Below are 57,671 nucleotides of genomic sequence, written 5' to 3' on the forward strand. Positions count from 1 at the left end.
ACGCGCTGGTATATCACGTATCCGGCGACAAGCAGGACCCAGAGCAGGGTAAGGGTCGTGGTCATTGTGTGCTCCTTGCAGGCTAGGGTTACGAGTCAACGACTCATCCAGAGGTCTGACCTGTTGGTCATGGCACCGTTGTAAACGATACGTATCCGGTTATCAAGTTGTTTACATTTGTGGTCGCACCGAATGTGATCTGGCAGGCAGCGATGGGGGCAATCGTCGGTGCGAGGGGCGACGCGCACGGCACGCTTGTGCGACAATGCCCCGTCTTTGCCCGATGGCTGAAAACAAGAAGAGAGCAACCCATGTACCAAGAGCTGATCCGCAGTGAACTGACCGAAGCCGCAGACGTGCTGCAGAAATTTCTCTCCGACGAGCAGAACATCCAGAACATTGAGGCCGCCGCCAAGCTGCTGGCCGCCTCCTTCAAACAAGAGGGCAAGGTGCTCTCGTGCGGTAATGGTGGCTCCCACTGCGATGCCATGCATTTCGCCGAGGAGCTGACCGGCCGCTATCGCGAGAACCGTCCCGGCTACGCCGGCATCGCCATCTCCGATCCGAGCCACCTCTCCTGCGTCTCCAACGACTTTGGCTATGACTATGTCTTCTCCCGTTATGTGGAAGCGGTCGGCCGCCGTGGCGACGTGCTGCTCGGGATCTCCACCAGCGGCAACTCGGGCAACATTCTCAAGGCCATCGAGGCGGCCCATGCCAAGGGCATGAAAGTGATCGCCCTGACCGGCAAGGATGGCGGCAAGATGGCGGGTCTGGCGGACGTCGAGATCCGGGTGCCGCACTTTGGTTATGCCGACCGTATTCAGGAGGTGCACATCAAGGTGATCCACATTCTGATCCAGCTGGTCGAGAAGGAGATGGCCAAGTAATTGGCCCATCTGGCAGGAGAGGACGATGTGTGAATTGCTTGGCATGAGTGCCAATGTCCCGACCGACATCTGCTTCAGTTTTACCGGCCTGATGCTGCGCGGGGGCAAGACCGGCCCCCATCGCGACGGGTGGGGGATCACCTTCTATGAGGGGCGCGGTTTTCGTACCTTCAAAGATCCCCAGCCGAGCGCCGAGTCGCACATCGCGCGGCTGGTGCAGGAGTATCCCATCAAGAGCCGCGCCGTGGTGAGCCACATCCGGCAGGCTAACCGTGGCACCGTTTCGCTGGAAAACACCCACCCCTTCACCCGTGAGCTGTGGGGGCGCTATTGGACTTTTGCCCACAACGGTCAGCTGACCGGCTGGAAGAAGCTCCCGACCGGTCGCCACCGCCCAGTCGGGCAGACCGACAGCGAGCACGCCTTCTGCTGGCTGCTCGATCAGCTTGAGCAAAAATACCGGCGCCAACCGACCAACTGGCCGGCCATGTTTCGCTATTTGGCGGGGTTGTGCCAGCAGCTGCGCGGGCTCGGGGTGTTCAACATGCTGCTCTCGGACGGGGAGTACGTGATGACGTTTTGCTCCAACAACCTGCACTGGTTGACCCGGCGCGCCCCGTTTGGTGAGGCCACCTTGCTCGATGACGAGGTCTCCATCGACTTCCAGCGCGAGACGACGGCCAACGACGTGGTGACGGTGATCGCCACCCGGCCGCTGACCGGCAACGAAGAGTGGCAGGCGATGCAGCCCGGTGAGCATATGCTGTTTCGCCTCGGTGAGCGGATCGCCGGCGGCGTGGCTTAGGTGGGAATGAGTGGTTAGGGATGAAAACGTAAGAAGGGAGGCCACGGCCTCCCTTCTTTATGTCATTGACGCAAATCGCTATTCGTCGGCATAGCCGGCCGGACCGAGCGGCTCGCCGTCCATCAGCGCCTTGTCTTGCATCATCACCAGGCGCCCCATGCAGAACCAGCTCACCACCAGCGGGTAGATGGCGTGCTCTTGCACCTGCACCCGGGCAGCCACCTCCGCTTCCGTGTCCCCCTCGAAGATGGGGACGCGGGCTTGCAGCACCACAGGCCCACCGTCGAGCTCTTCGGTGACGAAGTGGACGCTGGCGCCGTGCTCAGACTCACCGGCCTCGATGGCGCGGCGGTGGGTGTGCAGCCCTTGGAACTTGGGCAGCAGGGAGGGGTGGATGTTGAGCATGCGACCGTGGAAACGGGCGATGAAGGCAGGGGAGAGGATGCGCATGAAGCCCGCCATCACGATAAGATCGGGGCGGTAGCCCTCGACCAGATCGCCCAAGGCGGCGTCATACTCGGCCCTGTCGGCAAAGCCGGCGGCCTCCAGCACCTCGGTGGCGCAGCCCGCCGCGCGGGCACGGGTGAGGCCATAGGCCTCGCCCTTATTGCTCACCACGGCCACCACCTCGCCGGCGACACGCCCCTCCTGGCAGGCATCAAGGATGGCCTGCAGGTTGCTGCCGTTGCCGGAGATCAGCACCAGGATGCGTTTCATCGGATGACGACCTGCTCCTCACCGGCGGGTTGGTCGGCGATGTGGCCGATCAGCCAGGCTTGCTCGCCTTCGCCATTGAGCAGCGCCAGCGCCTTCTCCACTTCGCTCTGGGGCAGGGCGATGATCATGCCGACACCACAGTTGAAGGTGCGATACATCTCGTGGCGGGTGACGTTGCCGGCCTCTTGCAGCCAGCTAAATACCGCCGGCCACTGCCAGCTCTGCTCGTCGACGATGGCCTGGGTCTGCTCGGGCAGCACGCGCGGGATGTTCTCCCAGAAGCCGCCGCCAGTGATGTGGGAGAGCGCGTGGATCTCGCACTCCTTGAGCAGCTTGAGCACCGGCTTGACGTAGATGCGGGTCGGCTCGAGCAGGGCGTTGGCCAGGGTGGTGTTCCCCAGGGATTGCTGTACGTCGGCCTTGGAGACTTCCAGGATCTTGCGAATGAGGGAGAAGCCGTTGGAGTGCGGGCCGCTCGAGGCCAGGGCGATCAGGGCGTCACCGGCCTTGACCTTGCTGCCGTCGATGATGTCGCTCTTTTCGACGACGCCGACACAGAAACCGGCGATGTCATAATCCTCCCCTTCGTACATGCCCGGCATCTCGGCGGTTTCACCACCGACCAGGGCACAGCCAGACTGCTCGCAGCCGGCGCCGATCCCGGTGACCACGGCCGCTGCGGTATCCACGTCCAGCTTGCCGGTGGCGTAGTAGTCGAGGAAGAAGAGGGGCTCTGCACCCTGCACGATCAGATCGTTGACACACATGGCCACCAGATCGATACCCACGGTGTCGTGCTTTTTCAGGTCGATGGCCAGGCGCAGCTTGGTGCCCACCCCATCGGTTCCGGAAACCAGCACCGGCTCCTTGTAACCGGCCGGAATTTGACACAAGGCACCAAAGCCGCCGAGACCACCCAGGACTTCCGGACGACGTGTGCGCTTGGCCACGCCCTTGATGCGATCGACCAGCGCATTGCCGGCATCGATGTCCACGCCTGCATCCTTGTAGCTCAGTGAGGTTTTGTCAGTCACGAGTATTCCCCGTCATGTGGTGATAGTGGAGGGTAAAAGTCGGGGCGTATTCTACCAGCGCGGGCGGGAAACAAGAAGGAAATCGTTTGCGCATTTTTGCGCAAAACTGCTCTACAATCGCGGGGTTTTAGGGTACTATTCCGCGATTTTTTTGCGCGGCAGTTCGAGGAGATAATAATGAGAGTCGTTGAAGCCAAACATCCCCTGATCAAACACAAACTCGGTCTGATGCGCGAAGGGGACATCAGCACCAAGCGCTTCCGTGAACTGGCCAAGGAAGTGGGCAGCCTGCTCACTTACGAGGCAACCGCCGATTTCGAAACCGAGAAAGTTACCATCAACGGCTGGAATGGGCCAGTGGAAATTGACCAGATCAAGGGCAAGAAGGTCACGGTCGTGCCGATCCTGCGCGCCGGTCTTGGCATGATGGATGGCGTGCTCGAACACATGCCGAGTGCCCGCGTCAGCGTGGTGGGGATCTACCGCGATGAGGAGACCCTCAAGCCGGTGCCCTATTTCGAGAAGATCGTCAGCAATATCGAGGAGCGTCTGGCCCTGGTCATCGACCCCATGCTGGCCACCGGTGGCTCGATGATCGCCACCATCGATCTGCTCAAGAAGAAGGGCTGCCAGTCCATCAAGGTGCTGGTACTGGTCGCGGCTCCGGAGGGGATCAAGGCCCTCGAAGCGGTTCACCCGGATGTGGAGCTTTACTGCGCCGCCATCGATCAGGGGCTCAACGAGAAGGGCTACATCGTGCCTGGCCTCGGTGATGCCGGCGACAAGATCTTCGGCACCAAATAAGCCAAACCTTGTTTCAAAAGAAGCCGGCCCTGTGCCGGCTTCTCGTTTTCTGGGCACGATGAGCGCCTCTGCCTTGCCGCTCACGCGGGCTTGCCGCTACCATGGCCTCTCCTCATGGCCTGAATCGAGACCTCTCCTATGCGACACATTCCCCTTGCCGCCTTGCTGCTCAGCGTGCTCTCCACGGCTGCCAGTGCCGTTCAGATCGCCGATCTCTATCAGGGCAGGGCCCCCGCGACGGGAGCGCCGGAGGCTTTGCAGACCCAGGCGCTGGGACAGGTGCTGACCAAGCTGACCGGTCAGCGGGAACTGCTGGCCAAGCCCGAGATCCAGGGGGCCATCGGTAAGGTGAGCGACTATGTGCGCCGCTATGAGTACCAGGGGGAGGGGGCCGAGAAACAAATGTGGGTGGAGTTTGACCCGAGCCGGGTGAACCAGCTCGCGACCCGCAGCCAGCTGGCGATTCTCGGCAGCTCGCGGCCACAGATCGCCGTCTGGCTGGTGATCGACGACAGCCAGCGTCGCATGGTCGGGGATCAGTCCCAGGATGGCTGGGCCCAGGAGCTCAAGGAGAGCAGTGGGCCGTTGGCGCTGCCGCTGGTGCTGCCGATCATGGATCTCGATGACAACAGTGCGGTCAGCGTCACCGACGTGTTGGGGCGCTTTATCGAGCCGGTGGCGCGTGCCAGTGCCCGCTACGGCGCCGAGATGGTGCTGCTGGGTCGCCTGACGGCGCAGGATGAGACCTGGACTCTGGAGTGGAACCTCTACGGTAGCCGCGATGGTCAGCAGAGCGAGCTGAGCAAGGGCACCTTTAGTGGCGGGCAGGCCGAGGTGAGCGAGCAGCTCACCGGCGAACTGGCGCGCTGGCTGGTGGCGCATTACGGCGTCAAGGTGGGCGGCGAGCGGCAATCGATCCCGCTACAGGTCGACGGACTCGGCGATCTGGGCGACATGGCCAAGGTGCAGTCGCTGCTGCGCGGCATGGCCAACGTGGCGGCGGTCGAGGTGGCCAGCATCGAAGGGGAGAGTGTGGTGCTGCGGGTCGATTTCTTCGGCTCGGCCGAGCAGCTTGGCAAGGGGCTCTCACTCGAGTCGCGTCTGAGCGAACTGGAGAGCAAACCCGAGGGATTGCACTACCGCTGGCAGCCGAACTGAGCATCACCATGACCGCCGGGCGGTTCTCTCCGGGCCGCCAGGATGATACACTGGCGGCCAAGTCTCATCGACAAAGCACGCAGAGTGAAACAACCGGCCCAGCTATCTCTTGCCGTACAACTTCCGGATGACGAAACCTTCGTCAGTTTCTATCCCGGTCACAATGCCCACCTGATCACGGCCCTGAAGAACGCGGCCATCGGTCAGGGCTCCCCCTTTATCTATTTCTGGGGCCCCAAGGGGACCGGCCGTTCTCACCTGCTGCACGCCACCTGTGCCGAGGTCAACGCCCGCGACGCGGCCGCCGCCTATCTTCCTCTCGATCAGTTCGACACGCTCGACCCCAGCATGCTGGAGTCCTTGGAGAGCCTGCCGCTGGTCTGTCTCGACAACCTCGAGGCGATCGCCGGCAATGCCCAGTGGGAGCGGGCGCTGTTCGATTTTTACAATCGCTGGCGTGAGAAGGGGCAGCCTGGCTCGCTGGTGGTGACGAGCAGCAGTGCGCCACGCAAGCTGGGCCTACAACTGCCGGATCTCGCCTCCCGCCTCGACTGGGGGATCAACTTTCATCTGGACGAGCTCGATGACGAGGGCAAGCTCAGCGCCCTGCAACTGCGCGCCGAGCTGCGCGGCTTCAAGCTCCCCATCGACGTGGGCCGCTTCCTGCTCAACCGCCTCTCGCGCGACATGCGCACCCTCTTGGCCACCCTCAACCAGCTCGATAACGCCTCGTTCCGGGCCAAGCGCAAGCTCACCATTCCCTTTGTGAAAGAGACGCTCGAGCTCTAGCGGCAAGGCTTTCTTGCTCAACCCCAAGCGCGGCAAAAACAAACCCCGGCACCAGGCCGGGGTTTTTTTATTGCACTCACACCACGATCAGTGGAACTGATCTTCTTCGGTCGAGCCGGTCAGCGCGGTCACTGAGGATTGGCCGCCCTGGATGACGGTGGTCACCTTGTCAAAGTAACCGGTGCCGACCTCTTGCTGGTGCGCCACGAAGGTGTAGCCCCGCTTGGCGGCGGCAAACTCCGGCTCCTGCACCATCTCGACGTAGTGCTTCATCCCCTCGCCACGGGCGTACTGGTAAGCCAGTTCATACATGTGGAACCACATGTTGTGAATGCCCGCCAGGGTGATGAACTGGTACTTGTAGCCCATGTCGGAGAGCTCCTGCTGGAAGCGGGCGATGGTGGCGTCGTCCAGATTCTTCTTCCAGTTAAAGCTTGGGGAGCAGTTGTAGGCCAGGATGCGATCCGGGAACTTGGCCTTGATGGCTTCGGCAAACTTGCGCGCCTCGTCCAGATCGGGCTTGGCGGTTTCGCACCACACCATGTCGGCGTAGGGGGCGTAGGCCAGACCGCGGGCAATCGCCTGATCGATGCCGGCACGCACCTTGTAAAAGCCCTCGGCGGTGCGCTCTCCGGTCAGGAAGTCCGCATCATAGGGGTCTGCATCCGTGGTCAGCAGATCGGCGGCGTTGGCGTCGGTACGGGCGATCACCAGCGTGGTGGTGCCGCAGACGTCGGCGGCCAGACGGGCGGCGATGAGCTTTTGCACTGCCTCCTGGGTCGGCACCAACACCTTGCCACCCATGTGGCCGCACTTCTTGACCGACGCCAGCTGATCTTCGAAGTGCACGCCGGCAGCGCCCGCCTCAATCATCCCCTTCATCAGCTCGAAGGCGTTCAGCACGCCACCGAAACCGGCTTCGGCATCGGCCACGATCGGCAGGAAGTAGTCGATGAAGCCCTCATCCTGCGGCCCCACCTTGTTGGCCCACTGAATTTGGTCGGCGCGGGCGAACGAGTTGTTGATGCGCTCCACCACCGACGGCACCGAGTTGGCCGGGTAGAGGGATTGATCCGGATACATGGTGGAGGACAAGTTGTTGTCCGCCGCCACCTGCCAACCGGAGAGGTAGATGGCCTCAATACCGGCCTTGGCCTGCTGCACCGCCTGGCCGCCGGTCAGGGCGCCGAGGCAGTTGACGTAACCTTTCTTGGCATCGCCGTGGATGAGATCCCACAGCTTGTCGGCACCGCGCTGGGCCAGGGTATACACCGGCTGGAGGCTGCCGCGCAGATTCACCACGTCCTCGGCGCTGTAGCCGCGTTTGATCCCTTTCCAGCGGGGATTTTCCGCCCACTCTTTCTCAATCGCCTGGATCTGCTGTTCACGGGTCAGAGCCATATCAGTTCCCTCTCTCATGGATTTCACGTTCCGTTTGACTTGTTATGGGGCCGTTGCCGGCCCGGATTTCACAGCCGCTCGTAACCGGGCAGCGTCAGAAAATCGACGAGTGTGTCGGCGCAGGTGATCTCGTCCATCAGACGCGCCGCCTCGGCAAAGCGCCCTGCCTGCCAGCGGGCCTCACCCACTTCTTCCTTCACCACCTCCTGCTCCTCGGCCAGCATCTGGCGAAACAGTGCCTTGGTGACCACCTGGCCGTTTGACAGGGGCTTGCCATGGCGGATCCACTGCCAGATGGAGGTGCGGGAGATCTCGGCGGTGGCGGCATCTTCCATCAGGCCGTAGATGGGCACACAACCGTTACCGCCGATCCAGGCCTCCAGGTATTGCAGGGCGACCCGGATGTTGGTGCGCATGCCGGCCTCGGTGCGCTCCCCCTCGCAGGGGGCCAGCAGATCGGCGGCGGTGATGGGGGCATCTTGTTCGCGCAGTACGCCAATCTGGTTCTTGGCGCCGGCCGGAATGGCGGCATTGAACACCGCCATGGCGGTGTCGGCCAGGCCAGGGTGGGCCACCCAGGTGCCGTCGTGGCCATTGCTCGCTTCCCGCTCTTTATCCGCCTTGACCTTGGCAAACACCTGCTCGTTGACCGCCGGATCCTTGGCCGGGATAAAGGCCGCCATGCCGCCCATCGCCAGCGCACCGCGCTGGTGGCAGGTCTTGATCAGCAGCCGTGAGTACGCGCTCAGGAACGGCTTGTCCATGGTGACCACTTGGCGATCAGGCAGGACGCGATCCGGGTGGTTCTTGAGCGTCTTGATGTAGCTGAAGATGTAGTCCCAGCGGCCGCAGTTCAGCGCCACGATGTGATCCTTCATCTGATAGAGCAGCTCATCCATTTCAAACACAGCCGGCAGGGTTTCGATCAGCACGGTGGCCTTGATGGTGCCGCGGGGCAGGGCGAAGCGGTCTTCGGTCCAGGCGAACACCTCGCTCCACCAACGCCCTTCCAGATGGCTTTGCAACTTGGGCACGTAGAAGTAGGGGCCGGAGCCCTTGGCCAGCAGCGCCTTGTGGTTGTGCAGGAAATAGAGGGCGAAGTCGAGCAGGCCTCCCGGGATGGGCTTGCCATCGAAGGTGACGTGCTTTTCCGGCAGGTGCAGGCCGCGCACCCGGCAGATGAGCACCGCCGGGTTGGGGTTGAGACGGTACTCTTTCCCCTCCGGGCTGGTGTAGGCAATCGTGCCGTTCACCGTATCGCGCAGGTTGATCTGTCCCTCGATCACCTTGTCCCAGGCGGGGGCGAGGGAGTCCTCGAAGTCGGCCATGAAGACTTTTACGTTGGCGTTGAGGGCATTGATGACCATCTTGCGTTCGACCGGGCCGGTGATCTCGACACGGCGGTCTTGCAGATCGGCGGGAATGCCGCGGATGGTCCAGTCACCGGCACGAATGTGGGCGGTTTCGGGCAGAAAATCGGGCAGCTCGCCACCGTCGATACGGGCGGCGCGGGCCACGCGCTGGCCCAGCAGCTCATCACGCTGGGGAGCGAAGCGCTCCACCAGCTCGGCGACCAGCTGCACGGCTTCCGGGGTGAGAATCTGTGCGTACTCGGGACGCATCTGGCCCGTGATGGCCAGGCGCTGACTGCAGTGGGTCTGGGCGGGTGCCGACATGGATACACTCCTTGAATCTTACATTTCGAACAAATTCACTACGACTTTAGTCGTTCCCTGTTCTTGTTGAGCCCTGCAAAGAGGCTGCTCGTGTCGCTAGTCACGGTGCGAGAAAAGTCCCTGAGCGTCAATAGATTTTTTAAAACATCTGTTTTGCATCTTTATATAAGCTGTTGTTTTTAAATGATTAAATAAAAGTGAGTTATTACTCTATGCAGATGAATATGCTTGATGCTTAAAACGAGGGCAGCGCCTCGCATCGTCAGGGGGGAGTAAAGCGGCAATGTAATTTATTACGTAATTTACTTTCAGTTTCATGGGGTGCAAGAAGGAATCCCGAGTTCACTCCAAGGTTGTGAAAAGGGGGCGGGTGAAGGGGGCTTTCAAAAAAGGAAACCGCTGGCAACCGCATGAAATGACTGGGGTTGGACAGCCTGTTTCAAACGCAGCCATACCATGGGCTCTCGAGCAGGGCTGTGATGGGGGCGGTCATGGGGTGAAGGTCAGCGACGTTGGTTTATATCAGGTCGGGAGCTGAATATGGGGCGCGGTTGTTCGCCTTATTTGGAATTTTGTGCTGATTAATGTTGCGTTTTTGATGCAAAATGTTTTTTTGCAATTTGGAGGGAAATGGCCACCCAAATGGCGGCCCAGCGCGCGCGGCACAGACAAAAAAGCCTCCCAAACGGGAGGCTCTTATCGGCGAAACGAGCTTAGCGTGCCAGGTTTTCCGGCAGGTGTTCACGGATCTTGGCCAGCATCTGCTTCACGACGCGCGGGTTACCGACCACCAGGTTGCCGGACTGCTCGTAGTTATGGCCGCCCACGAAGTCGGTCACGATGGCGCCGGCCTCTTTGGCCAGCAGCTCACCGGCTGCGGTATCCCAGGGCTTGAGGCCCATCTCCCAGAAGCCATCGATACGGCCGGCGGCTACATAGGCGAGATCCAGAGCGGCAGAGCCGGCGCGGCGAATGTCGGCACACTCGACAAACAGGGCCTGGAACATCTTCAGATAGGGTTCGATCTGGTGCTTTTGCTTGAACGGAAAACCGGTGGCCAGGATGGTGCCCGCCAGATCTTTTGCCTTACCGGTACGGATACGGTAGCCGTTGAGCTGGGCGCCGGAGCCACGGGTCGCGGTGAACAGTTCATCACGAATGGGATCGTAGACGACGGCCTGCTCGGTGCGGCCCTTCACGCGCAGGGCGATGGAGATGGCGTAGTGGGGGATGCCTTTGACGAAGTTAGTCGTGCCATCCAGTGGGTCGATGATCCATTGATAGTCCGGGTTGGTACCGGCGATTTCACCACTCTCCTCGGCCACGATGCTGTGCTCGGGGTAGGATTTTTTGATGGTGTGAATGATGGCTGCCTCGGCCTCGCGATCAACGTTGGTCACGAAATCGTTGCTCCCCTTTTGGATGGCCTCGATGTTATCGGGCTGGGAGAGCGATTTGACAATAACTTGACCTGCGTTGCGCGCAGCGCGCACAGCGATATTCAGCATCGGATGCATATGGATTCACCACTGGATGTTAAAGAACGGGGATTTTGCGGACGCAGAATAATAGCCGAAGGCGGTGGTGATCTCAAAGAGAAATTCGTGGCGTGCTCAATTATTGTCGGTGTGATCGTGCGTGCCGGCATGATGGGGACTTGTCATCGGCGAGAGGCTGAGTAAAGGTGAAGGCTTGGCCCTACTTCGCTGGCCCACCCTTTTGGGGGGCGGGCTCTGCGGGCGGCGGCTTTATCATCAGCCTCTGCCGGAAGGGCCTGGCGCCATGCTCCGCTTCCGGCAGCCGGACCGACACGACCGAACCCTTTAGCAAGGAGTCTTCATGATTGACCTCTATACTGCTGCGACCCCGAATGGCTTCAAAGTGAGCATCGCTCTTGAGGAGCTGGGGCTGCCCTATAACGTCATCCCGCTCGATCTCTCGGCGCTTGAGCAAAAAAAGCCCGAGTTTCTGGCCATCAACCCCAATGGCCGCATTCCTGCCATCGTCGACAGGGACAACGATGACTTCGCTGTGTTCGAATCCGGCGCCATCCTCATCTATCTGGCCGAGAAGAGCGGCAAACTGCTGCCACAGGATCCCAAGCGCCGCTCCCAGGCGTTGCAGTGGCTGATGTTTCAGATGGGGGGCGTGGGCCCCATGATGGGTCAGGCCAACGTCTTCTATCGCTACTTTCCCGAGAAGATCCCGGCCGCCATCGAGCGTTACCAAAAGGAGGGGCGGCGCCTGTTCGAGGTGCTTGACGGCCATCTGGCCCATCACGAGTACTTGGCCGATGAGTTCAGCATCGCCGACATCGCCACCTGGCCCTGGGTGCGGATCCATGACTGGAGTGGCATCAGCATTGAGGGGTTGGTGCATCTGCAAGCCTGGATGGCGCGCATGGCTGCGCGTCCGGCCTGTCAGCGCGGCATTACGATTCCGCCCAAGAAGGAGGATGCCGCGAGTCTGGTGAGTGCGGCGCAGAAGATGGTCACCCGCTAGCGCGGCCGATATCGCTGTAACGCCGTGACCCGCTGTTTTTGCTGATATTTCATCCATTCATTAGTAAAACTAGGGAATGGTGATGATAAAGATTCGTTCGTTATCTGTGACCTGAATCACTAACATAGCCAGTGCCATCCGGGCGCTTCCGGATGGCAAGTTCCTTGCGGCCCCGCCCGCATCGCTCCTTCTTATCGTGGATCTGCTCCCCGCTCACTACCGTCGGGGTGGCTGGCTTTTGTCTGTCAGGTCGAATATGCAACGCAACGGTTTTTATGCTCTCTACCTCATCACCATTCTGATGGTGGCGGTGGGTCAGATGACCCAGACCCTCTATGTGCCCTCCATCGGACACATGGCACAGGAATTTCTGGTTCAACCGGGCACATTACAGGCTGTCATGGCCTGCTATCTGATCCCCTATGGCCTCTCCCAGTTCATTTATGGGCCGCTCTCCGATCGCATCGGTCGCCGCCCGGTACTCATCATCGGCATGCTGGTGTTTCTGGCCGGTACCCTGACGATCCAGCTGGTGCCGACGCTGCTGGCCCTGCTGGTAGGCAGCGCCATCCAGGGGGCGGGCACCGGAGCCAGTGGTGCCATGAGCCGCACCGTGATGCGCGATCGCTACAGCGGCGCCGAGCTCAACCGGGCCAACAGCCTGGTGAGCATGGGGGTGATCTTCTCACCGCTGTTGGCGCCGGTGGTCGGTGGCTGGCTGACCGAGCTAGTTAACTGGCGCGCCGGCTACTGGTTTTTGTTTGTCTTCGGCGCCCTGACCACGGCTGCCATCATGCTCTGGTTTGCGGAAACCCTGCCCCCCGAGCGGCGTCAGCCCCAGCGAGTGAGCACGGCCTATCGCCATGTGCTTGGCAATGCCCGGTTCCAAGGCAATCTGGTGTGCCTCATCGCCACCTTCGCTGGACTGGCGGCGTTCGAGGCCGCAGCCGGGGTCATCATGGGCAAGGATCTGCACCTCGATGCGCATACCATTAGCGTGCTGTTTGTCTTGCCGCTGCCCGGCTATCTGTTCGGGGCCTGGCTCTCGGCCCGCCTCAGCTTCCGGCTGAGCGCAGGATCACTGATGCGCCTCGGGATTGCCTTCCTGGCGCTGGGAAGCGGCACCATCCTGGTGCCCGGTCTGCTCGGCCATGTCAGTGCCGCCGCCTTGATTGCGGGGGCAACACTCTATTTCATCGGCAGTGGCATCCTCTATCCGACCGCGACCAGCTGCGCGATTGAGCCCTTTCCGGGGCAGGCCGGTACAGCTGGCGCGATTCTCGGGGGGATGCAAAACCTGGGGGCGGGCCTGGTGACCCTGCTGGCGGCCGCTCTTCCCATGCACGGCCAGCTGACGCTCGGCGTCATCATGAGTCTGATGGTGCTGCTGGTGATGGCCAGCTTCGTCTGGCTGCGGCGAGGGCACGCTCCCCATCAGCAGATGGCCTGAGGCCGGATGAGGTAAAAAAAGACCCGCACTGTGCGGGTCTTTTTGTCCGTGGGGGGCGTTTGTGCAGACCCAAAAAGAAGAAGGCCTGTCATCAAGACAGGCCTTCTGTAGAGTACCCCGGAGGTGCCGTTGCCGGTTTGGGCCCTTGAACCGTAGGTCCAAGGCGGAATCCTGGCCTGGCCGCAGGCTTCTCGGTCGGGCCGAGCTTGCACAAATAACCAGATTGCAGGATTCCTGTAGGTGTTAATATCGGCTCGGGGACATCAACCGACTGACAAACACCCCAGGGATTTAAACGTTGGACGACTCGCTCTCTTCGCCACTGTCGCCGTAGCGACCATGTTCAACCAAGGCTGCCTCTATGGTCTGTTGCAGCATCTTGATCCGCTTGTCCATGGTCTCAGAGTATTGATGGTTCTTCTCTTTTTCAAGACAAAGCTCATGGCAGAAGTTGAGAGCCGCCATGATGGCCAGCTGTTCGTTGCTGGAAACCCGCGAGCGTTGGCGCAGATCGGACAACTTTTCGGTGAGCTGGACGGCGGCCGCTTGTAAGGCATCCTGTTGTCCGGCGGGGCAGGAAACCTTGTAGGGGCGCCCCAGAATCACGATTTCAACGGCCTCAATACTCATGCCTTCCTCGACTGCGCAGGTACCGTACAGGCACCCCGGTCCGCTTGGATAACTGGGCGGGACTATATAGCGCAGAGTGTGAAGTTTCAAGGCCTTGCTGGCTCTGACCCCGGTCGGGTGATAGGATCTTCGGCACAAATGCTGCAACTTTGAGCGATACGAGATGAAAGAGGCAAATGGCGTAAGTTATGAGGCGCTGGTGGCGCTTTTCGAGCAACACGATCTGATGGCCAGCGCGGTCGAGGCCCACGCTGTGGTCTGCGGCCTGGTGTGCGGTGGCTGCTCGCTCGACGGCAAGACCTGGGTGCCCCATCTCAACGATCTCATCAACGACGGGTTTGGCCTGCCGGCACCGGTGCGCCAGATGATGACCGCACTCTATGAAGAGGTGGTGGCTCGTCTGATGGCTTCCAAGGGCGTTGAGCTGCTGCTGCCCTCCGACGAGGCGCCCCTCGATGAGCGCATCGATGCCCTGGTGGAGTGGTCCCAAGCTTTCCTGGCCGGTTTTGGCGTGGTCCAGCAGGAGCTGGGCAAGGCGTCCGAAGAGTTGCAGGAGATGATCCGCGATATCGCCAACATTACCCAGGTCTCCGGTGAGCTGGATCAGGAAGATGAAGAGAACGAAGCTGCCTTCCTGGTGCTCTATGAACACGTCAAGCTCGGCGTCATGATGGCGTTCGAGGAGTGCGGCAAGCGCCCCGCAACCCCGAGTCAGGCGCCGACGCTGCACTGATCCGAGCGCATTTTTTGCCACCCGGCTCTCGGCCGGGAGGAGAGGGGGCGTGCTAGCATGCCCCTCATTGTTTCCAACAGCAGCCAGCGTGGTACTTTGCATGTCTGCCCATCACTACGACATCGCCATCGTCGGCGGCGGCATGAGTGGCGCCTGTCTCGCCCTCGCCCTGTCGCGCCTCTCGCTTACGGTGGCCCTGATTGAGGCGACACCGCCCGATTCATCCCGTCATCCCGCCTTCGATGCCCGCGCCATTGCCTTGTCGGCCGGCTCGGTACAGGCGCTGGAGCGCCACGGGATCTGGCCCTCCCTGGCCCCCTTGTGCGAGCCCATCACCCACATCCATGTCTCGGACGCGGGACACCTCGGCCAGGCACATCTGAGTGCCGCCGAATATCACCTGCCGGCACTGGGCCAGGTGATCGAGCTCTCCGGCGCCGGCCTGGCGTTGCAGGCGCGGCTCGCCAGCGCCCCCGGCATCACCCTCTATTGCCCGATGAGCCTGAAGGCGGTGCAGCCGGAAGAGACCCGCGTCAACCTAACGCTGAGCGATGGGCGTTCACTGACGGCGGGGTTGCTGGTGGCAGCCGACGGCGGTCACTCCTTCGTGCGCGAGGCGCTGAAGATCCCCGCCGAGCGCCACGACTTTGGCGAGAGCGCGGTGATTGCCACGGTCAAGACGGCAGAGGCGCCCGGCGGCAGGGCTTTCGAGCGCTTCACCGCCGGCGGCCCGCTGGCCCTGCTGCCGATGCAGGAGGGGCTCTCCTCCCTGGTGTGGAGCGTGCCACGGGCACAGGCCGACGCCTTGGCCGCCCTGCCGGATGGCGCGTTTCTGGCCGCCTTGCAGCGCGCCTTTGGGTGGCGCCTCGGGCGCATCGAGCAGACCGGCGTGCGTCATGTCTACCCGCTCATCATGACCCAGGTCTCCTGGCCGGTGGCGCAGCGTACCGTCTTACTGGGGAATGCCGCTCACCTGCTGCACCCCATAGCAGGGCAGGGCTTTAACCTCGGTATGCGTGACATCGATGTGCTGGTGCGCACCGTGGCAGAGGCGTTGGCGGCAGGGGACGATCCCGGCAGCCATGCGGTACTGCGCCGTTACTGGCAGCAGCGTAGGGACGATCAGGCGCGCACCGTCTGGCTCACCAGTTCGCTGGCCCAGCTCTTTTCCAATGACGATCTCCCCCTGGTGGCCGGGCGCAACTTGATCTTGACCCTGATGGGGCGCTGCCAGGCCCTCAAGGCGCCGCTGGCACGGCAAACCCTCGGGTTTGGCTCCCTCTGACTTACGACTTCCGAGACAAGGAATCCCCATGCAGACATTCGATCTCATCATCAACGGCGGCGGCATGGTCGGCCTGGCACTGGCGGGCGCCCTCAAGGAGAGCGGGCTGCGTATCGCCATCATAGAGGGGCAGCTCCCCTCGGCCGAGTTTGGCCCGCTGGCCGATAACCGGGTCAGTGCCTTAAGTCTGGCCAGCCAGCGGTTGCTGGAGCGGCTGCACGCCTGGCAGGGGATCGCTGCGCGTCGCCTGCAAGCCTATCGCCAGATGGAGGTGTGGGAGAAAGACAGCTTCGGGCGCATCAATTTTGATGCCGCCGAGCTGCGTCGCCCGGATCTCGGCCATATCGTCGAGAACCGGGTGATCCAGTTGGCCCTGCTCGAGGCGCTGGAGGGGGCGGACAACATCACCCTGATCACCCCGGCACGGGCCAGCTCGCTACAGGTGGGGGCATCTGGCGCCGTACTGCTGCTCGACGATGGTCGGGTTCTGTGTGGCAAGCTGGTGGTGGCGGCCGATGGCGCCCACTCCTGGCTGCGCCGGCAGGCCGATATTCCCCTGACCAGCTGGGACTACGGCCATCACGCCCTGGTGGCGACGGTGCGTTGCCAGGAGCCTCACGGGGCTGTAGCGCGTCAGATCTTCACCCCCGAAGGGCCGCTCGCCTTCCTGCCCTTGTGGGATGAGCACACCTGCTCCATCGTCTGGTCACTGCCGCCGGCCCGTGCCGAACGGTTGATGGCGTGTGATGCGGCGCAATTCAACCGTGCCCTGACGGCGGCGTTCGACGGTCGGCTGGGGTTGTGCGAGGTGCAGGGCGAGCGTAGCGCCATTGCACTGACTGCCCGTTTCGCCCGCGATTTTGCCCGTGAGCGGGTGGCGCTGATAGGGGATGCGGCCCACACCATCCACCCGTTGGCAGGGCAGGGGGTCAACCTCGGGCTGCTCGATGCCGCCGCGTTGGCCGAGCAGATCCTGGCCGTGCTGGCGCGAGGGGGGGATATCGGCCGGCTCGAGAACCTGCGCCCTTACGAGCGCTGGCGCAAGACCGAGGCCGCCCGCATGCTGGCGGCGATGGAGGGGCTCAAGCGTCTGTTTGCCGGTCAGCATCCGCTCAAGAAGCTGATCCGCGGTGTGGGGCTGCTGGCCACCGACTGGGCGACTCCGCTCAAGGCGCACTTCATCCTGGCGGCGATGGGGCTGGAGGGGGAGTTACCCGCCTTGGTCAGGGATGAAAAAATCTAATAAAACAGGCATGAAGGCCAAAAAAAACTAATGTGGAGAGGCTGTCAGGCTCATCGAGTCGGCAGCCTTTTGTTTTACAAGTAACGCAAACGTTTTTAAATAAAATGTGACGAAGCAGTGAAATCTGGTTTTTCATGTTGCAAAGGGTCGGTGCAATCTGGTTTTCTCACTACCGATAGCGTCACGCGACAGGGTGATGCGGGGGCCATGGATTAGTTTTTTTTGAGAATGGCTCGGTTCTACCGGATCCTGCCTTGGCCTATAATCCGCCCCATTCAAGGATCCGGCCCCTCCGGCATGCCGCCTCAGGGGAGTGGCCCATCCCGCCCGCAGGGCGGAGCGCAAGGAAAAGTGAGATGACCCAGAAAACCGTTCTGCATCCCAAGCATTTGGAAGCCGGGGCCAAGATGGTCGACTTTCACGGTTGGGAGATGCCCATCAACTACGGCTCCCAGATTGAGGAGCACCATGCGGTGCGCCAACATGCCGGCATGTTCGATGTCTCCCACATGACCATCGTCGATCTGCACGGCGAACGGGTCAAAGCCTTCCTGCAATACCTGCTGGCTAACGATGTGGCCAAGCTGACCGACGCCGGCAAGGCCCTCTACAGCGGCATGCTCACCCCGGAGGGGGGGGTCATCGATGACCTCATCGTCTATTACCTGACCGACACCTTCTATCGCCTGGTGGTCAACTCGGCCACCCGCGACAAGGATCTCGCCTGGATTAACCGCCACGCGGCCGACTTCGCCGTGACCGTCACCGAGCGCCCGGAGCTGGCGATGATCGCGGTGCAGGGGCCTGAGGCCAAGCTCAAGGTGGCGACCCTATTAAGCCCGATGCAGCGTGCCACCATCGTCGGTATGAAGCCCTTCTATGGCGTGCAGGCGGGCGATCTCTTCATCGCCACCACAGGGTATACCGGCGAAGAGGGCTATGAGATCGTGCTGCCCGAGGCCAAGGCGGGCGAGCTGTGGCAGGCTCTGCTGGATGCGGGGGTCGCCCCGTGCGGTCTGGGGGCGCGCGACACCCTGCGCCTCGAGGCGGGGATGAACCTCTACGGTCAGGACATGGACGAGTTGGTCTCGCCGCTTGCCGCCAACATGGCCTGGACCATCGCCTGGGAGCCGCAGGATCGCGATTTCATCGGCCGCGCCGCGCTCGAGGCCCAGCAGGCCGCCGCCGATCAGCCCAAGCTGGTGGGGCTGGTGATGGAAGAGAAGGGGGTGCTGCGCGCCGGCATGCCGGTGACCTTCACCGGTGCCAACGGCGAGCCGCGCGAGGGGGTGATCACCTCCGGCACCTTCTCGCCGACCCTGGGACTCTCCATCGCCCTGGCCCGCGTTCCGCGCGATATCGGGAAAAGCGCCCAGGTTGAAGTTCGCAAGAAATGGGTGACCGTTGCCGTCACCAAACCGGCCTTTGTGCGCAACGGCCAGAAAATCATCTGATTCAAGAGAATGAAGGAAGCAGCAAAATGAGCCATATCCCGAGCGAATTGAAGTATGCCACCTCCCACGAGTGGATCCGCGTCGAGGCCAACGGTGAGGCCGTGGTCGGCATTACCGAACACGCCCAGGAGCTGTTGGGTGACATGGTCTTCGTCGATCTGCCCGAGCTGGGCAAGCAGGTGAGCGCCGGTGACGACTGCGCCGTGGCCGAATCGGTCAAGGCCGCCTCCGACATCTACTCCCCGGTGAGCGGCGAGATCGTCGCCATCAACGAGGAGCTGGAGGGCAGCCCCGAGCTGGTCAATTCCGACCCTTACGGCGCCGGCTGGTTGTTCCGCATCAAGCTCGACGACGCCGGCGAGCTGGCCAACCTGCTCGATGCCGACGGCTACCAGAACGTGGTGGATGAAGAGTGATGACCCTTGAGGCCCTGCCAGTGCGGGGCCTTTTTGTATCTCTCGGTGCTGCCCATCCAGCACCCGGCTTGCCACACAAAACACGAACATGAGTGACACCGCACTACCTGTGGCAGTGCGGTGGCAATAACAAGGAAGAGAAGGCAAATGACCCAATCGCTGTTTGAACTCGAGCAAAAGAGTGACTTTATCCGTCGCCACATTGGCCCGGGCGAGGAGGAGCTGCGCGCCCTGCTGGCCGAGGTGGGGGCCGAGAGCCTGGATGATCTCATCGCCCAGACCGTGCCGGCGGCCATCCGCCGCCCGGCCCCATTGGGTATCGGCGCCCCCATGACCGAGGTCGAGGCCCTGGCCAAGCTCAGAGGCTATGCCGCCCAGAACCGCATTGCCAAGAGCTACATCGGCATGGGTTACCACGACACCCACGTGCCCCACGTGATCCTGCGCAACGTGCTGGAGAACCCCGGCTGGTACACCGCCTACACCCCCTATCAGCCGGAGCTGGCCCAGGGGCGGCTCGAGGCGCTGCTCAACTTCCAGCAGATGACTCTGGACCTGACCGGCATGGATCTGGCGAGCGCCTCCCTGCTCGATGAGGCCACCGCCGCCGCCGAGGCGATGGCGCTGGCCAAACGCACCGCCAAGTCCAAGTCCACCCTCTTTTTTGTGGCTGACGACGTGCACCCGCAGGTGATCGACGTGGTGCGCGAGCGCGCCAGCCACTTTGGTTTCGAGGTGGTGGTCGGCCCGGCCGAGCAGGCCTGCGCCGAAGCGGTGTTCGGTGCCCTGTTCCAGTACCCCGGTACCACGGGTCAGGTGCGTGATCTGCGAGATCTCATCGCCGCCGTCCAGGCCCAGAGCGGGCTGGCCTGCGTCAGTGCCGACATCCTGTCGCTGTTGCTGCTCAAATCCCCCGGCGAGCTGGGGGCCGACGTGGTGCTGGGCTCGGCCCAGCGCTTCGGCGTGCCGATGGGCTACGGTGGCCCGCACGCGGCCTTCTTTGCCACCCGCGATGCCTATAAGCGCTCGATGCCGGGCCGCATCATCGGGGTTTCCAAGGATGCCAGGGGCAAGGTGGCCCTGCGCATGGCGATGCAGACCCGCGAGCAGCACATCCGCCGCGAGAAGGCCAACTCCAACATCTGCACCACCCAGGTGCTGCTGGCCAACATGGCGAGCTTCTACGCCGTCTATCACGGCCCGGCCGGGCTCAAGACCATCGCCGAGCGGGTGCACCGCCTGACCACCATCCTGGCGCTTGGCCTGCAAAGCAAGGGGATCAGCCTGGCGCACGACAGCTGGTTCGATACCCTGACCATCCGCACCACCGACAAGGCGGCCCTGCTGGTGCGCGCCGAGGCGCTTGGCATCAACCTGCGCCGCGATCTCGACGGGGCGGTCGGGGTCTCCCTGTCGGAAACCACGACCCGTGCTGACGTGGCCGAGCTGTTTGAGCTGTTCCTGGGGGCCGGCCATGGTCTGGAGGTGGCGGCGCTCGATCAGGCGGCCCAGGGGCATCACGCCATCGCGCAGGAGTTGCGGCGCAGCGATAGCGTGCTGACCCACGAGGTGTTCAACCGCTATCACTCGGAAACCGAGATGCTGCGCTACATCCACCGCCTTGAGGCCAAGGATCTGGCGCTCAACTACGCCATGATCTCCTTGGGCTCTTGCACCATGAAGCTCAACGCCACCGCCGAGATGATCCCGGTGACCTGGCCCGAGTTTGGCAAGCTGCACCCGTTTGCACCGCTCGAGCAGGCCAAGGGTTATCAGCTGCTGCTGGCCGATCTGGAGAGCTGGCTGGTGAAGGTCACCGGGTATGACGCGGTCTGCATGCAGCCCAACTCGGGCGCTCAGGGGGAATACGCGGGTCTTTTGGCCATCAAGAAGTACCACGAGTCGAGAGGCGAGGGGCACCGCGATATCTGCCTCATCCCGGCTTCGGCCCACGGCACCAACCCGGCCTCGGCCCAGATGGCCGGCCTCAAGGTGATCGTCACCGCCTGCGACAAGGCGGGTAACGTGGATCTCGACGATCTGCGAGCCAAGGCGGCCGAGGCAGGGGAGCGGCTCTCCTGCCTGATGGTGACCTACCCCTCCACCCACGGTGTGTATGAGGAGACCATCAAGGAGGTGTGCGATATCGTGCATCAGCACGGTGGCCAGGTGTATCTGGACGGGGCCAACATGAATGCCCAGGTGGGGATCACCGCGCCCGGTTTCATCGGGGCTGATGTGTCGCACCTCAACTTGCACAAGACCTTTGCCATTCCCCATGGCGGTGGCGGCCCGGGCATGGGGCCGATCGGCGTCAAGCAGCACCTGGCGCCGTTTGTGGCTGGCCACAGCGTGATCAAGACCGACAAGTCCAGTCGCGACAACGGCGCCGTCTCGGCCGCCCCGTTTGGCTCGGCCAGCATCCTGCCCATTAGCTGGATGTATATCGCCATGCTGGGGGACGAGGGGCTCAAGAAAGCGACCCAGGTGGCTATCCTCAACGCCAATTACCTGGCCAAGAAGCTTGGCGACGCCTTCCCCGTGCTCTACAGCGGGCGCAACGGCCGGGTGGCCCACGAGTGCATCCTGGATATCCGCCCGCTCAAGGAAGCCTCCGGCATCAGCGAGATGGACGTGGCCAAGCGGCTGATGGACTACGGCTTCCACGCGCCGACCATGAGCTTCCCGGTGGCGGGCACCCTGATGGTCGAGCCGACCGAGTCGGAGTCCAAGCGCGAACTGGATCGCTTCATCGAGGCGATGACGGCCATCCGCGCCGAGATAGCCAAGGTGGAGGAGGGGCGCTGGTCATTGCAAGACAATCCGCTGGTGCATGCCCCGCACACCCAGGATGACGTGATGGACGAGGAGTGGCGCCGCGCCTATACCCGGGCCGAGGCGGTATTCCCGACGCCGGCGGTGCGTAGCGCCAAACTCTGGCCGACCGTGAATCGCATCGACGATGTTTATGGCGATCGCAATCTTTTCTGCAGTTGTGTGCCACTTGACGACTATCGATGAGGCCTCAATGGCCAATAGCAGAGGGCGCCCCGAGGGGTGCTCTCTTTTTGAGTCCGACGTTATTTACAGGCCGTCAAAAATTCAGGTGTGGCTCACAGAAAAAAGGCGGTAAAAGACGCCCCAAATCTGTACGGAAACTACGCAATTGAATCCTTACCACCATGATAGGATTAGTCTTACCTTCACAAGCAGTATAAAATCTGTCGTCCCAAGGAAGACGGGGGGCGTGGGTCATTTGACGCATGTCAAATCGCTGTTTACAGCACGGGGAACAATGAACTGGTTTCATCAGGAGCTTCTATGAAGCAAAGCCAGTCGGACAATCGGGTTAGCGTCAGCATGTTGGAAGCTGTAATCCAAGGGCGGTAGCCTTGTCTTTACGTTCTTTTTTGTTGTTTATTTGTTCAATTGGTCTGTGTCTGCATGAAGATTCTTGTTACTGGTGGTGCTGGCTTCATCGGCTCTGCCGTCATTCGGCATATTATCCGTACGACGGATGACACTGTAGTGAATGTGGATAAGTTAACCTATGCCGCAAATCTTGCTGCGTTGGAAGAGGCGGCTAGCGACCCTCGTTATGCCTTCGAGCAGGTGGATATTTGTGATCATGCTGAGATGAGTCGCGTGTTGCGCCAGCATCAGCCGGATGCTGTGATGCACTTGGCGGCGGAAAGCCACGTCGATCGCTCTATCTCTGGGCCTGCCAGTTTCATTCAGACCAACATTGTTGGAACTTATACCTTGCTCGAAGCTGTACGTACTTACTGGGCAAGTCTTGATGAAACGAAACAGAGTGCTTTTCGTTTTCTGCACGTGTCGACCGATGAAGTCTATGGAGATTTACCGCATCCTGATGATGCTCCTGCTGGAACTGAACTGCCCAAGTTTACCGAAGAGAGCAACTACAACCCCAGTAGCCCCTATTCAGCATCTAAAGCGGCCAGCGATCATCTGGTTAAAGCATGGCACCGGACTTATGGGATACCGGTATTGATCTCTCATTGCTCGAACAATTACGGGCCATATCAACATCCGGAAAAGCTGATTCCGATGGTGATCAAGAATGCACTGGAAGGAAAACCGATCCCTGTTTATGGCAAGGGAAACCAGATTCGGGACTGGCTTTATGTTGAAGACCATGCCACCGCGCTTTACCGGCTCGTGGAGAAAGGAACGGTCGGCGAAACCTACAATATTGGTGGTCGTAATGAGGTGAAGAATCTCGAGCTGGTTAATATAATTTGTAATCAACTTGATCAACTTGTTCCGAAAAAAACATCCTATAAAAATCAAATAGTCCATGTAACAGATCGCCCTGGTCATGATCTCCGTTACTCGATCAACACAGAAAAAATCGTGTCGGAATTAAAATGGTTACCGCGACAAGATTTTGTCTCTCTGGTATATAAGACAACGGCTGAATGTGTGGGTGACATTACAGATAGTAATTGACGACCTGATAAAATCACATATTGGTATATAAGATGAAAAACAACATATTATCTCTTATCGGAAGAAACAAAGACCTGTTTGTTGATGATATAAGCAGGAATGAGAAAGAGTTATCTGATATTGTCAGCCAGTCACGTTTTCTTGTATTGGGTGGGGCTGGTTCCATTGGACAGGCGGTAACCAAGGAAATTTTTAAAAGAAAACCTCTCAAGTTACATGTAGTTGATATCAGCGAAAACAATATGGTTGAGCTGGTGCGCGATATTCGCAGCTCATTTGGCTATATTGATGGTGATTTTCAAACTTTCGCATTGGACATCGGTTCTGTTGAGTATGACGCCTTCATCAAGGCTGACGGGGCCTACGATTATGTGCTGAACCTATCGGCGCTAAAGCATGTCCGCAGCGAGAAAGATCCCTTCACACTGATGCGGATGATTGATGTCAACGTATTTAATACAGACAAGACGATTGCCCAGTCAATCGGCGCCGGGGTCAAGAAGTATTTCTGTGTTTCGACCGACAAGGCAGCTAACCCGGTGAATATGATGGGGGCTTCCAAGCGCATCATGGAGATGTTCCTGATGCGCCGTAGTGAACAGATTACTATTTCTACCGCTCGTTTTGCCAACGTCGCATTCTCTGACGGCTCATTGCTGCATGGTTTTAATCAGCGTTTACAAAAACGCCAGCCTATTGTTGCACCAAACGACATCAAGCGTTACTTCGTGACGCCTCAGGAATCGGGTGAACTATGCCTGATGTCGTGCATTTTTGGTGAAAATCGAGATATTTTCTTCCCGAAATTGAGTGAAGCACTCCACCTCATTACATTTGCCGAGATTGCGGTGAAATATCTTGAGCAGCAGGGCTATAAGCCTTACCTGTGCCAGGATGAAGATGAAGCAAGGGCCATGATGGCTACTTTACCTGAGAAGGGCATGTGGCCGTGCCTCTTCACTGAAAGCGACACAACTGGGGAGAAGGACTTTGAAGAGTTCTTCACCGAGAATGAAGTCTTGGATATGGCACGTTTTGAAAATTTGGGGGTTATAAAAAATGAACCTACCTATCAAAATGATCTGCTTGAGCACTTTGAACAGACCATTAAGTTGATGAAAGATACCCGCCAATGGGAAAAGAAAGAGATTGTCGAGCTGTTCTTCACTATGATCCCTGACTTTGGCCATAAAGAAACTGGCAAATACCTAGATAGCAAGATGTAAGGAGTCGGTGTGCATACTCAATTAATTCGCTTCATCCGCGATACCTATAAAACCGATGATTTCATTCCATTGCATGCTCCTACCTTTGCCGGCAATGAACGCAAGTATGTTCTTGATACTTTGGACAGTACGTTTGTATCCAGTGTCGGCGCTTATGTAGAGCGGTTTGAGCAACAGATTGCCGATTTCACCGGAGCTGGACGCGCCGTAGCAACCATGAATGGAACGGCAGCTCTGCATATTGCGCTCTATATGGCAGGCGTTAAAGCGGGTGATCTGGTGATCACTCAACCGTTGACCTTTGTTGCGACCTGCAACGCCTTGCATCATATGGGGGCTGAGCCCGTCTTTGTCGATGTTTCCCGGCAGAGCCTGGGGCTGTGTCCTGTCGCGCTGGCTGATTGGCTGGCTGCCAATGCCCAACGTACCGAAAGCGGTTGTGTGCACAAGGCTAGTGGCCGTCCTCTGCGCGCCGCTGTACCGATGCACACCTTCGGGCACCCGGTAGAGCTGGATGAGCTGCAGGCCGTCTGCCGGGAGTGGAACATCGCCCTGGTGGAGGATGCGGCCGAGAGTCTCGGCTCTTTCTACAAGGGCAAACACACCGGTACCATCAGTGATTTTGCGGCCCTGAGCTTCAATGGCAACAAGATCATCACGACCGGAGGTGGTGGCATGGTGCTGTGTCGCGATGCTCAGCAAGGGGCTCGTGCCAAGCACATCACCACCACGGCCAAGGTGCCCCATCCGTTTGAATTCTATCACGACGAACCTGGCTTCAACTATCGTATGCCCAACCTAAATGCAGCGCTGGGTTGTGGGCAGATGGAAACATTGCCCCGTTTTCTCGAGCAAAAGCGGGCGCTGGCCATGCACTATGCCGAGTTCTTCAAAGATCAGCCGTGCCAATTTGTCACCGAGCCTTCCTATGGACGTTCCAATTACTGGCTCAATGCGATTGTCTGTGAAGATCAAACCCAGCGGGATACGCTGTTGACCGAGCTAAACAAGGCAGGGGTCATGACACGTCCGGTCTGGAAACTGATGCACCGGCTGCCCATGTTCGCTCATGCCTTACGTGGAGAGCTGGGTAATGCCGAATGGCTCGAGGCCCATCTTATTAATCTGCCCAGTTCGCCAGCCGAGGTTTGAGCATGGCTAAAACCATCGCGGTTTTTACCGGTACCCGGGCGGAATACGGGCTGCTCTATTGGTTGATGAAAGACATAGAGGCTGATCCTGATCTGACGCTCAAGCTGATTGTATCTGGCACTCACCTCTCGCCCGAATTTGGCTTGACCTACCAGCAGATTGAGCAAGATGGCTTCAAGATTGATGAGCGTGTCGAGATGTTGCTCTCGTCCGATTCATCGGTCGGGGTGGTCAAGAGTATGGGGGTGGCTCTGCTGGGGTTGGCCGACGCACTGAGCCGGCTGCAACCCGATGTGCTGGTTATTCTGGGTGATCGCTTCGAAGCTCTGGCTGCCGCCCAAGCCGCAATGCTGCTGCGTGTTCCGGTTGCACATCTGCATGGCGGTGAGATTACCGAAGGGGCCTATGACGATGCCATTCGGCACGCCATCACCAAGCTGAGTTATCTGCATTTCACCGCAGCGGAACCTTATCGGCAGCGGGTCATCCAGTTGGGAGAAGCACCGGAGCGGGTATTCAATGTGGGGGCTGTTGGCCTGGATCATATCGTCAAAACCCCTCTCTACTCGATGAGTGAACTGCAAGCATCGCTGGGGTTTGAACTCTCCTCGCCGTTTTTTGTGGTGACCTATCATCCGGTCACCCTCGCCGATGAGCCGGCCGAAGAGAGTTTTATGGCCTTACTGGCTGCACTCGATCGCTTTCCCGAGCATCAAGTGATACTAACTTACCCCAATGCTGACGACGGTGGCAGGGCAATTATCCCGCTGCTGGAGCAATATGCGGCAGCGTATCCAAAGCGGGTGTTAGCCATTCCCTCGCTGGGGTACAAACGCTATCTGAGTGCGGTTAAGCACAGTGCTGCCGTGATCGGCAACTCCTCGAGTGGCATTATTGAAGTGCCTTCGCTGGGGGTTCCTACGATCAACATCGGGCAACGACAGCAGGGGCGGCTGGCCGCGCAGAGCGTATTTCACTGTGATGCAAAGAGTGAGGCTATAACCCAAGCCGCCAATTGCGCATTGTGCCCGATGGACAAACAGGCCTTTATCAATCCGTATGGTGCCGGAGATGCCAGCAGCCAGATCGTGGCTCAACTAAAGGCGCTCACCCATCAAGCTATTAAACACTTCTACGATCTCGACAGGAGCCCGTCGCCATGATCCGTATCATCGCCGAAGCTGGCGTTAACCATAATGGTGATGAAACACTCGCCTTTGCACTGATCGATGCTGCCCATCGTGCGGGCGCTGATGTGGTCAAGTTTCAGACTTTTAAGGCAGCCAATTTGGTCACCCGGCAAGCCAAGCAAGCGGCTTATCAGGCTGCCAATACAGGTAAGGAAGAGAGCCAGCTTGCCATGCTCTCCCGCCTCGAGCTCTCGTTCGATGCTCATCTTCGCCTGATCGCCCATTGCAAGTCCCTCGGCATCGAGTTTCTGTCCACGGCATTTGATACCGAGAGTCTGGACTTCCTGGTGAACCGGTTGAAGTTGCAAACACTGAAGATCCCATCCGGAGAACTGACCAATGCTCCCTTCGTACTGGCCCATGCCCGCACTGGCTGCGAGTTGATCGTCTCGACCGGCATGGCCACATTGGCAGAAGTGGAAGCGGCTCTGGGGGTCATCGCCTTCGGTTTGACGGCACCGCTTGATGCTCAACCGGGGGAGGCTGCCTTCATGGCTGCCTATGCCAGCGAGGCTGGCCAGGCTGCCCTTGCCAGCAAGGTGACCCTGCTGCATTGCACGACCGAATATCCGGCGCCCATGGCCGATATCAACCTCAAAGCCATGGATACTCTGGCTCATGCCTTCCGGTTACCGGTTGGTTATTCGGATCACAGCCAGGGTATCACCATCCCTGTCGCTGCGGTGGCCCGTGGCGCCTGCCTTATCGAGAAGCACTTCACTCTGGATCGCACCATGGAGGGGCCTGATCACAAGGCTTCTCTTGAGCCTGGTGAGCTGGCTGCCATGGTTCGTGGGGTGCGCGATGTTGAATTGGCATTGGGTGATGGTATCAAGGGTCCGCGTCCTAGCGAGATCAAAAACAAGGAAATTGCTCGCAAGAGCTTGGTTGCGGCCTGCGATATTGAGCCAGGTACTCCGCTCAGTGCAGAGAACCTAGCGATTAAACGCCCCGGAGATGGCATGAGCCCCTATGCCTACTGGCAGCTTCTGGGACAACCTGCGAAGCGTGCCTATCAGGCAGGTGAACCTATCCGTGAATAAACCGGTTATCGTCCTGGGGGCGGGCGGGCATGCCTCTGTGCTGGTCGATATTCTGCGTAGTCAGGGGCGCTCCCCCATCGCCTTGGTTGCACCAGCTTCGGGTGTCGTGCGGGCTGCACTGGCAGATATTCCCCTCTGGCACGATGAAGAGAGCATCTTGACATATAGCCCGGATGAGGTGGTGCTGGTCAATGGTATTGGATCCCTGCCGGGCAACCTGCTGCGTGCCGAGCTGTTTGCCCGTTATCAAGCTCTGGGCTATCGGTTTGCCCGTGTTATCTCACCATGTGCCATGGTGTCGGATTACGCCGAGCTAGCCGAGGGGGTTCAGGTGATGGCGGGCGCCATTATTCAGGCGGGAACCCGGATAGGTCTGAACACTATCGTCAATACCGGTGCCATCGTGGATCACGACTGCCAGATCGGGGTAGATAACCATATTGCCCCGGGTTCTGTGTTATCCGGTGGAGTGCTTACTGGAGCCCGAGTGCATGTGGGAACGGGTGCCGCGATCATCCAGGGGATCGAGATTGGTGATGATGCTGTCGTCGGGGCGGGCGCCACAGTGACTCGTGCTCTGGAAGCGGCACAGATTGCATACGTTGCCAGGGGCTGCGTGCTGCCTATCAAGCAGTAGAGGATGGATTGAATGAGTAAGAATTGGGAAAAAGTAGTGTTGTCCACCGAGCATACGGTGCGTGACGCGCTGGCGGTGATTAATGCAGCTGCGCTGAGGATCTGTCTCGTGGTCGATGAAAAGCAGCATTTGCTCGGTGTCGTGACCGATGGTGATGTGCGTCGTGCCATATTGAACAATGTGGCGTTGACCCAGAGTGTGACGGCAGTGATGAACCGAACGCCTATTACGGTTTCTGCCAAGCTATCACGGGCACAGTTGCTAGAGACCATGCGCGAGCGCAGCATTCTTTCGCTGCCGGTGATCGATGACGCAGGCAAGCTGATCGGGCTGGAAACCTGGGAGCAGGCTGCGAAAGCACCAAATTATGAGAATCCCGTCTTCATTATGGCGGGTGGCTTCGGTACTAGACTACGCCCGCTCACCGACACCTGTCCAAAGCCCATGCTCAAGGTGGGGGACAAACCCATACTGGAGACCCTGCTCAGTCAGTTTCTCAAGGCAGGCTTCAAGAATATCTATATCTCCACCCACTATATGCCAGAGCAGATCACTGACTATTTTGGTGATGGTTCTGCCTGGGGCGCTAATATCAGCTACGTGCATGAAGAGACTCCCTTGGGAACAGGCGGTGCGTTGGGTCTGCTGCCTGCAGACATCCCGGCCTTGCCGCTTATCATGATCAATGGTGACGTGCTCACTACGGTTGATTTTAATCGCCTGCTCGATTTTCATGTTGAGAATGGTGCGGATGCCACAATGTGTGTGCGCGAGTATGATTATCAAATTCCTTACGGTGTGATAACTGGTGAAGGAAACAAGATCACCAGCATGATTGAAAAACCGGTGCATCGTTTCTTTGTCAATGCCGGTATCTATGTAGTAGCTCCTCATGTCGTGCAATCGGTAGCCAAGGGGGAACGTGTTGATATGCCGACGCTGCTTGAACAGCATATGCACAAGAATGAGCGGGTCTTGATGTTCCCGATCCATGAATACTGGTTGGATATCGGTCGAATGGAAGATTTCAATCGGGCCCAGTCAGATATCTCCTCACTGGGGCTTAACTCGTAATGGAACGCATTGCTGTAATCGGATTGGGAAATATATCGGTTCGCCACCGGAAAAATCTGAAACTGCTTTACCCATCGGCCACCATCTATGGTATGTCTGCCAGTGGCTGTTGTTCTAGGGGAACGGTAAGCGATTGTGACGTACTCGTTTCATCAATAGAGGAGTTGATCGAACACCACGTTGACTTTGTTATCATTGCATCTCCAGCTACATTCCATGCTCCATATGCTATTTCGCTTATCAAGGCTGGGATCCCTGTCTTGATTGAGAAACCGATAGCGGCTTCGATCGCTGATTGCGATGCAATTCGTATGGCCTGTAGAGAAAATAATACTCCAGTCTCGGTAGGATATTGTCTGCGCTACTTACCCTCAGCCATAGTCGTGAAAGATTTGCTAGACGAGCAGGGAATTGGTCGTATTTACAATGCCCAAATAGAGACTGGGCAATATTTACCCGATTGGCGACCAAGTAAAGATTTTCGCAGTAGTGTGTCTGCCCGGGAAGAACTGGGAGGTGGGGTTCTTCTGGAACTTAGCCACGAGTTTGATTATATCCAATGGCTGCTTGGACCATTACAGGTTGAACACGCGATCTTGCGTTCTTCTGAAGAACTAGGTCTATCGGTTGAAGACATGGCTGATGTTATGTTCAGCAGTGCCACTGGAGTCATCGCTAACATTCACTTGGATTTTTTACAACGAAAAGCACATCGTAAATGTCGACTGATTGGTAGCGAAGGCTCTCTGGAGTGGGATCTGATTCAGAATTCGGTTTCACTGAGCTCGTCGGAAGGTATTAAGGTGATTTACGATGATTCTGGTTGGGATAAAAATCAGATGTATCTCGGCATGATCATCGATTTTGTCAATCTCATCCAAGGAGCCAAGAATCAAAGTATCTCAATTGATGATGCCATACGAACAGTGGCACTAATTGAACAGATCAAAAAGTATTCTCATCATCAGTAACACGTAACCAGAGTTCGAATCAGATGAAAAATTTTGCGTTCATTTTCGCCCGGGGCGGCTCAAAAGGGTTGCCAGGAAAAAACATTCGTCCATTGGCGGGAAAACCTTTGTTGCAATATTCCATAGATACGGCACTGGCATCACCATCGATTAGCCAGGTGTTTGTTTCTACGGATGATGCTGCCATTGCTAGCGTTGCAATCTCATCCGGCGCGGTGGTTATCGATCGCCCATCCGAATTGGCGACAGACACCAGCCCGGAGTGGCTGTCTTGGCGACATGCCATTGAATGGGCGACCGCGCATTATGGGGCATTCGATGGTTTCATCAGCTTGCCGGCAACCAGCCCGCTGCGCAGTGTGAGTGATGTTGAAGCGGCCATTGCCAAACGTCGTGAGCAAAATGCCGATATCTGTATCTCCGTTACGCCAGCCAACCGCAGTCCCTATTTCAACATGGTAAAGGAAACGGTGGATGGCCGGGTCGAGTTGGTCAATAAACCGGCGGGAGATGTTGCTCGACGTCAGGATGCGCCCCCGGTTTTTGATATCACGACCGTGGTATATGCGACGACACCAGCCTTTGTGCTTGAACACTACGGGCTGTTCTCGGGGAAAGTCACCAGCATCGAAGTGCCGAAAGAGCGAGCTGTCGATATTGACGATATTTACGACTTCAAACTGGCAGAAGCTATCGTAGGAGAGCAGAAATAATGGAACAGCTGTTGAACGAAAAACGCATTCTGGTGGCCGGTGCCGGCGGCTTGCTGGGCTCTCGTCTGGTGCCTGCCATTCTTTCCCAGGGCGGCAAAGTTATCGCGGCAGATATCAATGTCGATGCCATGGCCCAGCGTCTTTCCACTCAGGGTGTGAATACGGCAGACGACAATCTGACGTTGATACAGTTGGATGTGACCAGTGAGGAAAGTCTCAAGGCATTTTTTGCGCAACAAGAACATATAGATGGGGCTGTCAACACGACCTATCCGAGAAACAAAACCTATGGCGCACATTTTTTTGATGTGTCCCTTGCCAGTTTCAATGAAAATATTTCACTCCATCTTGGCAGTGCTTTCCTGTTTACCCAGCAATGTGCTTCTTATTTCAAAGCACATGAAACAGCCTTTTCATTAGTCAATATTTCATCCATATATGGTGTTGTTGCACCTAAGTTTGATATTTACAACAATACCAAAATGACCATGCCGGTAGAGTATGCGGCGATCAAATCCGCGATACAGCATTTGAGCAAGTATGCGGTAGCATATGTCAATGACAGCCGTTTCAGGATAAACAATGTGAGCCCGGGTGGCATATTTGATCATCAGCCAGATGCGTTTTGTCAGGCATACAAGAGCCACACCCATGGTGCCGGTATGCTGGATGTATCGGAGATCATTGGTTGCATCATGTTTTTGTTGTCTGAACAAGCAAAATATATAACAGGGCAGAATGTGATTGTTGATGATGGTTTTAGTTTATGACGATGGCTAAAAAATACTTTATATGTGCTATTTTTTTATTGTTAAATACGCCTGAAATACTATATCAAGTCAGTTTCAAACTAAATATAGATTCTGGTTTTGTTTATGTTTTGATGTATTCCGTACTAATGGTTTTGTTAATTATTAACATAAAACTAGTAACTAAAAAGCAGTTGTTTTTCTGTGTTGCATTAAGTTTATATGGTTTATTTCAAGTAGTTAATTCTGTAATAAATAATGTAGATATAAAAAATGCTATGGTTGTATTTATGTCTACGTTTATTCCAATTGCAATTTATATTTTTATGTATAGAAAAACATCCGATGATGTAGGTTTTTATATAGAAAAATCCATGGTTCTTGGTATGCTTTACTTTATTATAGTAGATGTGTTATCAATTATTATAATGCATAAAAGCCAACACGTTATATTGTCCAATGTTCTCCCAATATTTTTATTGGGAATGATGTCGTTGTCTATATATAGGAATAACATTAATCGGATATGGTTAATATTCACTATATATTGCGTTTGGATTTTTTTTAGTGTGTCTTTTTTTACTAGTGATATCAGATTCCAAATGAAAGCTATTATTATAACAATTACATTGTTTTTTTCGTATGTTTTATATGACAGATATATCTCTAAGTTCAGAGGTGTTAGTATCCCATCATACATTTATGTTGTGCTTTTCTTTATATATTTGATTGTATTATCTCTATGTTTAGAACACATTATGTCAAACTCATTTGATGGTCGAGAGGCATCTTTAGGGCTGAGAGTTTTAGTTGCTGAAAATCAGATTAATGACATTTTTTCTGGAGATATATTTAATTATGTCTTTGGTTATGGTTATGGAAGCTCGATGAAACAGTATGAGGTTTATTATGATGGCATTGCATATCTTCTAAGAAGTCACTCTGGAATTATTAGTCTTGTATATGAAAATGGATTTTTTATTGTTATTGTGCTATTGGTATATTTAATACGATTACTCAGATTGAAACCAATTAATAAAATTTGTCATGAGAGTATTAGTTGGGCTCATCGACGCTCTAAGTTCATATTATTTATTTTCATGTGCACATTAACACTAATGAACATCATTTATCTCATTTCTATCCCTGTTCCAAACTATGCTCATCAATCACAGATGGTACTTAGCACATTAATATTTATTTTCTTAAATAAGAATGTGAATAGGTGTTGATATGATTGTTAGATTCGCCAATTTAGCATTGCGAATGTGCTGTCTTTTTTCAAAATTATTTTTCGTTATCATTTTAGGGAAAAGCCTGAATGTCGATGAATTCGGATACTATGGGCTAATTTCTTCGTCATTAGTCTATTTATCTGGAGTTATAGGGCTAGAGTTTTATACATATAGTAATAAAGATTTGTTACGTGGAGAATGCTCAGTTGGAAAATCTTTGATCAATCAATTTGCTATTTTTTGTGTAACATTACCATTTATTTTATTTTTTATTCTTTCTTTTGGCTTCGGTGAGAGTGTTGCAGGGCGTTTTTTTATTTCGTTCATGCTTATACTCGTCTTTGAATATATCTCTCTTGAGCTTGGTCGATTACTGAATATACTGAATCTGCAAGTATTATCTAGTGTTATGTTGTTTATAAGAAGCGCGATGTGGATGTTGCCATTATCTACATATTTATATTTTGACACGGATGGGGTATACGGGGACCTCAATTTTGTTTTACATATATGGTTGTTAATGTCTGCTGTTAGTGTCATATGTAGTTATATTGCATTAAAAATTAAAAATGGTTTTATTTTATCTATTTCACTTTTAGATATTTCATGGATTGTAAAAGGGGTGAGAAATTCATTTCCATTGTTTGCCTCATCACAAGCCACCTTACTATTATTTTTTTTGGATAGATATTTTATAAAAATATTCTCTAGTATTGATATGGTCGGCGTTTATTCATTTTATATTGGTCTTATAAATGCGATGATATCTGTGCTTGAGTCTTCCTTGTTTGTATTTTTCATACCTAAAACAATTATGCTATACCAATCGGGTAAAATGGATGAACTTAATTATGAAATAAAAAGACTATTGATGATAAGCTTGGCTGTTATTTCCATTTTGATTCTTATATCTATATCCGTTCTCGATGTTATAGCTGGTTTTGTTGATAAGGAGATTTTTTATGAGTATAAAAGAGTATTCTTTTTTCTTCTAGTCTGCATGCTGTTTAGAGCATTGTCTCAAATATATCATTATGCAATATATGCAGCAAATAAAAATGAATACATTTTTATTTCGAGTATTTTATCTTTGATTGTGTTTTTTATATTTTTCTTCATTTCATTAATATATTTTGATGCTATATATGCCGTATCTCTTGCTATAATGTTTGTGGCTGTATTCCAGTTCGGTACAAAATATTATATATGGAAAAAATTATGTGGGTGTAATTGAACATGACCATCAAAGTTCTTATAGTATATGAGAGAAAAAATAGAGAGCTTGAAACTGCAATTTTACTAAAGTATAAGCTTGAAAAATTAGGGTTAGACTGTGATATTGCACATTTTTACCAAATGTCTAAATTCTATATTTTTTCTTTTAAAAAGTATGATGTTGTTATTGTTCCTCATTTATATAATACAGAGGAAGTATATAGAACTATTGCTAGGTATGGGAATTGTGACAACATTATAAATTTACAGTATGAGCAAGTTCTATCTGAAAAATGGGAAAAGTTGGGACATCACACTCCGAGTGGGCTGGCAATAAAATATAAACATATTTGTTGGGGGGTTAAAACACAACAGAGGTTAATCTCTGCTGGTGTTCCTGAAGATAATGTAATAGTAACAGGTGCAATTCATTGCGATTTATTAGGTTATCTTAAGTCATCATCAAGTGATCTAAAAAAGTGGTTAGGGAATAAATTTAGTTTGTCGGATAGCTGTAATTGGAAAATATTTCTATCCAGCTTTACATATGCGGATATTTCTGATGAAAAATTAAGACAAAATGAAAATATAGCTAATACTAATCTAGAGTATTTCAAGTATATCCATACTCAAAGTAGAAAAGAGTTAATAGAGTGGTTTGATAAGGTGCTTTGTGATGATGAGGATAGCATATTTGTATATCGCCCTCATCCAGATGAGGGTGACCTTTCACCATTGAAATATTTAGAGAATAAATACAAAAATTTTAATGTCATTGGTTCTTTATCGGCAAAGAATTGGATCCAAGCTAGTGATTTGATTATGTCATGGTATTCAACAACTGTTGTTGAAAGTCATTTTTTAGATAAATCATATGCTATTTTAAGGCCAGTTGAATTATCTGATGATTTTGACAGTGTGCTTTTGAAAAAGGGTGTCTTTATAAAGACATTTGAGCAGTTTAAGAATGAAGTATATTTTAATACAAAATTTAAACAACAGGCGTTAAAGGATGATGACGTCGGCGAATATTATGGATCGAAAAATTCTCATGCAAGCGATGAACTATGTGCTTTGATTAATAGTGTTGGTTCTAATAAAAACCTTGAAAAGGTAAAGGTGCCATTGATTGCGTATATTAAAATAGGTGCATTGATTGTGCTGAAATCGATATACCATTTATCAGAGAAGATTAATTTAGACTTATCGTTTAATAAATTCTCTGAATCTTTATTTTTTGATTTTAAAAATCAAATAGCGACGCCAAAAGAAATCGCTGATGTAATGTTTCAAATAAAAAATGTTATAGAGAATGATGAATATGTTTAAGTCTAAAAAGCTACTTATTACTGGTGGCACAGGTTCTTTTGGTAATGCTGTGCTGAAACGTTTCCTAGATACGGATATATCCGAAATCCGGGTTTTTAGTCGTGATGAGAAGAAACAGGATGATATGCGGAAAAAGTATAATCATCCAAAGCTAAAGTTTTATATTGGCGATGTTCGTGATTATAACTCTGTGCTCAATGCAACCCGAGGTGTTGATTTTATCTATCATGCGGCAGCATTGAAGCAAGTTCCTTCATGTGAGTTTTACCCGATGGAAGCGGTAAAAACAAATGTGCAGGGAACAGAGAATGTGCTGGAAGCCGCGATCGTAAATGGTGTCTCTCGTGTAGTATGCTTGAGTACTGATAAGGCGGTTTATCCAATCAATGCCATGGGTATTTCCAAGGCGATGATGGAAAAAGTGATGGTTGCAAAAGCTCGTAACCTAGATCCTAACAAGACTGTTATCTGTGGTACTCGTTATGGTAATGTGATGGCATCTCGTGGTTCTGTCATTCCTCTCTTTGTTGACTTAGTTAACGAACAAAAACCGATAACCATTACCGATCCCAATATGACCAGATTTATGATGACGCTGGAGGATGCTGTTGATCTGGTTCTCTATGCTTTCGAGCATGGTGATAATGGCGATATTTTTGTACAGAAGGCACCAGCAGCAACGATTGACGTATTGACTAAAGCATTACTGGAGTTGCTTGGAAAACCGGGATATGACGTGAATGTGATTGGTACCCGGCATGGTGAAAAATTATATGAGGCCCTGCTGAGCCGTGAAGAGATGGCATGTGCTGTCGACATGGGTGACTACTATCGGGTGCCGCCAGACAATCGGGATCTGAACTATGGTAAATTCTTTGAGGAAGGTAACAAAAAAATTACTGAGTTGGATGATTATAACTCCCATAATACCGTTCGTCTCAATGTTGAAGGAATGAAAAAACTGCTGCTCAAGCTGGATTTTATCCAGACCATTGTTGCCGGTAAAACCCACGAGCTGGATGCTTAATATGAATATATTAATAACTGGTGCTAATGGTTTTATTGGAAAAAATCTACGTGTTTTTCTAACTGAGCGTGGTTACACCGATGTTGTCTGTTTTGAGCGAAACCAGAACCATGCTGACCTTGCCAGGATGGTGCAGCATACAGATTTTGTATTCCATCTTGCCGGAGTTAATCGTCCCTTACACGAAGATGAGTTCCAACAAGGTAATACCCATCTGACGGAAGTGTTGGTTAAGCTGCTTGTTTCCACTGGGCGTAAAATTCCTCTGGTGTTGACTTCATCGATTCAGGCTGTACGCGACAATCCGTACGGTAAGAGTAAAGCAGCTGCCGAGAATGTAGCATTTTCCTATATGCAGGATACGGGGAGTCCTGCGTATGTATATCGACTTCCAAATGTTTTTGGAAAATGGTGCAAACCAAACTATAACTCGGCTGTTGCAACATTTTGCTATAACATCATTAATTCGTTGCCGATAACGATAAATGATGCTGGTGCAGCTTTATCGCTTGTTTATATTGATGATGTTTGTAATGACTTTATTTCCTTACTGGGGATGGAGCCCACTGGGGGTTACCGAGATATTTCCCCAGTCTATCAAACTACTGTCGGTGATGTGGCCAATACTCTGAGAAAATTCAAGCAGAGCCGCAGTACTCTAGTGACTGAAGAGGTTGGGGTGGGATTTCTCAGAGCGTTGTATTCTACCTATCTCAGTTATTTTTCTCCAGCAGACTTCTCTTATACCGTTCCTGGGTATACAGATCCTCGAGGTACTTTCGTAGAGATGTTAAAAACACCGTCTTCAGGCCAGTTTTCATTCTTCACTGCACATCCTGGGGTCACGCGGGGAGGGCATTATCATCATACTAAAAATGAAAAGTTTCTGGTGATAAAAGGTACGGCTAAATATCGCTTCAAACATATCTTGACAGAAGAGAGTTATGACATCACGGTATCTTCGGATGAATATCGAATTATTGAGACAGTGCCGGGGTGGACGCATGATGTGACCAATATCGGTAGCGATGAATTGATTGTGATGCTGTGGGCAAATGAAATATTTGACCGAAATCAACCTGATACTGTAGCGAGTTCTTTAGTATGAACGATTTAAATATGAATGAAAAAATAAAAGTGATGTCTGTAGTTGGGACTCGTCCGGAGATTATTCGTTTGTCTCGGGTCATGGCTGCGTTGGATAAATACTGTCATCACATAATTGTTCATACTGGTCAGAACTATGATTTTGAATTAAATCAAGTTTTCTTTGATGATCTTGGCGTACGCAAGCCAGACTTTTTTTTAAATGCGGCAGGTGTGACTGGTGCCGAGACCATCGGTAATGTCATTATTGCTGTTGATAAGATACTTGCTGAAGTCGAACCTGATGCGATGCTGGTTCTGGGGGATACCAATAGTTGTATTTCAGTTCTGCCGGCTAAGCGACGTAAAATTCCGACCTTCCATATGGAGGCGGGGAATCGTTGTTTTGATATGCGGGTGCCTGAGGAGATCAACCGACGCATTGTAGATCATACTGCCGATATTAATTTAACCTATAGCAGCATCGCCCGCGATTATTTACTGGCTGAGGGGATTCCTGCGGATCGCGTAATTAAAACCGGTAGCCCAATGTTTGAAGTTCTCAATCACTATATGCCGCAGATCGATGGTTCAGATGTGCTAAGTCGACTGCAACTTGACTCTGGGAAATTCTTTATAATAAGCGCCCATCGTGAGGAAAATGTCGACACTCCCAAGAATTTGGCTAAATTAGCTAATATATTGAATGGGCTAGCTGAGAAATTTGGTTATCCGATTATTGTTTCCACTCATCCTCGAACGCGCAAGCGTATTGAAATGCAGGGGCTGGCGTTTCACCCATTAGTTCAGTTGTTGAAGCCGCTCGGTTTTCATGATTATAACAAGCTGCAGAAATCAGCAAAGGCTGTGCTTTCTGATAGTGGTACGATCAGTGAAGAGTCATCAATAATGAACTTTCCGGCGCTCAATATTCGCGAGGCGCATGAGCGTCCTGAAGCATTTGAGGAGGCTTCGGTCATGATGGTTGGTCTGGAAATCGAACGTGTTTTTCAGGCCCTACATGTTCTTGAGTCACAGCCAGCTGGTGGTGAGCGTTTGTTGAGACCTGTCTCAGATTATAGTATGCCCAATGTATCTGATAAGATTGTTCGTATTATTCATTCCTATACAGATTATGTGAAGCGGGTAGTGTGGAAGGAATATTGATTGAAAGATAAAATAATCATTCTCTCCGAATATATTGGAGAGAATCATAACTCGACGGCATATTATTGGGCTCAAATTGTTAAGTCTTTGCAGGCCAGATATGAGGTGCTATTGATAGCACCTCATACACCTCATGTAATAGAATTTTCTGCTCAATATAATGTGACCATCGCGACAATCGAGTCGGTCAGTTATGATAAAAATCACCTTGTCCCTAGGTTGTGGGGACAAATAAAACAAACGCTGGCTTTTATATCTACTCTTCGTAAAGAACTCAACTCTTGCCAAGTGCTTTTTAGTGGTACCAATCCTATTGTTACCATGCTAGCTATCAGCTTATTACGTAAGTTAAAACTATTCCGATGGGTACTATTGGTTCACGATGTCTTTCCAAATAATTTAGTTCCGGCAAAAATTATAAGAAAAGAAAGTATATTATTTAAGTTTCTATTGGTACTATCAAAATTTATGTATTCTGCTCCGGACCGATTGATATGTATCGGTCGGGATATGAAATGTCTACTTGATGATAAAATTGATGAAAAAACCTCAACGAGGTTCATTCCTAATTGGGCCTCGACTGATAAAATATTTTCATCGCCTAAGTCGGATAATAAAATTATCCGTGAGCTAGGCTGGGAACAAAATATAGTATTCCAGTTCTTCGGCAATATGGGGCGATTGCAAGGGGTCTATAATTTACTTAATGCTATAGAATTAACTAGTGATGTAAACGCAAGGTTTATTTTTATCGGTGATGGTTCTGAGCTGATGGAGGTAGAAAAATATATTTCACTGATTAATAATAAGGCAGGGTATAAAAAAATACACTATTATGGTCGTTTGGCAATTAATGATAATTTAATTGGACTCAATGCCTGTGATATTGCATTTGTTTCTCTGGCTAATGACATGTATGGCCTTGGTGTTCCCAGTAAAGCTTATTTTTCCATGGCAGCAGATAAACCGATCCTTTACGTTGGTGAAAGAAAAAGTGAACTGGAGATACTTCTATCCGAGTATGATCTTGGTTGGTTTTGTGAGCCTGATAACCCGGTTAAACTGGCTGGATTGATGGATAAAATTTCTTTGGAATGTACCATCAATGGTGCACCTAAAGTTAGTCCAAGAGATATAATGATACGTCATTTCTCTGAGGATATGTCACTAGACGAAATTGGAAACGTCATTGACGAGGCCATACAAGTATGAATATATTATTGACTGGTGCAACAGGATTTATCGGTCGTTCAGTATTGCAACGATTAGTGTTACAAACTGATATTGATGTTCATACTTATGGTCGTAGAGCCCCTATGGGCTGTGTCCTTAATCATATCAATGGTGAACTTGGCGAAAGCGATAAGCTGCATACTGCATTAATTGGTATAGATGTTGTCATTCACTGTGCTGCATTAGCTCATATGGTGGGTAGCTACGATGATATAAACAAAATCAATGTTGTTGCGACTTTAGATTTAGCTAGGCAGGCCGTAGCTGCTGGAACTAAACGTTTTATTTTTATAAGCTCAATCGGTGTAAACGGTAGCTGCAGCCATGATCGGGCTTTTAGATATGATGATGTCGCTGCACCTTGGGGCGAATATTCAAAATCAAAATATCTTGCTGAAAAAGCATTGTTGCATCTATCTGCTGAAACTGGATTAGAAGTAGTTATTATTCGGCCTCCTCTTGTTTATGGGCACAATGCACCAGGAAATTTTGGTAAACTGCTTATGGCGATTGATAAAGGAGCTATTTTACCCTTGGGACGGGTTAACAATAAGCGAAGCTTTGTTGCCATTGACAATTTGGTTGATTTGATTTTTACATGTATTAGTCATCCTACCGCAGCTAATAAAGTATTTCTGGTAAGCGATGATCATGATATATCAACTACTGAATTACTAATATTGATGGCACAAGCGGCAGGTAGACCATCTCGATTATTGCCAGTACCTCTGAGTGTACTTAGATTTGTAGGTAGAGTGACGGGGAAACGAGCGGTTATTGACCGGATATGTAATAATTTACAACTGGATATCTCCTATACTAAAAAAATGTTGAATTGGCGACCTCCTATTTCTTTAAAGGAAGGGATTAAGCGCTGTTTTCATGAGGGAAAATAATGGTAATTCGCTTATTTGATTTTCTTTTTTCTGCACTAGGTTTATTGGTTTTTTGTCCTGTCTTGCTCATCGTGAGTATCATTGGTTTTTTTGATACTGGGTCGCCAGTCTTTATCCAAAAGCGAGTCGGCCGCCATAAAAAACCCTTTAAATTGATAAAATTTAGAACAATGCAGGTGGATACGAAATCTGTCGCTAGTCATCTGGCCAGTGCTAGATCTATAACCAAGTTTGGGCATGTGTTACGTAAGACTAAGATTGACGAATTACCACAGCTTATTAATGTATTAAAGGGTGAAATGAGCTTAGTTGGTCCTAGGCCAAATTTGTTCAATCAGTCCGAACTTATCACTGAACGTGATACTCTTGGAATATATGATGTTTTGCCTGGTATTACAGGATTGGCTCAGATAAAAAACATCGACATGTCTACACCAAAATTATTGGCGGAAACGGATCGATATATGATTGATACATTGAATGTGACCAATTACTTTCGTTATATTATCATGACTGCTACGGGTAAGGGGCGTGGTGATGCAGTGAAATAATAATAAGAATCCGTGTTTCTATTAAACAGTCCGGTGAATTTATGTTGACGTCATTTTTAGGTATTTCTAGAATATATAAGCGGATTATTAGCGTGTTCGCAGACTCTATATTGCTGTCACTTGCATTTTGGGGGGGGTATTGGGTCAGACTGGATACTAAAATTCCTTTTTATAGTTTGTCTCATTGGCAAATGTTGGGATTACTTCTTCCTGTTAGTATTTTTATATTTATGCGGTTGGGGCTTTACCGTGCAGTATTAAGGTATGTGGGGTTTAAAGTACTTTGGACGGTTTCCCTTGGGGTACTTGTTTCTACCATGATATTGGTGATGCTTGCATTCTTCATGAATGTATCGTTACCTCGAACGGTATCCATTATCTATTTTTCTTTTGCCGTCTTGCTAATTGGTGGGGTTAGGCTGTTTTTTCGCACTGTGGTCAATCATGGTAAGCATCAGCGTGTTGCAGTCTTGATTTATGGGGCTGGAGCTTCTGGACGACAGTTACAATTGGCGTTGAATCAGGGGCAGGAATACTTGCCAGTAGCATTTGTCGATGATGATCCTGCACTGGTAAAAGCTGTAATTCAAGGTGTGAATGTTTATAGCCCTGAACTCATCGGCGAATTGATTGATAGATATGATATTAAGAAAATTTTGCTTGCCATACCGAGTAGCTCACGTAGTGTCAGGCAGGATGTTATTCATCGTCTAGAGCATTTTCCATGTGAGGTTCTCTCTATCCCTGGCATGGCGGATATGGTGGCCGGACATGCACATATTGATGAATTAAAAGAGGTTTCAATTGAGGATTTGCTTGGTCGAGATCCGGTTGAGCCAATTCCGGAACTGATGAATGCCAATATCAGCGGTAAACGCGTTATGGTAACAGGGGCCGGTGGTTCTATAGGATCTGAGCTGTGCCGGCAAATTGTTCGATATAAGCCCGCTATGCTTGTTCTTTTTGAAATTTCTGAGTATGGCCTTTATGCCATTGATAAGGAGTTGAATGAGCTGTGTAGAATTGAAAAAATTGATCTTGAAATCGTGCCGTTGTTGGGCTCTGTGCAGCGTCAAAATCGTTTGTTCACAATTATGAGTAACTTCCAGATCGAGACTGTGTATCATGCCGCTGCGTATAAACATGTGCCATTAGTAGAATATAATGTCGTAGAAGGAGTTCGAAATAATATCTTTGGAACCCTTTATACCGCCCAGGCGGCGATCGAGGCTGGTGTCGATACCTTTGTATTGATATCTACAGATAAAGCTGTACGTCCAACTAATACCATGGGGGCCACTAAGCGCCTAGCTGAATTGGTATTACAGGCGTTAGCGTCAGCACAGAATGGTACTCGTTTCTGCATGGTTCGATTTGGCAATGTATTGGGTTCATCTGGTTCAGTGGTTCCGCTCTTCCGTACACAGATTCACAAAGGGGGGCCTCTTACTGTTACTCATCCAGATATCATCCGCTATTTTATGACCATTCCTGAAGCCTCTCAGTTAGTGATACAGGCCGGAGCCATGGGATGTGGTGGTGATGTTTTTGTGTTGGATATGGGACAGCCAGTAAGAATCATGGAGTTGGCACACCGTATGATCCGATTGAGTGGATTAACACTGAAAAATGATAAAAACCAGAACGGTGATATAGAGATCAAAATTACAGGTTTGCGCCCCGGCGAAAAACTGTTTGAAGAGTTACTGATTGGTGACAATGTGGAAGGGACATCCCATCCACGAATCATGAAGGCAAATGAAAATATGCTGGCGTGGGTAGATCTGCGTTGTTTACTTGTTGAGATTGATACCGCCTGTCATCGATTCGATCATGAGCGACTTCGCCATTTGTTATTGGAAGCACCGGTTGCATTTACTCCAACTGATGGTATCTGTGATTTAGCTTGGAAAGCTAAAACTATGAGAAAAGAATACTTTGCCACTTCAAAAAATAATGATATTGATTTCCTAAATACTGAAACTAACTTATATACTCACTAAGGCTAAAATATTAAGTTATATGCATGCAAGTACCTTGTTGATAAAAAATGCACATGTCACATTTGAGTTTAATCTTGTTGTTCGGGGGTAATGGTCAACTTGGTTTAGCATTACGCCAGTTGTTTGGGGAGCATCTCTTTTTCTTTCCTGATAGGGGGGATGTGGATTTCCTGCTTCCTGAGCAACTTTCCAACGTTATTGACAGTCTGCAGCCTGAGGTCATTATTAATGCTGCAGCTTATACCTCGGTTGAAAAAGCGGAAGCTGAAGCTGGGCTTGCATTTTGTGTCAATGCCCAGACAGTGGCTAGCTTGGCTGAAGCTGCAAAGCGAGTTGATGCGCTGCTTGTCCATATTTCTACTGACTATGTGTTTGATGGCAAAGGTGACTGCGCTTGGTGTGAGGAGGATCAGCCCAATCCACTTAATATATATGGTCTAAGTAAATGGTATGGTGAGCAGGCAATTATAGCTAGTGGATGTCGCCATTTAATATTTAGAACTAGTTGGTTACACAGTCCATGGCGTAGTAATTTCATAAAATCCATGCTCACCTTGGGTATGACAAAGGAGCACCTTTCTGTCGTCTCTGATCAGATTGGGGCCCCCACATCAGCCAGTATGCTTGCCGAAGCCATGATGCATGCGATATTAGTTACAACTCGTAAGCCTGAGTTAAGTGGGTTGTATCATGTTGCTGCTCAAGGAGAGACCTCTTGGTATGATTTAGCAAAATACTGTTTCTCTGTCGCAGGAAGTATGGGGATGGCATTTAAGGTTAAATCAATTGAGCCCATATCATCAGATGACTATCCTTCGGTGGTACTGCGTCCACTCAATTCCAGGCTTAACACTGACAAATTTTCACGCTGTTTTGGGATGAAACTTCCTGCATGGCAGGATGATGTATCAACGACATTGAGCTCGCTCCTCCGTCAGCCTGAGCATGAATGAGTGTTGTAATGAGTGATAATAATAAAATCCAAGATGTTATTTTAATATCCAGATCTCGCTACCGCGATAGTCGCGGCTATTTTAATGAGTTATCAAAACAGGACTGCACGTTTGCCGAGCACTCATTTGTACAGACCAATCACAGCAGATCGCTACAAGGAACGTTGCGTGGTTTGCATTATCAGATAGGGAAACCACAAGGGAAACTGGTGCACGTTATTACCGGTCGTATCTTTGATGTGGCGGTGGATCTTCGCCATGATTCTCCAACCTTTGGCCAATGGGTGGGGGAGTACCTCTGTGAAGAGCGTGCGGATTCACTATGGATCCCCCCCGGTTTTGCCCACGGTTTTTATGTCTTGAGCCAGCAGGCAGACATCATTTATGAATGTACAGCGCATTACAGCCAGCCAGATGAACGAGCGATTCGCTGGGACGACCCAACGCTAGCAATTGACTGGCCCTTGTTAGAGAATGTGCCGCTGCGTCTCTCAGACAAGGATGAGCATGCCCCTTTGTGGGATGAGAGCGCTTTTGATACTAACGACGATGTTAAATGAGAAGTCTATGAATAAAAATGAGATCAACTCCATGGGCGGCCAACTACCGAGTGGGTGGACGGTGAGTGATGACGATACGCTTGATCTGCGTGAGCTTGGTATGGCTTTGTGGCAGCGCAAAGGGCTGATTGCTGCAACCACGTTGCTGTTTGCGGTTGTCGGTATCGTCTATGCCCTGTTGGCGCCGCAGGTTTGGTCAACCAAAGTCGTTATCGATTTGCCACAGGCAAAAGAGCTGGCATCGCTCAATCGTCTCAAGCTCCAGGCTGACTTGGTTGGTTTATCTGGCATTCCCTCTGAGCAAGAGGTGTTTAACGATTTCGTGCAACGTTTCAATGCCTATGACCGTCGTCGTGATTTCTTACAGGCCAGCGACCTCTTCGCTCAGGAAGTCAAAGAGCAGGCTCTGGATATCAAGGGGCAACGTCGTTGGGTCAGAAAATGGGCCGAGTTGATCAAAGCTGAGCCGGTTGACAAGAAAAAAGAGTTGCCTGGTGTGGCTCTGTCGCTCTCTGCTGATACGGCGGAAACCTCGTTGCAGATGACGCAAGGCTATATTAGCTATGTCGTTGAGCAACAAAGAGAAAGTTTAATTGAAGAACTAAAAACGTCGCAGGAGCATAGGCTCGACTCCTTGGAAACCCAGCTCAAGATGGTGAAAGAAGACGCCGTTTTAGCACTGAAGCGCGATGTTGCCAATACCGAGTTGAGTGCTGAAGTGGCGCGTGCGGCAGGGGTCTCGACCCCCTTAGAGAATTATGCCGACAACGATCGGTTTGCCATCATGTTGGGAACCAAAGGTTTGGAGGCGCGCCTGAAGGTGCTCAAATCAATCGATCTCACCGTTTACCAGCCCAAGCTGGCCGAACTGCAGAGCAAAATTGATCGCCTCAAGGCCCTCAAGTTGGATGATCTGCATTTTCAACCCTTTATCTATCTGGATGCCCCGGAAGAGCCGCTGACTCGCGACAAGCCCAAACGCCCCCTTGTGGTGGTGCTTGCCACCTTGCTCGGTGGCATGTTAGGAATTGGTATCGCGTTGATCCAGCACGCCTTTCGCAGACCAAAGATGGCGTAAAATGCGGTAATGTATATGAGGAGGCTTTAGCCTCCTTTTTCATATCTGCTCAAGGGGTAAACATGAAAGCCAGCGTGGCGTTTTGGGGGGGGTGGGGGCTCTGGTGTCTCGGGCTGATGCATTTTTTTATGCACAATCCGGGGGGCTCTGCACTCTATCTGCCTTTTAATGCATGGGCATGGGTCTTTTTAAGTCTCATGTTGGGGATGGGGCTGTGGCATGCAACGCAAAATAGCGCATTACGCTACTCTCGCCTGAATGCTTACTGGGCGCTGTGCGCCATGCTGTTGTTGCTCCCTTTTTTCTGGTCCGATAGCCCTATCCGCGATTATGCCGTGCCGAGAATGTTGGGGGTTATTGGGGGAGGGGGGCTGCTCTTTTCTCTGTATCAATGGGGTTGGTCTTGCCAGGATCGGCGCCGCTTGCTCTTCGTGCTGCTTGGCGCGGTGACGGTCGAGATGCTCCTGGGATTGGTGCAGTTTTACCTGTTATCTCCTGGCAATTGGCTTGGTTATGACACCCGGGCTAATCGCCCTTATGGCATTTTCCAGCAGCCCAATGTGATGGCCAGTTTCATGGCCACCGGTCTTGCGCTGGCGCTGTGGCTGGACTCTCCGAGCGCATCGCGTTTAACCCGGCTCTGGCTGGGGGGCGTGATGGTGGGAACCTCTTTGCTGCTGATCGTGCTGCAATCGAGGGTGGGCCAGTTAGGCGGGGCGTTGCTCCTGCTCCTGTTGCTCCCTTACTTGCGCCATGAGCGAAGAGTCTGTCGCTCGTTGTTGCTCGTCATCCTGGGGGGCGTATTGGGCGGTATTTCCCTTTACTGGGGGGAGGGGATGCACCGCGGACTGGAGGCCTACCAATCGGGGGGAATGCGTTCGATTTACTGGCCCTATGCGTGGCACCTCATTTTGGAAAAGCCGCTCTCTGGCTGGGGATTTGGCTCATTTGAGGTGACGTTCCTTCAGCAATATATGGCCGACAAGGCGCTCAATCCTGCAATGCCTCAGATTGAGTACAACCTCGATCACCCCCATAACGAGCTGCTTTATTGGGGCGTCGAGGGGGGATTGCTGCCCATGCTGGGGATCATTGGCATGGGATTGCTACTGCTGTGGCGCCTGCGCAGTCAACGGTGGTCGAAACGGCTGGCGCTGTTGGCGCTGGTGACACCGATAGCACTGCATACCCAGACCGAGTATCCCTTCTATCACTCGATTGCCCACTGGGTCCTCTTCCTGACCCTCATCTGGTACATCGATGAAGAGTGTGAAATGGCCGACAAACCGCAGATCCGCGTGATTGCCTACCCCCATACCCTGCTGCTGCGATTTCTTGCTCTTGGCATTCCCCTCGTCGTGGTGCCTTTCATGCTGACTGCGTTGCACACGGCCTGGGTGGTGACTAAGTACGAGCGCGGTGGTTATAAACAGCCTGAGCTATTGCTCCAGATCATCAATCCGGTGGCCTGGCTGAATCGGGTGGAGTTTGATGTCAATACGGTGCGTTTTGGCGCAGCCATGCAACGTCAAGATCTGGCCGAGCTGCGGGCCTATGTCCAATGGGGCAGTGAGTTTGTCCGGCACACGCCGCGCTCAGCCATCTATGGCAACATGGTGACGGCACTGCGGATGCTGGGGGAACAGACCCAGGCCGAGCAACTTAGGCGCGATGCGTTGCTGCTCTATCCGCAAGATGCATCGCTGCTGGGGGCGGCGAGTGCGGCACCTAGCGCTGTCATGCAAGAGAAGAGATGATCTCCAGCCCCTTCGGATTTTGCTATCATGCGCTCCTTCTCCAGCGCTATCGCCGCGCTGCCGGTGGGTTAACACCGGCCGGGGGCGCGCTCTTCGCTCAGTGAGACGCGATGATGGGCGTGGCCATGGCGGCGCAGGGGCGGGCAATAAATGTCATTAAGGTGTTGAGATGAAAATTGCAGTGGTGGGTACTGGGTATGTTGGGCTGTCAAATGCCATGTTGCTGGCGCAGCACCATGAGGTCGTGGCGCTCGACATCGTCGCCGACAAGATAGAGATGCTCAACCATGGGCAGTCGCCGATCGCGGATAAGGAGATCGAATCCTTTCTGGCCAAGGGGATGGCGAACTTCAGCGCCACCCTCGACAAGGAGCAGGCCTATCGGGGGGCGGAGTTTGTCATCATCGCCACCCCGACCGATTACGATCCCGAGACCAACTACTTCAATACCCGCTCGGTGGAGTCCGTGGTGCGCGACGTGATGGCCATCAATCCTGCTGCCGTCATGGTGATCAAGTCGACCATCCCGGTCGGTTATACCCAGCACCTTAAGGAGGAGACGGGGTGTGACAATCTCATCTTCTCGCCCGAATTCCTGCGCGAGGGGCGTGCCCTCTACGACAACCTGTACCCGTCGCGCATCATAGTCGGGGAACGTTCGGCGCGGGCGCAGCGCTTTGCCAGCCTGCTGGTCGAGGGGGCGCACAAAGCGGATATCCCCGTTCTGTTCACCGACAGCACCGAGGCGGAAGCGATCAAGCTGTTTGCCAATACATATCTGGCGATGCGGGTGGCTTTTTTCAACGAGCTCGATACCTATGCCCAGAGCAATGGGCTGGACAGCCGTCAGATCATCGATGGGGTCGGGCTGGATCCGCGCATTGGCAATCACTACAACAACCCCTCGTTTGGTTATGGGGGCTACTGCCTGCCCAAAGACACCAAGCAGTTGCTGGCCAACTATGCCAGCGTGCCCAATAACCTCATCCGGGCGATTGTCGATGCCAACACCACGCGCAAGGACTTTATCGCCGAGTCGGTCGTGCGGCGCAATCCAAAAACCGTCGGTATCTATCGTCTGGTGATGAAGGCAGGCTCCGATAACTTCCGAGCCTCGGCCATCCAGGGGATCATGAAGCGGATCAAGGCGAAGGGGATTGAGGTGGTGGTCTATGAGCCGGTTCTAAGCGAGCCGCATTTCTTCAATTCGAAAGTGATCGACTCACTTGAGGAGTTCAAGGCCCTTTCGGATGTGATCCTCTCCAACCGGATGAGCGAAGAGCTGAGCGATGTCGCCGACAAGGTCTACACCAGGGATCTTTTTGGCAACGACTGATGTGGTCTGTGGGATGCAAAGGGGCGCTTGGCGCCCCTTTTTGTTGCCCGATTGCGCGAAGAGTGGCCAAGCCGCAGGGCGGGAGGCGATAAATCTCACAGCCTGCCGGATCGGGCGTGGCTCCTGGCGCTGATCCTGTTTAGGATGGGGCCAGGTTCGACTGAGATGGACAAATAACAATGGAACAAAAATTGAGTCTGCTGGAAGCTCGGGTGATCGGTTGCCTGATGGAAAAGGAGGTCTCGACGCCGGATCAATATCCGCTTTCGCTCAATGCGCTGGTCAATGCATGTAACCAGAAGAGCAACCGTGAACCGGTTCTCTCCTTGGTGGAGCGGGAAGTGCAGTCGGTGTTGGATCTGCTCATCGCCCGGCATTTGGTGAGCAACGTGGCGGGGTTTAACGCCCGGGTGGCTCGCTACCAGCATCGTTTCTGTAATACCGAATTTGGCGATCTGCGTTTTTCCTCGGCCGAGTTCGCGGTGATCTGCGAGCTGTTGCTACGCGGCGCCCAGACCCCAGGGGAGCTGCGTGCGCGCTGCGCCCGTCTGCACAATTTCAGCGATGTCACCCAGGTAGAAAACGCACTGCAGGCACTGGTCGAGAAAGGGCCCTACGTAGTCAAACTGCCGCGAGAGCCTGGCAAGCGGGAGTCTCGCTACGCCCAGCTCTTCACCGGGGAACCAGAGATCAGCCCTCATCAGGAGGAGGATCGCCTCGTGCAGTTGGAGGCAGAGAATCAGGCTTTGCGTGAAGAAAATCAGCAGCTTAAGGAACGATTGGCCCACTATGAGTCGATCTAAAAGCGGGGCCAATGGCCCCGTTTTCGTCGGTGTCATTTTTTTGGCGTAAAGCCTTGTCCCTCTTTGTCGCAGCGTTTAGACTTTCCGACAATATCTGTCGTACAGTTGGTGCAGGAAAGGACTGATGCTGGATCTTTCAATTCTGTTGGTGGATGGGTGTGCTGAGCGTCGTGCCCGGCTGGGTGGGCTGCTCTCCTTCATGGGGGTCGCCTGGCAGCAGGTCGATGAGGAGGATCTCGATGTGGCGCTCGAGTCGGCCCCCCTGCAAGGGGTGATCGCCGGCAGTCTGCAACAGGAACTTGGCTCCTTATTGGCGCGTCACCCGCGGCTGCCTTTTCTCTCTTTGTGTGAAGGGGAGTGGCAGAGTAGCAACTTCATCGGCACCGTCGCCGAGCCTTTTGATTACGATAACCTGATGCGCAGCCTGCACTTTGTGCAGGCTTTCTGCTCACTGCACCCGCGGGAAAAGCAACACGACAAGGGGCAGACCCTGCTCAAACTGCTGGTGGGCAAGGGGCGCGGCATTCAGGAGGTGCGTCGCCTCATCAGTCAGGTGGCTGACACCGATGCCAATGTGCTGATCCTCGGTGAGTCGGGAACCGGCAAGGAGGTGGTGGCGCGCGCCATCCATGAACTCTCTTCGCGCTGCAAGGGGCCGTTTGTGCCGATCAACTGTGGCGCCATACCGGCCGAGTTGCTCGAAAGCGAGCTGTTTGGCCATGAGAAGGGGGCCTTCACCGGCGCCATTGCCGCCCGTCGCGGTCGCTTTGAGCTGGCCCAGGGGGGCACCCTGTTTCTCGATGAGATTGGCGACATGCCGCTGCCGATGCAGGTCAAGTTGCTGCGGGTGTTGCAGGAGCGCCTATTCGAGCGGGTTGGCGGGGGCAAGCCCATTGAGGCCGATGTGCGCATCATCGCCGCGACCCACCGGGATCTCGAGACGATGATCCGCCAGCAGACCTTCCGCGAGGATCTCTACTATCGCCTCAACGTCTTTCCCATCGAGACGCCTCCACTGCGTGAGCGGGCCGACGACATTCCGCTGCTGCTGCAGGAGCTGCTGGCCCGCCACAGCGAGCAGCACAAGGCGTGGATCCGGCTGACCCAGCGCGCTACCGAATCCCTGATGCAGTACCAGTGGGGGGGCAATGTACGTGAACTTGCCAACTTGCTGGAGCGACTGCTTATCCTCTACCCCAATCGCATCGTCGATGTGGCCGATCTGCCGGTTCGCTACCGCATGCTGCCCGCTGAAGGGTGGAGCGATGAGCAGGCCGAGTGGGCCGAACGTGAAGCGCTCTCAGCCATCTTCCAGGAGCCGCCTCAGCTTGAAATATCAGCGCCAACCGGGATGGGGATGCAGCTGCCGCAGGAGGGGCTCAACCTTAAGGACATGCTGGCCGAGCTGGAGGTTGAGCTGATCCGTCAGGCGTTGGAGGTACAAGAAGGGGTGGTCGCCCGCGCCGCCGATATGCTGGGCATGCGTCGTACCACCCTGGTCGAGAAGATGAAGAAATATGGCATGAGCAAGGAGTGCTAGGGTCAAATAATTGACCTGTCATGGCATAACATTTTGTTTTATATATAAATTATTTATGGCACGTTAATTGAATAACCTGACTCATTCCATGCTAGTGAGTCAGGTTATTGTCTATGTGCCACCAGCCTTCCCATGAAACCTCCCTGGCCTATCGCCAACTGGATGCCATCTTTGCCGCCCTGCCAACCGGGGTGCTGGTGCTCGATGAGAGTGGTGTGATCCGGCGTGCCAATCCGGCGGCGGTCAGCCTGCTCGGTGAGCCGCTGCAAGGGGAGCGGTGGCGCCAGGTGATCGTGCGCTGTTTCAGCCCGCGCGCCGACGATGGTCACGAGATCTCGTTGCACGATGGCCGCCGGGTGCAGCTCTCGACCCAGCCGCTCGAGGATCAGCCGGGGCAACTGGTGTTCATCAACGATCTGACCGAGACCCGTCGCCTGCAAGATCGCCTCAACCACATGAAACGGCTGTCGGCACTCGGCAACATGGCCGCCTCGCTGGCCCATCAGATCCGCACCCCGCTCTCAGCCGCCATGCTCTATGCCGCCAACCTCGGCAACCGCACCTTAAAGCCCGAATCGCGCAGCCAGTTCCAGCAAAAGCTGATGCAGCGGTTGCAAGATCTCGAGCAGCAGGTCAGCGATGTGCTGCTGTTTGCCCGTAGCGGTGAGGCTCAGGTGGTCAGCGCCGTGTCACTCGATACCCTATTGACCCAGGCGCAATCTGCGGCAGAGGTGTTCTGTGAGCAGCATGCTTGTCGGCTCACCATCGAGATACCGCCAGAGCCGCTGTGGCTGATGGCCAATGCCAACGCCCTGGTGGGCGCCGTGAGCAACCTTATCGCCAACGGTCAGCAGGCCGGCGCTACCGAGATCTGCGTCAGTGCCCACCGTCAGGGTGAGCGGGTGATGCTGCGCATCATCGACAACGGCCGTGGCATGACGGCCACCCAGCAGGCCCGGATTTTTGAACCCTTTTTCACCACGCGCAGTCAGGGCACGGGACTCGGTCTGGCGGTGGTGCACTCGGTGGTGCACTCCCATCAGGGCGAGGTCAGCGTTGCCTCTGCGCCGGGTGAGGGGAGCTGTTTTACCCTTTCTCTGCCGCTGCACATGCCGGCGGCTGAACGTGTTGGAGGTGTGGCATGAGTCAGGCAAGGATCTTGGTGGTGGAAGATGACGACGGGCTGCGTGAGGCCTTGCTCGATACCCTGCTGCTCGGCGGCTACGAGTGCCGTGAGGCCGACAGCGGTGAGCGGGCGCTGGTGCAGCTCTCGCGCCAACCCTTTGACATGGTGATCTCCGACATTCAGATGGGGGGAATGGATGGCCTGACCCTGTTACAGACCATTCGTCAGCAGTTTCCCCAAACTCCGGTACTGCTGATGACCGCCTACGCCAACATCGACGGGGCGGTGCGTGCGATGCGAGAAGGCGCCATCGACTACCTCTCCAAGCCCTTCTCGCCCGAGGTGCTGCTCAACCAGGTGAGCCGCTATGTGCCGGCGCAGCGGGTGGAGAAGCGCGCTGTGGTGTATGGCGATGCGCGTAGCGCCGAGCTGTTCCAGCTGGCCGCCAGGGTGGCGCGCAGCGATGCCACCGTGATGATCAGCGGGCCGAGCGGCAGCGGCAAGGAGGTGCTGGCTCGCTACATCCATGATCAGTCGAGCCGTGCCGAGCAGCCCTTCGTGGCCATCAACTGCGCCGCCATTCCCGAGAACATGCTGGAGGCCACCCTTTTTGGCTATGAGAAGGGGGCCTACACGGGGGCCGTGCAGGGGTGCCCCGGCAAGTTCGAGCAGGCCCAGGGGGGGACCCTGCTGCTCGATGAGATCACCGAGATGGATCTCGCCTTGCAGGCCAAGTTGCTGCGGGTGCTGCAGGAGCGTGAGGTGGAGCGGCTGGGGAGTCGCAAGACCATCGCGCTCGATGTGCGGGTCATCGCGACCAGCAACCGGGATCTCAAGCGGGCAGTGCAAGATGGGCTGTTTCGCGAGGATCTCTACTACCGGCTTAATGTCTTTCCATTGCGCTGGGGGGCCCTGTGCGAGCGGCCCGGCGATATCCTGCCGCTGGCGCGCCATCTGCTGGCCCTGCATGCGGCGCAGGCGGCCCTGCCGCTGCCCCGCTTCACGGCACACGCGGAGGAGCGGCTGCTTGACTACGGCTGGCCCGGCAACGTGCGCGAACTGGCGAACGTGGTGCAGCGCGCCCTGATCCTCTGCGATGGAGAGTGCATTGCCGAGGCGGATCTCATCTTGGAGGACGAGGAGCCTGGCGGCGAGGAGGATGACGAGGGGCGCACTCCGGGGCTGGAGCGGCTTGGCAACGAGCTCAAGCAGCAGGAGCACCAGATCATCCTCGATACCCTGCAACTGTGTCAGGGCAGTCGCAAGGCGGTGGCGGAGAGGCTCGGGATCAGCCCGCGTACCTTGCGCTACAAGCTGGCCAAGATGCGCGAAGCGGGGATCGATATGCCCGCCTGAGGTGGCTCTTGGGCCTCGGCCTGCCTTATCATGTCCTCCTTGATGTCGGCCCGCGCGGGTGGGCCATAGGAGCGACCATGATCACCAACAGCAAACTCGAAGGGCTGCTCAACCAGCTGCTCGAATCCCACGCCATCAAGGACTACTGCCCTAATGGCCTGCAGGTGGAAGGACGCCACCGTATTCGTCATGTGGTCACCGGGGTGACCGCCTGCCAGGCACTGCTCGACCGGGCGGTCGAGCTGGAGGCCGACGCCATCTTGGTGCACCACGGCTACTTCTGGAACGGGGAAAATGCGGTGCTCAAGGGCATGAAGCAGCGCCGCCTCAAGACCCTGCTGACCCACGATATCAATCTGTTCGCCTATCACTTGCCGCTGGATATTCACCCCGAGCTTGGCAATAACGCTCAGCTGGCGCAGCGGCTTGGCGTGCGCCTGACCCGTGGCCTGGAGCCGTGGAATAGCCGCAGCGTGGCCATGGTGGGCAAGCTGGATACGCCGCTCAGCGGCGCCGAGCTGGCCGCTCGCATCGAGGCAAGCCTGGGACGACCCCCTCTGCATTGTGGGGAGAGCGGGCCGGCTGAGATCCGCTCGGTGGCGCTGTGTACCGGGGGCGGCCAAAGCTACATCAACCTAGCGGCAGAGCAGGGGATCGATGCCTTCATCACCGGTGAGGCCTCCGAGCAGACCATTCACACGGCGCGAGAGATGGGGCTGCATTTTTATGCAGCCGGTCATCATGCGACCGAACGCTATGGGGTCAAGGCATTAGGAGAGTGGTTGCAGCAGGCCCATGGCCTGACGGTGACCTTTGTCGATATCGACAATCCGGTATAAAAAAATACCAGGGTAGACACACTACCCTGGTTCTTCGCAGCAGCCATACCGGCAGGAAAGGGATTGCAACTATCAACCATTGAATGTTAATCAATGGTTTCCTGTTTGTGTTTGATTGGTCTTGGTAAAATGGCAGGAATGGTCAATAAGTCGATGCCTGTCACGTTTTCCCTTCACCTTACGAGAGGAGCAAGATGGAACTGCTCAATCGGAATACCTTGCGCCAACTGGAGGCCGATATCGGCAGCGACATGCTGCCCATGGTCATCGGTGTGTTTCTTGACGAAGTAGGGCAACAAAGGGCGCAATTAGTGCCTTTGCTGCAACAGCAGTCATGGGAGGCGCTGGGGCGGCTTGCCCATAGCCTGAAATCATCGTGCGGCAGCTATGGCGCCGAAGTGAGCCAACAGCAGGCGGCCCGCCTGGAGCAGGCGTGCCGCGAGGGTGATACACCGGCCGTGATGGAGGCGTTGGTGGCGCAGCTTGAAGCGTCGCTTGGCGACGTGCTTGGCGAGTTAGCCAACTTGCGGCAGTGAGCCTTGCAGTTCGAGCAGCAGCTGCTCCAGGACCAGGCAGAGACGTTCCCTGTCGTGGCGATGGGGCAGGGCGGGCTCACCCAATTCGCAATTGATAAGGCGGCATGGCACCTTGGCATCGGATGCTGCGGAAGGGGCCAGTACGGCGTCCACTCTTCCTTTGCCCAACTGGGCTTCTAACCAGCGACACTGCTCGGCGAGATCAAGTTGCCCGGCAGGCCCCGGCTCGGGAACCAGATTAGCGATGAAGACCAGCGGAGCGTGGCTGCGGCCGATGGCGTCGCACAGCTCGGGCAGCAGCAACGGGGGCAGCACCGACGTGAAGAAACTGCCGGGGCCGAGCAGGATCAGATCGGCCTGCTGCAAGGCGTCGATCGCCTCGGCGATGGCCGGTACCGGGGGGTGCAAAAACAGGTTTGTTGGTGGGGTATCCAGTTGATCTACCGATAGTTCGCCTATGATATGGTTGCCGCATGGGGTGCGAGCGCACAGATCGGTGGGGTACTCCGACATCGGCAGCAGTTGTGGCTCAATGTGCAGCATATCCCGGATAAGGCCGATGGCATCGAGTGGACGCACGCTGAGCTGATCGAGTGCCAGCAGCATCAGATTGCCGAGATTGTGGCCGGTCAGTTCACCGGGCCCACTGAAGCGGTACTCAAACAGGCGGCTGCCGGTGCTGGGCTCGGTAACCAGTTGATTGAGACAGTTGCGCAGATCTCCCCAAGCGATGCAGGATTGACTCTGACGCAGCCGACCGGTGGAGCCCCCATTGTCGGTTGTGGTGACGATCCCGCTTAAGCGAGAGCCGAGAAACGAGAGGGCCGACAAAACCCGGCCCATGCCGTGGCCACCCCCCAGTGTCACCACCCGGTTCAGCTGAGAGAGGGCGGCGGGGCGCCGTGGCTGCCCGCGGGCAAGAAGATGAAGATGATGGTCAGGTGCAGTCTGCATGAGTACAACTCAAATGAAGTTCATCACGGCACAGTCACACTGTGCCTCCACCGCTGACGCGGCTCAGGAGATCATCAGCGATTTATTAGAGCATACGGCCTCCCTGCCGTCTCTGTTGTTGGTCTATTTTTCTGCGCTTCACTCCTCAGAGATACTACAAAACCGCCTGTCTCTGGCATTTCCTGACGTACCCATGCTGGGTTGTAGTTCATGTCGCGCCGTGCAGACCGGGCAGGACGAGGGGGCGCCGGTTGCGGTTGCGGCCTTTTACGATTCGCGGGGCGCCTATGGGGTCGCGGGCTCGATGGAGCCCGATGCTCATCAACTGCTCAAGGAGGCAATGCGGCGTTGCGACCGTCCTGGCGAGTTGCCACACATGGTGTTGCTGCACGCAAGCCCTGGTCTGGAAGAGACCCTGCTGGCCCAGATCGATGCCGAGCTGGGCCATAGCGTGCCGGTGATTGGTGGCTCGGCGGCCGATGAGGCGGTGCAGGGGCAATGGCAGCTCTGCTGGAGTGATGGCGCCATGGGGGAGGGGGCGGCGCTGGCCGTGCTCTACCCCGACTGTGAGCTCGCCTTTCAGTTTCACTCCGGCTACATGCCAACTCGCAATCACGCCGTCGTGACCGAGGCTGAGGGGCGAGAGGTGATCAGCCTCGATGGGCGTCCGGCCGCCGATCTCTATCAGGAGTGGCTGGGGATATCGCTCCCCAATGGCCCGATCCTGCGTGAGACCACCCTGGCCCCGCTGGCACGGGTGGTGGGGGCCATGTATGAGGTTCCCTACTACAAGCTCTCCCATCCAGAGTCGATTACCAAGCGCCGTGGTTTGCGTCTGTTCACCCGCATTGAGCAGGGGGAGACCCTCTGGTTGAT

53 protein-coding genes and 1 other RNA gene (2 of these 54 running past the window's edge) are annotated in these 57,671 nt (G+C 54.2%); 45 read left to right on the forward strand and 9 right to left on the reverse strand.

Translation table 11 applies throughout. The features are described 5' to 3' along the window. Nucleotides 1-65, reverse strand: the start of a protein-coding gene (gene fadE / locus BN1134_RS01150) for an acyl-CoA dehydrogenase FadE (RefSeq protein WP_042044737.1). Its footprint begins 2,392 nt before the window's first position; only the first 65 of its 2,457 coding nucleotides appear in the window; the start codon lies at nucleotides 63-65; the stop codon falls past the left edge of the window. Between the two features lie 246 nt (nucleotides 66-311). On the opposite strand from fadE, the gene lpcA reads away from it, so the two are divergent. After that, a complete protein-coding gene (gene lpcA, locus BN1134_RS01155; RefSeq protein ID WP_042044739.1) occupies nucleotides 312-890 on the forward strand; it encodes a D-sedoheptulose 7-phosphate isomerase in 579 nt (192 codons plus the stop codon). A 25-nt stretch (nucleotides 891-915) separates the two neighbouring features. After that, nucleotides 916-1,695: a class II glutamine amidotransferase gene (locus BN1134_RS01160; RefSeq protein WP_042044740.1), complete on the forward strand. Its 780-nt coding sequence runs from the start codon at nucleotides 916-918 to the stop codon at nucleotides 1,693-1,695. Nucleotides 1,696-1,773: 78 nt separating this feature from the next. Here the strand turns inward: BN1134_RS01160 and purN are convergent, their stop codons facing one another. Both purN and purM read right to left on the reverse strand, forming a co-directional pair. Continuing rightward, nucleotides 1,774-2,412: a phosphoribosylglycinamide formyltransferase gene (gene purN / locus BN1134_RS01165; RefSeq protein WP_042044741.1), complete on the reverse strand. Its 639-nt coding sequence runs from the start codon at nucleotides 2,410-2,412 to the stop codon at nucleotides 1,774-1,776. Then, nucleotides 2,409-3,446 carry a phosphoribosylformylglycinamidine cyclo-ligase gene (gene purM / locus BN1134_RS01170; RefSeq protein ID WP_042044742.1) on the reverse strand — a complete coding sequence of 346 codons (1,038 nt, stop codon included), beginning with the start codon at nucleotides 3,444-3,446 and terminating at the stop codon, nucleotides 2,409-2,411. Before purM ends, purN begins: the two co-directional genes overlap by 4 nt. A 177-nt stretch (nucleotides 3,447-3,623) precedes the next feature. Here purM and upp point away from each other — a divergent pair, with 177 nt between their 5' ends. From upp to hda, 3 genes are all read left to right on the forward strand, one after another. After that, nucleotides 3,624-4,250, forward strand: coding sequence for a uracil phosphoribosyltransferase (gene upp / locus BN1134_RS01175; protein ID WP_042044743.1), 627 nt, complete (start codon nucleotides 3,624-3,626; stop codon nucleotides 4,248-4,250). A gap of 138 nt (nucleotides 4,251-4,388) precedes the next feature. Continuing rightward, nucleotides 4,389-5,408: a DUF2066 domain-containing protein gene (locus BN1134_RS01180; protein ID WP_042044744.1), complete on the forward strand. Its 1,020-nt coding sequence runs from the start codon at nucleotides 4,389-4,391 to the stop codon at nucleotides 5,406-5,408. Nucleotides 5,409-5,492: 84 nt separating this feature from the next. Then, nucleotides 5,493-6,197: a DnaA inactivator Hda gene (gene hda, locus BN1134_RS01185; protein WP_084214660.1), complete on the forward strand. Its 705-nt coding sequence runs from the start codon at nucleotides 5,493-5,495 to the stop codon at nucleotides 6,195-6,197. A gap of 87 nt (nucleotides 6,198-6,284) precedes the next feature. On the opposite strand, the gene aceA is transcribed toward hda, so the two are convergent. The 3 genes from aceA to suhB form a co-directional block, all read right to left on the reverse strand. Continuing rightward, nucleotides 6,285-7,598 (reverse strand): isocitrate lyase, encoded by a 1,314-nt coding sequence (gene aceA, locus BN1134_RS01190; protein ID WP_042044746.1) that lies wholly within the window; start codon nucleotides 7,596-7,598, stop codon nucleotides 6,285-6,287. Nucleotides 7,599-7,666: 68 nt separating this feature from the next. Beyond that, nucleotides 7,667-9,274 carry a malate synthase A gene (gene aceB, locus BN1134_RS01195; protein ID WP_042044747.1) on the reverse strand — a complete coding sequence of 536 codons (1,608 nt, stop codon included), beginning with the start codon at nucleotides 9,272-9,274 and terminating at the stop codon, nucleotides 7,667-7,669. Nucleotides 9,275-9,987: 713 nt separating this feature from the next. Continuing rightward, nucleotides 9,988-10,791: an inositol-1-monophosphatase gene (gene suhB, locus BN1134_RS01200; RefSeq protein WP_042044748.1), complete on the reverse strand. Its 804-nt coding sequence runs from the start codon at nucleotides 10,789-10,791 to the stop codon at nucleotides 9,988-9,990. Between the two features lie 322 nt (nucleotides 10,792-11,113). On the opposite strand from suhB, the gene BN1134_RS01205 reads away from it, so the two are divergent. Then, nucleotides 11,114-11,776, forward strand: coding sequence for a glutathione S-transferase family protein (locus BN1134_RS01205; RefSeq protein ID WP_042044750.1), 663 nt, complete (start codon nucleotides 11,114-11,116; stop codon nucleotides 11,774-11,776). Nucleotides 11,777-12,032: 256 nt separating this feature from the next. Next, entirely contained in the window at nucleotides 12,033-13,226 is a 1,194-nt protein-coding gene (gene emrD / locus BN1134_RS01210; protein WP_042044752.1) for a multidrug efflux MFS transporter EmrD, read from the forward strand. 110 nt (nucleotides 13,227-13,336) lie between these two features. On the opposite strand, the gene ssrS is transcribed toward emrD, so the two are convergent. Together ssrS and zapA are read right to left on the reverse strand one after the other, a co-directional pair. Beyond that, nucleotides 13,337-13,519, reverse strand: a non-coding RNA gene (gene ssrS / locus BN1134_RS19020) — 6S RNA. Then, on the reverse strand, nucleotides 13,518-13,856 hold the full coding sequence (gene zapA / locus BN1134_RS01215) for a cell division protein ZapA (protein ID WP_042044754.1): 339 nt from the start codon (nucleotides 13,854-13,856) through the stop codon (nucleotides 13,518-13,520). Before zapA ends, ssrS begins: the two co-directional genes overlap by 2 nt. A gap of 163 nt (nucleotides 13,857-14,019) precedes the next feature. On the opposite strand from zapA, the gene BN1134_RS01220 reads away from it, so the two are divergent. From BN1134_RS01220 to BN1134_RS01380, 37 genes are all read left to right on the forward strand, one after another. Beyond that, nucleotides 14,020-14,589 (forward strand): UPF0149 family protein, encoded by a 570-nt coding sequence (locus tag BN1134_RS01220; protein ID WP_042044755.1) that lies wholly within the window; start codon nucleotides 14,020-14,022, stop codon nucleotides 14,587-14,589. A 100-nt stretch (nucleotides 14,590-14,689) separates the two neighbouring features. Further along, on the forward strand, nucleotides 14,690-15,874 hold the full coding sequence (ubiH, locus tag BN1134_RS01225; RefSeq protein ID WP_042044757.1) for a 2-octaprenyl-6-methoxyphenyl hydroxylase: 1,185 nt from the start codon (nucleotides 14,690-14,692) through the stop codon (nucleotides 15,872-15,874). Nucleotides 15,875-15,896: 22 nt separating this feature from the next. Continuing rightward, on the forward strand, nucleotides 15,897-17,117 hold the full coding sequence (locus BN1134_RS01230) for an FAD-dependent 2-octaprenylphenol hydroxylase (RefSeq protein ID WP_042044861.1): 1,221 nt from the start codon (nucleotides 15,897-15,899) through the stop codon (nucleotides 17,115-17,117). Nucleotides 17,118-17,473: 356 nt separating this feature from the next. Further along, a complete protein-coding gene (gene gcvT / locus BN1134_RS01235; protein WP_042044758.1) occupies nucleotides 17,474-18,571 on the forward strand; it encodes a glycine cleavage system aminomethyltransferase GcvT in 1,098 nt (365 codons plus the stop codon). A gap of 26 nt (nucleotides 18,572-18,597) precedes the next feature. Continuing rightward, nucleotides 18,598-18,987 (forward strand): glycine cleavage system protein GcvH, encoded by a 390-nt coding sequence (gcvH, locus tag BN1134_RS01240; RefSeq protein WP_042044760.1) that lies wholly within the window; start codon nucleotides 18,598-18,600, stop codon nucleotides 18,985-18,987. A gap of 147 nt (nucleotides 18,988-19,134) precedes the next feature. Next, entirely contained in the window at nucleotides 19,135-22,008 is a 2,874-nt protein-coding gene (gene gcvP, locus BN1134_RS01245) for an aminomethyl-transferring glycine dehydrogenase (RefSeq protein WP_042044761.1), read from the forward strand. A gap of 423 nt (nucleotides 22,009-22,431) precedes the next feature. Continuing rightward, the gene (rfbB, locus tag BN1134_RS19025) at nucleotides 22,432-23,460 is read left to right on the forward strand and encodes a dTDP-glucose 4,6-dehydratase (RefSeq protein WP_042044762.1); all 1,029 of its coding nucleotides are present in this window, start codon (nucleotides 22,432-22,434) and stop codon (nucleotides 23,458-23,460) included. 32 nt (nucleotides 23,461-23,492) lie between these two features. Continuing rightward, complete coding sequence (locus tag BN1134_RS01255) at nucleotides 23,493-24,686, forward strand: UDP-N-acetylglucosamine 4,6-dehydratase (RefSeq protein WP_042044763.1); 1,194 nt, start codon at nucleotides 23,493-23,495, stop codon at nucleotides 24,684-24,686. A gap of 9 nt (nucleotides 24,687-24,695) precedes the next feature. Further along, complete coding sequence (locus BN1134_RS01260) at nucleotides 24,696-25,838, forward strand: LegC family aminotransferase (protein ID WP_042044764.1); 1,143 nt, start codon at nucleotides 24,696-24,698, stop codon at nucleotides 25,836-25,838. Nucleotides 25,839-25,840: 2 nt separating this feature from the next. Then, on the forward strand, nucleotides 25,841-27,001 hold the full coding sequence (neuC, locus tag BN1134_RS01265) for a UDP-N-acetylglucosamine 2-epimerase (protein WP_042044766.1): 1,161 nt from the start codon (nucleotides 25,841-25,843) through the stop codon (nucleotides 26,999-27,001). Next, complete coding sequence (gene neuB, locus BN1134_RS01270; RefSeq protein WP_042044768.1) at nucleotides 26,998-28,071, forward strand: N-acetylneuraminate synthase; 1,074 nt, start codon at nucleotides 26,998-27,000, stop codon at nucleotides 28,069-28,071. Before neuC ends, neuB begins: the two co-directional genes overlap by 4 nt. Next, nucleotides 28,064-28,708 (forward strand): acetyltransferase, encoded by a 645-nt coding sequence (locus BN1134_RS01275; protein WP_042044769.1) that lies wholly within the window; start codon nucleotides 28,064-28,066, stop codon nucleotides 28,706-28,708. The genes neuB and BN1134_RS01275 overlap by 8 nt, the downstream gene beginning before the upstream one ends. A 12-nt stretch (nucleotides 28,709-28,720) precedes the next feature. Next, nucleotides 28,721-29,782 carry a nucleotidyltransferase family protein gene (locus tag BN1134_RS01280; protein WP_042044770.1) on the forward strand — a complete coding sequence of 354 codons (1,062 nt, stop codon included), beginning with the start codon at nucleotides 28,721-28,723 and terminating at the stop codon, nucleotides 29,780-29,782. Then, complete coding sequence (locus BN1134_RS01285; RefSeq protein WP_042044771.1) at nucleotides 29,782-30,753, forward strand: Gfo/Idh/MocA family protein; 972 nt, start codon at nucleotides 29,782-29,784, stop codon at nucleotides 30,751-30,753. The genes BN1134_RS01280 and BN1134_RS01285 overlap by 1 nt, the downstream gene beginning before the upstream one ends. Nucleotides 30,754-30,776: 23 nt before the next feature. After that, on the forward strand, nucleotides 30,777-31,466 hold the full coding sequence (locus BN1134_RS01290) for an acylneuraminate cytidylyltransferase family protein (RefSeq protein ID WP_042044773.1): 690 nt from the start codon (nucleotides 30,777-30,779) through the stop codon (nucleotides 31,464-31,466). Then, complete coding sequence (locus BN1134_RS01295; RefSeq protein ID WP_042044776.1) at nucleotides 31,466-32,236, forward strand: oxidoreductase; 771 nt, start codon at nucleotides 31,466-31,468, stop codon at nucleotides 32,234-32,236. The genes BN1134_RS01290 and BN1134_RS01295 overlap by 1 nt, the downstream gene beginning before the upstream one ends. Continuing rightward, entirely contained in the window at nucleotides 32,233-33,447 is a 1,215-nt protein-coding gene (locus BN1134_RS19525) for a hypothetical protein (RefSeq protein WP_156991618.1), read from the forward strand. The genes BN1134_RS01295 and BN1134_RS19525 overlap by 4 nt, the downstream gene beginning before the upstream one ends. Nucleotide 33,448: 1 nt before the next feature. Continuing rightward, nucleotides 33,449-34,684 carry a lipopolysaccharide biosynthesis protein gene (locus BN1134_RS19530; protein ID WP_156991619.1) on the forward strand — a complete coding sequence of 412 codons (1,236 nt, stop codon included), beginning with the start codon at nucleotides 33,449-33,451 and terminating at the stop codon, nucleotides 34,682-34,684. 2 nt (nucleotides 34,685-34,686) lie between these two features. Continuing rightward, nucleotides 34,687-35,994 carry a surface carbohydrate biosynthesis protein gene (locus BN1134_RS19030; RefSeq protein ID WP_084214661.1) on the forward strand — a complete coding sequence of 436 codons (1,308 nt, stop codon included), beginning with the start codon at nucleotides 34,687-34,689 and terminating at the stop codon, nucleotides 35,992-35,994. Continuing rightward, nucleotides 35,981-37,021 carry a polysaccharide biosynthesis protein gene (locus BN1134_RS01305; RefSeq protein WP_269746944.1) on the forward strand — a complete coding sequence of 347 codons (1,041 nt, stop codon included), beginning with the start codon at nucleotides 35,981-35,983 and terminating at the stop codon, nucleotides 37,019-37,021. Before BN1134_RS19030 ends, BN1134_RS01305 begins: the two co-directional genes overlap by 14 nt. A gap of 1 nt (nucleotide 37,022) precedes the next feature. Next, nucleotides 37,023-38,129, forward strand: a complete 1,107-nt coding sequence (gene wbjC / locus BN1134_RS19035; RefSeq protein WP_084214662.1) for a UDP-2-acetamido-2,6-beta-L-arabino-hexul-4-ose reductase — start codon at nucleotides 37,023-37,025, stop codon at nucleotides 38,127-38,129. Further along, nucleotides 38,126-39,274, forward strand: coding sequence for a non-hydrolyzing UDP-N-acetylglucosamine 2-epimerase (wecB, locus tag BN1134_RS01310; protein ID WP_232300576.1), 1,149 nt, complete (start codon nucleotides 38,126-38,128; stop codon nucleotides 39,272-39,274). The genes wbjC and wecB overlap by 4 nt, the downstream gene beginning before the upstream one ends. Further along, entirely contained in the window at nucleotides 39,275-40,486 is a 1,212-nt protein-coding gene (locus BN1134_RS19040; protein WP_084214663.1) for a glycosyltransferase family 4 protein, read from the forward strand. Continuing rightward, the gene (locus BN1134_RS19045; protein WP_084214664.1) at nucleotides 40,483-41,403 is read left to right on the forward strand and encodes an NAD-dependent epimerase/dehydratase family protein; all 921 of its coding nucleotides are present in this window, start codon (nucleotides 40,483-40,485) and stop codon (nucleotides 41,401-41,403) included. Before BN1134_RS19040 ends, BN1134_RS19045 begins: the two co-directional genes overlap by 4 nt. Then, nucleotides 41,403-41,954, forward strand: coding sequence for a sugar transferase (locus tag BN1134_RS01320; protein WP_042044782.1), 552 nt, complete (start codon nucleotides 41,403-41,405; stop codon nucleotides 41,952-41,954). The genes BN1134_RS19045 and BN1134_RS01320 overlap by 1 nt, the downstream gene beginning before the upstream one ends. 41 nt (nucleotides 41,955-41,995) lie before the next feature. After that, nucleotides 41,996-43,957 (forward strand): polysaccharide biosynthesis protein, encoded by a 1,962-nt coding sequence (locus tag BN1134_RS19050; RefSeq protein ID WP_084214665.1) that lies wholly within the window; start codon nucleotides 41,996-41,998, stop codon nucleotides 43,955-43,957. Between the two features lie 53 nt (nucleotides 43,958-44,010). Then, nucleotides 44,011-44,910, forward strand: a complete 900-nt coding sequence (rfbD, locus tag BN1134_RS19055) for a dTDP-4-dehydrorhamnose reductase (RefSeq protein WP_084214675.1) — start codon at nucleotides 44,011-44,013, stop codon at nucleotides 44,908-44,910. 8 nt (nucleotides 44,911-44,918) lie between these two features. Further along, on the forward strand, nucleotides 44,919-45,470 hold the full coding sequence (gene rfbC, locus BN1134_RS01335; protein WP_042044786.1) for a dTDP-4-dehydrorhamnose 3,5-epimerase: 552 nt from the start codon (nucleotides 44,919-44,921) through the stop codon (nucleotides 45,468-45,470). Between the two features lie 7 nt (nucleotides 45,471-45,477). Then, nucleotides 45,478-46,548, forward strand: a complete 1,071-nt coding sequence (locus tag BN1134_RS01340; RefSeq protein ID WP_052449394.1) for an LPS O-antigen chain length determinant protein WzzB — start codon at nucleotides 45,478-45,480, stop codon at nucleotides 46,546-46,548. Nucleotides 46,549-46,610: 62 nt separating this feature from the next. Further along, the gene (locus BN1134_RS01345; RefSeq protein WP_042044787.1) at nucleotides 46,611-48,305 is read left to right on the forward strand and encodes a PglL family O-oligosaccharyltransferase; all 1,695 of its coding nucleotides are present in this window, start codon (nucleotides 46,611-46,613) and stop codon (nucleotides 48,303-48,305) included. 169 nt (nucleotides 48,306-48,474) lie between these two features. Beyond that, on the forward strand, nucleotides 48,475-49,641 hold the full coding sequence (locus BN1134_RS01350; protein WP_042044788.1) for a nucleotide sugar dehydrogenase: 1,167 nt from the start codon (nucleotides 48,475-48,477) through the stop codon (nucleotides 49,639-49,641). A gap of 179 nt (nucleotides 49,642-49,820) precedes the next feature. After that, nucleotides 49,821-50,444, forward strand: a complete 624-nt coding sequence (locus BN1134_RS01355) for a YceH family protein (protein WP_042044790.1) — start codon at nucleotides 49,821-49,823, stop codon at nucleotides 50,442-50,444. A gap of 124 nt (nucleotides 50,445-50,568) precedes the next feature. Then, nucleotides 50,569-51,984, forward strand: a complete 1,416-nt coding sequence (locus tag BN1134_RS01360; protein WP_042044791.1) for a sigma-54 dependent transcriptional regulator — start codon at nucleotides 50,569-50,571, stop codon at nucleotides 51,982-51,984. Between the two features lie 113 nt (nucleotides 51,985-52,097). Then, complete coding sequence (locus tag BN1134_RS01365) at nucleotides 52,098-53,129, forward strand: sensor histidine kinase (protein WP_042044792.1); 1,032 nt, start codon at nucleotides 52,098-52,100, stop codon at nucleotides 53,127-53,129. Continuing rightward, nucleotides 53,126-54,466, forward strand: a complete 1,341-nt coding sequence (locus BN1134_RS01370) for a sigma-54-dependent transcriptional regulator (RefSeq protein ID WP_042044793.1) — start codon at nucleotides 53,126-53,128, stop codon at nucleotides 54,464-54,466. The genes BN1134_RS01365 and BN1134_RS01370 overlap by 4 nt, the downstream gene beginning before the upstream one ends. A gap of 77 nt (nucleotides 54,467-54,543) precedes the next feature. Beyond that, the gene (locus BN1134_RS01375; RefSeq protein ID WP_084214666.1) at nucleotides 54,544-55,305 is read left to right on the forward strand and encodes a Nif3-like dinuclear metal center hexameric protein; all 762 of its coding nucleotides are present in this window, start codon (nucleotides 54,544-54,546) and stop codon (nucleotides 55,303-55,305) included. Between the two features lie 194 nt (nucleotides 55,306-55,499). Further along, the gene (locus BN1134_RS01380; protein ID WP_042044794.1) at nucleotides 55,500-55,841 is read left to right on the forward strand and encodes an Hpt domain-containing protein; all 342 of its coding nucleotides are present in this window, start codon (nucleotides 55,500-55,502) and stop codon (nucleotides 55,839-55,841) included. Here BN1134_RS01380 and BN1134_RS01385 read toward each other — a convergent pair. Next, nucleotides 55,821-56,795: a gluconeogenesis factor YvcK family protein gene (locus tag BN1134_RS01385; protein WP_084214667.1), complete on the reverse strand. Its 975-nt coding sequence runs from the start codon at nucleotides 56,793-56,795 to the stop codon at nucleotides 55,821-55,823. The two genes, BN1134_RS01380 and BN1134_RS01385, sit on opposite strands and share 21 nt — an antisense overlap. A gap of 13 nt (nucleotides 56,796-56,808) precedes the next feature. Here BN1134_RS01385 and BN1134_RS01390 point away from each other — a divergent pair, with 13 nt between their 5' ends. Beyond that, nucleotides 56,809-57,671, forward strand: the 5' portion of a protein-coding gene (locus BN1134_RS01390) for an FIST signal transduction protein (RefSeq protein WP_042044795.1). It continues 310 nt past the right edge of the window; the window shows 863 of its 1,173 coding nt (coding positions 1-863); it begins with the start codon at nucleotides 56,809-56,811; the stop codon falls past the right edge of the window.

The organism is Aeromonas simiae, assembly GCF_000820125.1.
Taxonomy (GTDB): Bacteria; Pseudomonadota; Gammaproteobacteria; order Enterobacterales; family Aeromonadaceae; genus Aeromonas; species Aeromonas simiae.

Excerpts from the sequence above, each read along its gene's own strand:
- BN1134_RS01255 (WP_042044763.1), top strand. The coding sequence starts at position 23,493 with ATGAAAAACAACATATTATCTCTTATCGGAAGAAACAAAGACCTGTTT.
- gcvH (WP_042044760.1), top strand. The coding sequence starts at position 18,598 with ATGAGCCATATCCCGAGCGAATTGAAGTATGCCACCTCCCACGAGTGG.
- rfbB (WP_042044762.1), top strand. The coding sequence starts at position 22,432 with ATGAAGATTCTTGTTACTGGTGGTGCTGGCTTCATCGGCTCTGCCGTC.
- aceA (WP_042044746.1), bottom strand. The coding sequence starts at position 7,598 with ATGGCTCTGACCCGTGAACAGCAGATCCAGGCGATTGAGAAAGAGTGG.
- BN1134_RS01160 (WP_042044740.1), top strand. The coding sequence starts at position 916 with ATGTGTGAATTGCTTGGCATGAGTGCCAATGTCCCGACCGACATCTGC.
- zapA (WP_042044754.1), bottom strand. The coding sequence starts at position 13,856 with ATGAGTATTGAGGCCGTTGAAATCGTGATTCTGGGGCGCCCCTACAAG.
- BN1134_RS01360 (WP_042044791.1), top strand. The coding sequence starts at position 50,569 with ATGCTGGATCTTTCAATTCTGTTGGTGGATGGGTGTGCTGAGCGTCGT.
- rfbD (WP_084214675.1), top strand. The coding sequence starts at position 44,011 with ATGTCACATTTGAGTTTAATCTTGTTGTTCGGGGGTAATGGTCAACTT.
- wbjC (WP_084214662.1), top strand. The coding sequence starts at position 37,023 with ATGAATATATTAATAACTGGTGCTAATGGTTTTATTGGAAAAAATCTA.
- upp (WP_042044743.1), top strand. The coding sequence starts at position 3,624 with ATGAGAGTCGTTGAAGCCAAACATCCCCTGATCAAACACAAACTCGGT.
- BN1134_RS01305 (WP_269746944.1), top strand. The coding sequence starts at position 35,981 with ATGAATATGTTTAAGTCTAAAAAGCTACTTATTACTGGTGGCACAGGT.
- BN1134_RS01290 (WP_042044773.1), top strand. The coding sequence starts at position 30,777 with ATGAAAAATTTTGCGTTCATTTTCGCCCGGGGCGGCTCAAAAGGGTTG.
- BN1134_RS19050 (WP_084214665.1), top strand. The coding sequence starts at position 41,996 with ATGTTGACGTCATTTTTAGGTATTTCTAGAATATATAAGCGGATTATT.
- lpcA (WP_042044739.1), top strand. The coding sequence starts at position 312 with ATGTACCAAGAGCTGATCCGCAGTGAACTGACCGAAGCCGCAGACGTG.
- neuC (WP_042044766.1), top strand. The coding sequence starts at position 25,841 with ATGGCTAAAACCATCGCGGTTTTTACCGGTACCCGGGCGGAATACGGG.
- suhB (WP_042044748.1), bottom strand. The coding sequence starts at position 10,791 with ATGCATCCGATGCTGAATATCGCTGTGCGCGCTGCGCGCAACGCAGGT.
- BN1134_RS01345 (WP_042044787.1), top strand. The coding sequence starts at position 46,611 with ATGAAAGCCAGCGTGGCGTTTTGGGGGGGGTGGGGGCTCTGGTGTCTC.
- BN1134_RS19530 (WP_156991619.1), top strand. The coding sequence starts at position 33,449 with ATGATTGTTAGATTCGCCAATTTAGCATTGCGAATGTGCTGTCTTTTT.
- ubiH (WP_042044757.1), top strand. The coding sequence starts at position 14,690 with ATGTCTGCCCATCACTACGACATCGCCATCGTCGGCGGCGGCATGAGT.
- BN1134_RS01220 (WP_042044755.1), top strand. The coding sequence starts at position 14,020 with ATGAAAGAGGCAAATGGCGTAAGTTATGAGGCGCTGGTGGCGCTTTTC.
- purN (WP_042044741.1), bottom strand. The coding sequence starts at position 2,412 with ATGAAACGCATCCTGGTGCTGATCTCCGGCAACGGCAGCAACCTGCAG.
- BN1134_RS01380 (WP_042044794.1), top strand. The coding sequence starts at position 55,500 with ATGGAACTGCTCAATCGGAATACCTTGCGCCAACTGGAGGCCGATATC.
- BN1134_RS01205 (WP_042044750.1), top strand. The coding sequence starts at position 11,114 with ATGATTGACCTCTATACTGCTGCGACCCCGAATGGCTTCAAAGTGAGC.
- BN1134_RS19045 (WP_084214664.1), top strand. The coding sequence starts at position 40,483 with ATGAATATATTATTGACTGGTGCAACAGGATTTATCGGTCGTTCAGTA.
- BN1134_RS01355 (WP_042044790.1), top strand. The coding sequence starts at position 49,821 with ATGGAACAAAAATTGAGTCTGCTGGAAGCTCGGGTGATCGGTTGCCTG.
- BN1134_RS01370 (WP_042044793.1), top strand. The coding sequence starts at position 53,126 with ATGAGTCAGGCAAGGATCTTGGTGGTGGAAGATGACGACGGGCTGCGT.
- BN1134_RS01280 (WP_042044770.1), top strand. The coding sequence starts at position 28,721 with ATGAGTAAGAATTGGGAAAAAGTAGTGTTGTCCACCGAGCATACGGTG.
- BN1134_RS19030 (WP_084214661.1), top strand. The coding sequence starts at position 34,687 with ATGACCATCAAAGTTCTTATAGTATATGAGAGAAAAAATAGAGAGCTT.
- BN1134_RS01340 (WP_052449394.1), top strand. The coding sequence starts at position 45,478 with ATGAATAAAAATGAGATCAACTCCATGGGCGGCCAACTACCGAGTGGG.
- gcvT (WP_042044758.1), top strand. The coding sequence starts at position 17,474 with ATGACCCAGAAAACCGTTCTGCATCCCAAGCATTTGGAAGCCGGGGCC.
- BN1134_RS01350 (WP_042044788.1), top strand. The coding sequence starts at position 48,475 with ATGAAAATTGCAGTGGTGGGTACTGGGTATGTTGGGCTGTCAAATGCC.
- BN1134_RS01365 (WP_042044792.1), top strand. The coding sequence starts at position 52,098 with ATGTGCCACCAGCCTTCCCATGAAACCTCCCTGGCCTATCGCCAACTG.
- emrD (WP_042044752.1), top strand. The coding sequence starts at position 12,033 with ATGCAACGCAACGGTTTTTATGCTCTCTACCTCATCACCATTCTGATG.
- BN1134_RS01375 (WP_084214666.1), top strand. The coding sequence starts at position 54,544 with ATGATCACCAACAGCAAACTCGAAGGGCTGCTCAACCAGCTGCTCGAA.
- rfbC (WP_042044786.1), top strand. The coding sequence starts at position 44,919 with ATGAGTGATAATAATAAAATCCAAGATGTTATTTTAATATCCAGATCT.
- BN1134_RS01180 (WP_042044744.1), top strand. The coding sequence starts at position 4,389 with ATGCGACACATTCCCCTTGCCGCCTTGCTGCTCAGCGTGCTCTCCACG.
- BN1134_RS01295 (WP_042044776.1), top strand. The coding sequence starts at position 31,466 with ATGGAACAGCTGTTGAACGAAAAACGCATTCTGGTGGCCGGTGCCGGC.
- neuB (WP_042044768.1), top strand. The coding sequence starts at position 26,998 with ATGATCCGTATCATCGCCGAAGCTGGCGTTAACCATAATGGTGATGAA.
- BN1134_RS01385 (WP_084214667.1), bottom strand. The coding sequence starts at position 56,795 with ATGCAGACTGCACCTGACCATCATCTTCATCTTCTTGCCCGCGGGCAG.
- BN1134_RS01285 (WP_042044771.1), top strand. The coding sequence starts at position 29,782 with ATGGAACGCATTGCTGTAATCGGATTGGGAAATATATCGGTTCGCCAC.
- BN1134_RS01320 (WP_042044782.1), top strand. The coding sequence starts at position 41,403 with ATGGTAATTCGCTTATTTGATTTTCTTTTTTCTGCACTAGGTTTATTG.
- aceB (WP_042044747.1), bottom strand. The coding sequence starts at position 9,274 with ATGTCGGCACCCGCCCAGACCCACTGCAGTCAGCGCCTGGCCATCACG.
- gcvP (WP_042044761.1), top strand. The coding sequence starts at position 19,135 with ATGACCCAATCGCTGTTTGAACTCGAGCAAAAGAGTGACTTTATCCGT.
- wecB (WP_232300576.1), top strand. The coding sequence starts at position 38,126 with ATGAACGATTTAAATATGAATGAAAAAATAAAAGTGATGTCTGTAGTT.
- BN1134_RS19525 (WP_156991618.1), top strand. The coding sequence starts at position 32,233 with ATGACGATGGCTAAAAAATACTTTATATGTGCTATTTTTTTATTGTTA.